Raw genomic sequence first — 56,174 nt, 5'->3', positions numbered from 1 at the left:
CGAGGGCAATACGCAGCGCTTCGCGTGCCTTGTCCTGCCAATCGGCCGGATCAATGAGCCCGTCCAGCCCGACGCGACCGCCACCCCCGGCCGAGCCGCTCTCGCGCCGTCCGCTCTGTTCCACGATGACCGAGACATTCAGGCGTGTAATCGGGCGCACGTCGCGCACCAATACGCCATCGGGGCGCAGAATCTCGACCTCTTGCACGGCGGCTGCGATGGTGGCGCTGACCTGCACTACGCGCGGGTCCAGATCGCGGGCGAAGGCGTCGATGGCGCGCAGGGTCTCGATTTTGACGGGGAAATCTGCGGATTCGATGGGGTCTTCGTCCGTATAAAGCCGGATATTCGTGGCGCGCGGGGCCGCGGACAGAGTGCCGCCGCCGTCGCCAACCGCCAACCGCGCCGTTTCAGCCGCACGTTTCAGGGCCGGAATCGAAACATCTGTGGAATGGGCATATCCGGCCACCTCGCCCTGTACGGCGCGCAGACCAAACCCCTCGGACGCGTCATAAGATGCTGTGCGCAAACGGCCATCATCAAAGACCAGAGACTCGGATTTCCGGCGCTCGACAAACAGCTCTCCGTCCTCGGCTCCGGCAGTGGCCGATTGCAGAACCGCAAGCGCCTCATCCTGCGGAAGTGTGCTTTCAAAGGGGCGAAACGGGGCCTGAGTCATCGGTTGCGACCTTTCCGGTTTGATCCAGATCAAAAATAGCGTCTGTTTGACGCAAGCATTTTGCTTTATCTACCCGCAGGAATATGGTTTTTAACGCGGCCAAAGACAACGGGAGAGGTGCGACCGATTCACACCTTTTCGCCAGGGACGCAAAGATCAAACGATCAGGACAGAAAATGAAGAATGCTTTGATGCTTTCGGGGCTTGTGACAGCCCTCTCCAGCCTTCCCGCCATGGCTCAGGAGCTTGAGATTATTGGCAAGCCGGTCGATGGCGGCATGGGCTTTCAGCCCGCTGCCACCAGTCTGGCCGAAGGTATCCACTCGCTGGATGCGATGATTCTGGTGATCATCACCGCGATCTGTGTGTTCGTCGCGGGTCTGCTGGTCTACTGCATCGTGCGCTACAACCAGCGCGCCAACCCGACCCCGGCGCGATTCTCGCACTATACCCCGGTCGAGGTTGCATGGACCCTTGGCCCGATCCTGATTCTGGTCTTTATCGGTGCCTTCTCGCTGCCGGTGCTGTTCAAGCAGCAGGAGATTCCCGAGGGCGATGTGGTCATCAAGGTTGTGGGCAACCAGTGGTACTGGACCTATGAATATGTCGATCACGATTTCGCCTTTGACAGCTATCTGCTGGGCCACCCGGCCACTCTGGACGAAGGCGCGCGCCCGGCGGATGCGGACGTAACCCCGTTTGTTCTGGACGACGCGATGCGCGCCAAGCTGGCCGATGCAGGCTATGGCGAAGACGAGTGGCTGCTGGCCACCGACACCGCCGTCGTCGTGCCCGTGGGCAAGGTTATCGTGATGCAGGTCACCGCGTCCGACGTGATCCACTCGTGGACCATCCCCTCGTTCGGCGTGAAGCAGGACGGTGTGCCCGGTCGTCTGGCCGAGCTGTGGTTCCAGGCTGACAAGGAAGGTGTCTATTTCGGACAGTGCTCGGAACTGTGCGGCAAGGACCACGCCTATATGCCAATCACCGTCAAAGTGGTCAGCGAAGAGGCCTATGAGGAATGGCTGCAGGGTGCCGTGGAAGAGTATGCGGGTCAGCCTGCTTCGTATCAGGTGGCCTCGAACTAAGCCCGTTGCGGGTTAGGTAAAACATGCGGGCTGCGCGGGTTTCGCGCAGCTTTTGCCCCGAAAAGGACCGGATATGAGCGACGCAAGCTTCAACGCCAGCACCGTCACCGCGCAGCCCCGCGCGGACGAGGCCAGCTTTGGCGACTATTTCGCCCTGCTGAAGCCGCGGGTGATGTCGCTGGTGGTGTTTACCGCTCTGGTCGGTCTGCTGGCCGCGCCGGTTCCCGTGCATCCGTTTGTCGGCTTTTGCGCCATCCTGTTCATCGCCATCGGCGGCGGTGCGTCTGGCGCTCTGAATATGTGGTGGGATGCGGATATTGATCGGGTGATGAAGCGCACCAAGGGCCGCCCCATCCCCTCGGGCAAGGTTGAAGAGGGCGAGGCGCTGGCGCTGGGTCTGGCGCTGTCCGGCCTGTCGGTGATCATGCTGGGGCTGGCGACCAACTGGTTTGCGGGCGCGTTTTTGGGCTTCACCATCTTCTTTTATGTCGTTGTTTATACGATGTGGCTGAAACGCTCGACGCCGCAGAATATTGTGATCGGCGGTGCTGCAGGGGCTTTCCCCCCGGTGATCGGATGGGTTGCAGCCACAGGATCGATGACGCTTGAGCCGTGGTTGATGTTCGCCCTGACCTTCATGTGGACGCCGCCGCATTTCTGGGCGCTGGCGCTGTTTATGCGGTCCGATTACGACGATGCAGGCGTGCCGATGCTGACAGTAACCCATGGCCGCCGCGCAACGCGTTGGCACATTCTGGTCTACACAGCTCTGCTGGCGATGCTTGCAGTTGGGACGTCATTCTCGGGCATTGGCGGGCCGATCTACCTAACGGTTGCCGTGGTGATGAATGCTCTGTTCCTGCGCGGCGCATGGCAGATTTCCCGCCGGACCGAGGACGACTCGGAAGCAGACAATTTCAAGGTCGAGCGCAGTTTCTTCAAGCTGTCGCTGCTGTACCTGTTCCTGCATTTCGGCGCGATTCTGGCCGAGGCCCTGCTGAAACCCTACGGATTGGGGGGCTGGTCATGAGCCTGCGCAAAAGCCACGAACTGCATCAGCGCCGGTTCAGCCGCAATTTGGGTGTTGGCCTGACGCTTGCGGCGTTCATCGTGATCATTTTCGGCCTGACTGTGGTCAAGGTCTCGGGCACGAACTTCAACATGGCGACACAAGAGGTGCAAAACTGATGCCGTTGTCCGGTCCCCAAAAAACAGTTGCTCAGACGGTTGGTACGGTTGTCCTTATGGGCAGCCTGGCATGGGCGGCAGTGCCTTTTTATGACTGGTTCTGTCGGGTCACCGGGTTTGGTGGAACAACCGGAGTCGCCGAAGCGGCCCCCGATGACATCCTTGATCGCACCATCACCGTGCGTTTTGATGCGTCAAAAGCCAAGGGCATGGGATGGGAGTTCAAGCCGGTCGAGCGTGAGATGGAAGTCCGCATCGGTGAAACCGGTCTGGCCTTTTACGAAGCTTACAATCCGACGGATCGCCCGATTGCGGGGCAGGCGTCCTACAATGTCGCCCCGTATTCAGCCGGTGGATACTTTCAGAAAATTGCTTGTTTCTGCTTTGAAGAGCAGGTCCTGCAGCCCGGTGAGCGGGTCGAGATGCCGGTGACATTCTTCGTCGATCCGGAAATGGTCGAAGATCTGGAAGCCAAGTATGTGCATACGATCACGCTGTCGTATACATTCTACGAAATTGACCTGCCCGAGGGCTATGCCGCCCTTGACGTGCAGGCTGAGACAAACAAGAACTAACGCCTGTAGGTGAGGGACGCTGATGGCACACGCAAAAGATCATGATTATCACATTCTGGCACCGTCGATCTGGCCTCTGGTCGGTGCGGTTGCCGGCTTTGTGATGCTGTTGGGGGCCGTTCTGTGGATGCACGGGATCACACCGTGGATTTTCTGGATGGGAATGGTCGGCGTCTTGTACACCATGTTCGCCTGGTGGTCCGAAGTGGTGGCTGAAAGCCGCCAGGGCGATCACACTCCGGTCGTCCGCATTGGTCTGCGTTACGGCTTTATCCTGTTTGTGATGTCCGAGGTGATGTTCTTCTTTGCCTGGTTCTGGTCGTTCTTCAAGCATCGCATGTACCCGATGTACGACTATGCCGGCACCGAGTATATCCAGCCGGATATCCACGCGGTCGATCCGTTCCATCTGCCGCTGATCAACACTCTGGTGCTGTTGCTGTCGGGCTGTGCGATCACCTGGGCGCACCACGCGCTGGTGCATGACAATGACCGCAAGGCGCTGATCAATGGTCTGGCGATCGGCATCGTTCTGGGCATTTTGTTCACGCTGTTGCAGGCCTATGAATACTATGAACTGCTGGCCCATGAGGGCTGGGAATTCGGTGGCGACCAGTTCTATTCGAACTTCTTCATGGCGACCGGGTTCCACGGGGCGCATGTGATTATCGGGACCATTTTCCTGACGGTCTGTCTGATCCGGGCGCTCAAGGGTGACTTTACACCCGAGAAGCACGTGGGCTTTGAAGCGGCGGCTTGGTACTGGCACTTTGTGGACGTTGTCTGGCTGTTCCTGTTCTTCGCAGTCTACATCTGGGGTCAGGCCCCGCTGATGTAGCGCAGCCGGGATAATCCAATTGCAAAAGCCGCCCCAAGGGGCGGCTTTTTCACGATAAGGGGCGCAAGATTGCGCCCCATACAATTGCGTGGTTGCAATTCGGCCCGCACGCCCCTTAACAAGACGCCGGTTCCCGCAACAAGGTAGGATCCTGTCATGCGCCGCACTCTGTTCCTGCTGATCTTCGGTCTCGCCGGTCTGGGCGTGCTGCTGTCGCTGGGTGTCTGGCAGGTAAACAGGTTGGCATGGAAACAGGGTGTGCTTGCGGAGATTGACAGCCGTATCTCTGCCACGCCGGTGCCGCTGCCGCAGACGGTCTCGGAACAGGCTGACAAATATCTGCCCGTGACTATCAGGGGTGAGATGGAGCCAGGCGAAATCCATGTTCTGGTGTCGGTCAAACAAGTCGGGGCGGGCTATCGGATCATTCAGCGCTTCAGCACCGGCGAAAGGGCCATTCTGGTAGATCGCGGATTTGTACCCACAACGGCGAAACAGGCCGAGCGTCTGACGGGCCCGATGGAGGTCACAGGCAACCTGCACTGGCCTGATGAGATCGACAGCTATACACCCGATCCTGACATCGACAGCAACATCTGGTTTGCCCGCGATGTGCCGGCTCTGGCTGCTGCATTGGGCACCGAGCCCGTTCTGCTGATTGCCCGGTCCGAGACCGACCCGAATGTAACGCCTCTACCTGTGGACACGGCGGGCATCCCGAACGATCACCTGCAATATGCAATCACCTGGTTTGGTCTGGCTCTGGTCTGGGCTGCGATGACCGGGTACTTCCTGTGGCGCAGCCGTGCCGATTCTGAGAGTGATGAGCCATGAAATACATCTCGACCCGAGGGCAGGCGCCCGAACTGAGTTTTGAAGAGGCGATGCTGACAGGGCTGGCCCGTGATGGGGGCCTGTACCTGCCTGCCGAGGTTCCGGTGATGAGCCACGATGACATCGCGGCGATGGCCGGATTGCCGTACGAGGACATCGCCTTTCGCGTCATGTGGCCCTATGTCAGCGGATCGTTCACCGAGGAAGAGTTCAAAGACATCATCGCCCGTGCCTATGAAGGTTTCGGCCACGACGCCCGCGCGCCGCTGAAGCAGTTGAACGAGAACCACTTCCTGCTGGAGCTGTTCCACGGACCCACGCTGGCCTTCAAGGACTTTGCCATGCAGCTCATTGGGCAACTGTTTCAGGTGGCCCTGAAGAGGCGCAATGACCGTGTGACCATCGTTGGCGCGACCAGTGGTGATACCGGATCAGCAGCGATTGAGGCGTTTCGCGGGCTGGACGCGGTGGATGTGTTCATCCTGTTCCCGCATGGTCGTGTCTCGGAGGTGCAGCGCCGTCAGATGACGACGCCTGCCGATAGCAATGTCCACGCGCTGGCCGTGGATGGCGATTTCGACGATTGTCAGGCCGCGCTGAAGGATATGTTCAACGATTTCGACTTCCGCGACGGGGTGAAACTGGCGGGTGTGAACTCGATCAACTTTGCCCGGGTGCTGGCGCAGATCGTATATTACTTCTCTGCCGCCGTCAGCCTCGGCGCGCCGCATCGCAAGGTCAGTTTCACCGTGCCCACGGGCAATTTCGGCGACATCTTCGCGGGCTATTTGGCCAAGCGCATGGGTCTGCCGATCGACCGTCTGGTGGTGGCGACCAACCAGAACGACATTCTGCATCGGTGCCTGTCGGGTGAGGGATATTTCAAGGGCGAGACGATCCCGTCGGTTAGTCCGTCGATGGACATTCAGGTCAGCTCGAACTTTGAGCGCGCGCTGTATTATGCCTATGGCGAAGATGGCGCGGCCGTGGCGCAGTTGATGGAGGAGCTCAAAACCGGCGGCTTCAATGTCAGTCAGGGCGCGATGGAAGCGTTGCGTGAGAGTTTTGACTCGGGACGCGTGTCCGAGGATGAAACGTTGGAGACGATCAAGCATACGCTGGCCCATAGTGCCGAACTGGTCTGCCCGCACTCGGCCATTGGCATCAAGGTTGGTGAGGATCACCGCGCGGCTGACGTCCCGATGATCACTCTGGCCACCGCGCACCCGGCGAAATTCCCGGCAGCGGTCGAGAAGGCGAGCGGCGAACATGCCCCCCTTCCATCCCGCATGTCTGATCTGTATGAACGTCCGGAACGGGTGACACGGATTGCCAACGATCTGGGTGCCCTTGAGGATCATATCAGAAGGCATATCGCTGAGTGACAGTCAGACAAGACCAGCTGAAGAACGGCTTTCGTATCGTCAGTGAACATATGCCGGGGCTGCAGTCAGCAGCCATCGGCATCTGGGTAACCGCCGGTGGGCGGCATGAACGGATCGAACAGAATGGCATCGCCCATTTCCTTGAGCATATGGCGTTCAAGGGAACCGAGCGTCGTTCCGCGCTGCAAATTGCCGAGGCGATCGAGGATGTGGGCGGCTATATCAACGCCTATACCTCGCGCGAGGTGACGGCTTACTATGCGCGCGTTCTGAAGGACGACGTGGCGCTGGCGATGGACGTGATCGGCGATATTGTTCTGAACCCGGTTTTCGACCCGCGCGAGATCGAGGTGGAGCGCGGCGTGATCCTGCAAGAAATCGGTCAAGCCTACGACACGCCCGACGATGTGATCTTTGACTGGCTGCAGGAGCAGAGCTATCATGACCAGCCCTTGGGTCGGACCATTCTGGGGCCAACCGAGCGGGTTAGCGCGTTTTCGCGCGAGGACCTTTCGGGGTTTGTGGCCGAGCATTATGGCCCCGAGCAGATGATCCTGTCGGCGGCGGGTGCCGTGGATCACGATGCGCTGATGAAAATGGCTGAAGAGATGTTTGGACATCTGCAGCCGCGCAAAGGTCTGATACCGGAAACCGCCCGCTTCACCGGTGGCGAAGCACGGCAGGAGAAAGAGCTGGAGCAGGCCCATTTTGCGCTGGCTCTGGAAAGCCCCGGCTATCGCGATGATGCGATCTATACCGCGCAGATATATTCGACGGCATTGGGCGGCGGCATGTCCTCGCGCCTGTTTCAGGAAGTGCGCGAGTCGCGCGGGCTGTGCTATACGATCTTTGCGCAGACCGGGGCATATGCTGACACCGGGACGACCACGATTTACGCAGGCACATCGGCCGATCAGGTCGCTGAGTTGGCCACCATCACGATCGACGAGATGAAGCGCGCCGCTGAGGATATGAGCGCCGAGGAAGTCGCCCGTGCGCGCGCGCAGATGAAAGCCGGGATGCTGATGGGTTTGGAAAGCCCCTCGAACCGGGCCGAGCGTCTGGCGCGGCTGGTGCAGATCTGGGGGCGTGTGCCGTCGCTTGAGGATACTGTCGCCAAGATCGATGCCGTCAGCACCGAGGATGTGCGGGCCTTTGCTGAGAACATTGCAGTGCAGGCCCCGGCGGCGCTGGCGCTTTATGGTCCGATCTCGGGGGCGCCGACGCTGGCCGATCTGCAGGAGAGGCGTGCGGCGTGATGCTGTTGGGCAGACGCAAGCTGAAACTTGAAACCGAGCGCCTGACCTTGCGCCCGCCCGTGCATTCCGACTTCAACGACTGGGCCGCGCTGCGGCGGGCGTCAAAAGACTATCTGGTGCCGTGGGAGCCGGTCTGGGCCAGTGATCATCTGAGCCGCAAGTCGTTTACCAACCGGGTCTATTGGGCGCAGCGGTCCGTGGCCAGCGGAACGGCGATTCCGCTGTTTCTGTTCCGCCGCAGCGATGATTTGTTGCTGGGTGCGATCACTCTGGACAATGTACGCCGAGGGCCAGCTCAGGCCGGGACACTGGGCTACTGGACCGGGCAGGCTTTTGCCCGCCAGGGTTTCATGCGTGAGGCCATCGGAGCGGTCGTGCATTATGCTTTCACCCGCTTGGACCTGAGCAGGATCGAAGCTGCGTGTCTACCCGAGAATAAAGCCTCACGCGGCTTGCTGGAGAGCTCGGGGTTCAAGTACGAAGGCGTGGCGCAGTCTTATTTGCAGATCAACGGGCGGTGGCGGACGCATGTTCTTTATGCTTCGTTGCGGTCGGATCGGCGGGGCAGGACGGACGCAGGGTAGGGGGCTCTGCCCCCGTCGCGACAAGTCGCGCCTCCCCCGGGATATTTTTGGCCAGATGAACAAGGGGCATGACTTGGCCGCGTTTCGCGCTAGACTTGGGTCATGCGGTGGAGTGTTGTTGGGCTGATAATGATTGCAGGTGGGGCGGTGGCGCAGGAGCGCCGCCCGAGCCATTGCATTGCAATCGCTGATGCGGCACCCGGTATTGAGTATTTGCACAAGGCCGCCTGGCAGGATCCGGTGCCGGAGTTTTCGGTGCGGATCAGTTATGTCGCCCATGCGTCGTTTTTGATCCAGACGCAGGGCGGTTTGAATGCGGTCACGGACTTTACCGGGTTCATCGGGGGTGCGGATCTGATCCCGGATGTGGTTACCATGAACCATGCGCATAGTACCCATTGGACGGCACATCCCGACCCGGCCATCCCGCATGTTCTGCCGGGCTGGGGCGAGTTTGGACAGGGGATTGATCACTACCTTGATCTGGGCGAGATGCTGGTGCGCAACGTCTCGACCGATATCCGATCGGTTTACGGGGGTGTTGAGGAGCGCGGCAATTCGATCTTTGTGTTCGAGGTCGAAGGTCTGTGCATCGGCCATCTGGGCCATCTGCATCATATCCCCTCGGACGAGCAATTTGCGGCGTTGGGACGGCTCGATGTGGTGATGGCGGCGGTAGACGGGGGCACGACGATGCCTTTGCCCGAGATGATCGAGGTGCTCAAGCGGCTGAAAAGCTCGGTCATTATTCCGATGCACTGGTTCTCGGGGTTTTCGTTGGAGCGGTTTCTGGTGGATATCCGCGAAACCTTCCCGGTCGAGCGCGATGGGGTGTCTGAGATAGTTGTGTCACTGAGAACCTTGCCGGACCGCCCGACGGTGGTTGTGTTAGAGCCGCAGTATTTGATCGATCTGGAATAGGGCTTGTCGCTGGTGATCGCCTTTGGCAGGGATGGGGCATGGAACTGAACCCTGCCGATGAGTCTTTTGCCCGTACGATCCGCGATGGGCTTGGTGGTGATGTGCTGCGTCCGTTGGCGGATCGCTATCTTGAAGAACCGCGTCGCCGGTTTGCTGGTCAAGGCGGGCTTTTGGCGATGCCACGTTCCGTCGAAGAGGTCTCGGCCCTGGTGCGATATGCGCATGGGGCGCGGGTGCCGGTGGTGCCTTATGGTGGCGGGACCGGGCTTGTGGGCGGGCAGGTCATGGCCGAGGGCCCCGCGCCGCTGATCCTCTCGCTTGAGCGTATGACTGAAATCCGCGCGATTTATCCAACCGAGAACATCATGATTGCCGAAGGCGGTGCTATTCTGGCGGACCTGCAGGCTGCAGCGGATCAGGCCGGGTGCTTGTTTCCGCTGTCGCTGGCGGCGCAGGGGTCGTGTCGGATCGGCGGCAATCTGGCCACCAATGCGGGCGGTGTAAATGTGCTGCGCTATGGGAATGCGCGCGATCTGTGTCTGGGGTTAGAGGCCGTTCTGCCCAGCGGTGAGATATGGCATGGGCTGAGCCGATTGCGGAAGGACAACACCGGCTATGACCTGCGCAATCTACTGATTGGCTCCGAAGGAACGCTTGGCATCATAACTGCAGCGGCACTAAAACTGTTCCCACAACCCAAAGCTGTCGGAACGGCCATGTTTCGGGTGGCATCCCCTGAGGCTGCGATCGATCTGCTCTCGCTGATGCGCAACAAGGTGGGCGAAGCGGTGAGCACTTTTGAGTTGATCCACCGTCAGGGTCTGCAGTTCTTGACCGAGGTTTTACCGGACATACGACAACCTTTTGCTGTGCAGCCGGAATGGTCCGTTCTAATCGAACTGGGTCTGTCAGAGGGACAAGAGCCCTCAGAAACCCTTGCAGCGATCTATTCCGGTGCCGAGGCGCGTGGTTTGGTGGGTGATGGTGTGATCGCGCAAAGCGAGGCGCAGCGCGCCGATCTTTGGGCTGTGCGCGAGAACATCCCGGAAGCCAACCGTTTGATCGGTTCCGTATCAAGCCATGACATATCTGTCCCGATCTCTGATATCCCTGCGTTCATAAGGCAGGGCAAGCAGGTGGTAGCGGCGCTGGGGCCATTCCGCGTGAATTGTTTTGGGCATTTGGGGGATGGAAATCTGCACTATAATGTTTTCCCGCCGCCGGGGGGCGACCGGTCGGACTATGTCGATCGAAGGTCGGCGATCAAACGCGCTGTGCATGACCTTGTGCATAGGTTTGGCGGTTCCGTCAGCGCAGAACACGGTGTGGGGCGTCTGAAGACAGACGACTTGGGGCGGTATGGTGATCCGGCCAAGTTGAACGCGATGCGGGCCATCAAAAGTGCCCTTGATCCCATCGGAATAATGAATCCGGGCGCGGTGCTGCCGGATTGAACGCGGCCTGACATTGGGTCAGGCCGCGATTAAGCCTTAGGTTTCAGGCAGAATGACTTTGTCAATCACATGGATCACGCCGTTTTCAGCCTCGATATCAGCTTGGACGACGTTCGCGTCGTTGATCATGACGCCGTTGTCCAGATCCACGGTGATATCTCCGCCCTGAACGGTTGCGGCTGTCATGTCATCGGACAGATCGCCTGACATCACCTTGCCGGGAACAACGTGGTAGGTCAGGATCGCGACCAACTGATCCTTGTTCTCGGGTTTCAGCAGGTTTTCAACCGTACCTTCGGGCAAGGCGGCGAATGCTTCGTCGGTCGGAGCAAAGACGGTGAACGGGCCGTCGCCCTTCAGGGTATCAACGAGTTCGGCAGCCTGAACAGCGGCAACAAGCGTTTCAAAGCTACCCGCATTCACTGCAGTGTCTACAATGTCTTTCGAGTGACCGCCCGCGAGGGCAGAGGTGGTCAACAGAATGCTAGCTACTCCGGCAACAGCGTATTTGCGCAACATGATAAGGTTCCCTTGTTGAGAATGCCCTAAGTGGCATCAACGGGACTACGTGGTCAGGTCGGCAGGGGATCACAGATTTCGAACGCTGATGTTTCTTGAATGCGTTTCGCGGCGCGCTAAGCCAGCGCGTCGCTGATATTCCAATCACAATTATGTGAAGAACGTGACGGTCAGAGCCCTTCGAACGCGCAAAGAACGTGCACGTCCATATCCATGTCTTCCAGGATTTTGCGCCCACCAAGCTCGGGCAGGTCGATGATGAAGGCACAGGAAATGATCTCGCCGCCCAACCGCTCGATCAGCTTGATGCCGGCTGCCGCAGTGCCGCCAGTGGCCAGAAGATCATCTACGACCAGAATTTTCTCACCCGGCTGAATGGCGTCATCGTGAATTTCCACGATTGCTTCGCCGTATTCCAGCTTATAGTCTTGGCTGATCGTGGTGCCGGGCAGTTTGCCCTTTTTACGGATTGGAACGAAGCCTACGCTCAGCTGGTGCGCGATAGCACCGCCCAGAATGAAACCGCGCGCCTCAAGGCCCACGACCTTGTCGATCTGTTCGCCCGCGTAAGGATGCAGCATCTGGTCGATCGCCATGCGGAACCCGCGCGGATCGGCGAACAGGGTGGTGACATCGCGGAACATGATCCCTTCGTGCGGGAAATCGACGATGGTCCGAATGTAATCCTTGACCGTTTTGTTTCTGGACATGGCTCACCCCTTTGGCATCAAACACGCGGCGGTGTTTGGCCCATAAGGGTCGACCATGCAAGAAATGTTTGCCCCCTGCGGCTACTTGTGGCGGCCGCGAATGGTGTTGGGCAGACCGTAGTACCGGTACAAGGCGTCCGGCAACCACGAAAGATGCGGTTTGCGCCAATTGCGTTGATCCCGAAGAAGAAAAGCCTGCGCGACATGAAGGTTCATTGCTTTGATCTCACTTTTGGTGTTATGTGCCCGATATCTACATCTTATATGCTATGTATATACATTGCATCTCGATATGAATCAAGGTCTGAACGGGGTCAGGGCGCGTGGCGAAGAAAGACGGCAAGAAATCGACCAAGAAAAACAGTCAGTTGGTTCTGCGGCTCGATAAGGATGAGCGGGATGCCTTTGTCGAGCTGTGCAAGGAACTAGACACATCCGCCGCCCGCGAAATCCGCCGGTTCATCCGGGGATTCATGAAGGAAAACGCTGAAGACTAGACTCAGGCCGGGCGCCGCAAGACTGCTGTGGCGACGCCCATGCCAATCAGCGTCAGCCCTCCGAACCGGGTCATGGCGGTGATCACGCCCGCGCGTCCGATCATCTGACGCAGGCGGTCTGCCAGCAGCGCATAGGCCAGCGCGTTCAGCCCGGCAAGGCCGACGAACGTGGCGATCAGGATGGCGAATTGCGGGCCCAGAGGGTCTGCGGGGCGCAGAAATTGCGGCACGAAGGCGATGAAGAAGGCGATTGATTTCGGGTTCAGCGCGGTGACCGCTGCGGCATGGCCAAAGACGCTGCGGGCCGTCACGTCGCGCTCGGTCTCAACCGTCTGCAACCCGCCCGAGGGCGCGCTGCGCAGCAGCTTGATACCAAGCCAGACCAGATAGGCCGCGCCCACCCATTTCAGCACCGTAAACAGCGTGGCCGAGGCCAGCACCAGCGCCCCCAACCCCAGAAGCGAGGCGGTCATCGCCACCAGATCGCCCAAAGCCACCCCGGTGGCCGAAGCAACGGCGACGCTGCGCCCTTTCGACAGCGCATAGCTGAGAACCAGCAGCACGGTCGGGCCGGGGATCAGCAGCAGGGCGGTCGATGCGGCCACAAAGGCCAGCCAGAGATCAAGCGACATGGGTCATCCTATCGGGGCGTTTCCCACACCAAGCCCGGCGTTGGCGGTCAGGTCAAGCCCGCTCGGTCACGCGCCGCATCAGCGCCTCCAGCGGGCCGCGCTTGAATTTGCGGAACCAAAGCAATGCGAACACCGAGGACAGCGCGCAGAACAGCACCGCATATCCCACGATCTGCGGTGCGCTCAGCGATCCGTTCAGCAGCCCAAGCTCGTCCAGCAGCCCCATCCCGATCAGAATATGCGCCATGTAAAGCGTCAGGCTCTGCCGTCCCGGCGCGGTCAGAAACCGGGCGATGCCGAGGCGTTCGATCACAGGCCAGAGCTTCAGCAGAAGCCCGATCACCACGCAGGCCGAACCCGTGCCTGCGAGGATATAGAATGGGCCGGGCGGGATGGATTCGGTTCCCAGATAGGCCACCAGATCCGGGTCCGACACCAGCATCTGCGGAAACAGCGCCAGCACCGCCGCGCCAAAACCCCACATGATCAAGCGGTGCTGAATGCAGATCGTATGCAGTTCAGACCGGCCAATCGCCATCCCGACCAGCAGGAACGCGGCCCAGGGCAACACCGGATGCCAGCCGTTGAACAACGCGTTGCGTAGAAAACCGGGCAGGGTCCAGAGGTCGGTATAGGTTAATGCCTGCCAATCCCAGCCCCGAGCATAGTCAAAGACCAGATTGGCAATAACCGCCAGCGCCACGATCCCCAGCGCCCCCAGCCACAGCCCGCGCGGAGCGGCGGTCAGAAACGCGGCCCCGACCACGAAATACAGCGCGTAGAAATGCAGGATGTCAGCGTCGAACACCGTCATGTTGATCAGCCCGATCACAAACAGGAACGCCGCCCGACGCAGCAGCAGCCCGGCCCCGATGCGCGACAACCCGATGCCGATCCCCGCCAGCACCACGAACAAAGCTGCTGCGCGCCCTTCCAGTGCGTCAATCAGGGTCGATGCCCAATCCGACCCCGGCGCGACCTCAGCCGCGATGCGAAAGTTCACCAGCACCATGCCGCAAAAGGCCAGAAATCGGGCCGCATCCAGTGCATCGAGTCGTTTCATCAATCCTCACAGACCGCTAAGTGCCTGCCTTTTCGTCATTAATCAGCGCCAACATGGCAAGGGCCGGGGCCATTTCAAGCAACGCGAACGCAAAAGCCCAGCACATTGGCTTTGCGGCAACAGGTTAAAGATTGGATGAAGCCTCGCCCCCGCATCTTGAAACCCACTCCCACCTGCCCAACCTCAGACCCAAAGGAGAAGGCCGATGGTGCAGATACAACACGCAAACCCAAGCGCGACCCATCGCGGGATCGAGCGCGCGAAAGCCGTGCTGCTGGGCCTCGTTCTGGTGGGGGCGGTGCTCTATGCGGGCATCCTCGGCTATATGTATTTCAACCAGCAATCGCTGCTTTACAAACCCGACGGCGAATTGCCCGATCCCGCTACCGTAGGTCTGGCAGATGTGGACGCCCTGTCGCTACCCATGGCCGACGGCACTGTCCTGACGGTCTGGAGTGCCCCCGCGGCAACCCCCGATGCGCCCACGGTGCTGTTTTTCCACGGTCAAAGCGGCAATCTGGGCGACCGCGCCGACCGGATGCGCGAAATCCTCAACTCCGGCTACGGGCTGCTTGCGCCCAGCTATCGTGGGTTTCCGGGCAGCGAGGGCGAACCCTCGGAACTGGCGCTGATCTCGGATGGTGTCCAGCTGTTCGACCGGCTGCAGGCCGAGGGTAAAGACGTGGTCTTGCACGGTCAGAGCCTGGGCACCGGTATCGCCGCCGCTGTCGCCGCGGAGCGCCCCAGTGCCGAGTTGCTGGTGCTTGAGGCGCCCTTCACTGCAACCGTCGATGTAGCGGCTGAACGCTATCCGTTTCTGCCGGTTTCGGCCCTGATGAAAGACCAGTTTGCCACCCGCGATCTGATCGAACGCATCACGGTGCCGACGCTGATCTTCCATGGAACCGAGGATGAAACCATCCCCGTACACCACGGCAAGGCGCTGGCTGAGATGTCCGACACGGCGCAGCTATACGTGATCCCGGACGGCACCCATAACGACCTCTGGTCGTATGGGCTGTGGGACGACGTGCATCAGAAGCTACAGCAAAACTAAGCTCAGAGTATCCGCCCGGCCACCGCATCCAACTTGGCCAACAGCGCCGGATCGCGCTTCTCGGGGGCGGTCAGGATGGCGTATTCCAGTGCCCGGTCACAGCCATGCGGGCAGGGCACTCGGTCAGCCCCCAAAAGGGCGGGCAGGCCCTTGACCAGCGCCCGGCCTTTTTCCGCATTGCCGGTCAGGGTGGCGATAATCGCGGTTACGTCGACCTCGCCATGATCCGGGTGCCAGCTGTCATAATCCGTGACCATGGCGATCGAGGCATAACAAAGCTCGGCCTCGCGGGCGAGCTTGGCCTCGGGCATGTTGGTCATGCCGATCACGTCGCAGCCCCAGTGTTCGCGGTACATTTTGGATTCCGCCAGCGAGGAAAACTGCGGTCCCTCCATCGCCAGATAAGTGCCGCCGCGATGCACGGTGATGCCCGCGGCCTTGCCCGCGGTCTCACAGGCATCCGACAGGCGCGGGCAGGTCGGATGAGCGACACTGACATGGGCCACGCAGCCGGTGCCAAAGAAACTTTTCTCACGCGCAAAGGTCCGGTCGATGAACTGATCCACGATCACGAAATCGCCTGGGGCCATATGCTCGCGAAACGATCCGCAGGCCGAGACCGAGATCACATCCGTCGCCCCCAGTCGTTTCAGCGCGTCGATATTGGCGCGATAGGGTACTTCGGTCGGCGAATGCACATGGCCGCGCCCGTGGCGGGGCAAAAAGGCCATCTCGACCCCGCCCAGCGATCCGGTCAGGATCTGATCCGACGGATCACCCCAGGGCGTTTCCACAGTGACCCATTCGGCATTTTCTAGACCATCGATGTCATAAATGCCCGATCCTCCGATGACGGCGATTTTTGTTTGGGTCACGCTGGTTCTCCGCTGAAAATAACTGTTGTAAGAGTTCTGAGGGTCGGGGCGGTTTTTGACAAGTGGCTTCAACGGTTTGTGTGGCACGAACACCAGCCATGCGCCTGGCGCATAACAGGTTCCCGTCTGGCGCCGTATCTCGCGCCACGTTTGACCGCTAGAAGGCCCCTTTCGCGCGAACATATCTGACCACAGGACGTCCAATGCCCCGAGCCTTGCTGGCAAGCTTTGCCAATCGCCTAGCCATACCCGATCTGCGCTGGGTCCCCGACGAAGGCTTGACCTTCTCGCGCCTGCGGATCGAGCTGTTGTCCGGTTTGACCGTTGCGTTGGCGCTTGTGCCCGAAGCTGTGGCGTTTGCCTTTGTCGCCGGGGTGCATCCTTTGGTCGGGCTCTACGCCGCTTTTCTGGTCGGTCTGATCACGGCGCTGATCGGGGGGCGTCCGGGCATGATTTCGGGGGCGACGGGCGCACTGGCGGTCGTCATGGTTGCGCTGGTGGCCCAGCATGGGGTCGAATACCTGTTTGCGACGGTTGTCCTGATGGGGATCATGCAGATCGTTGCCGGTGCAATGCACTGGGGCCGTTTCATTCGTCTTGTGCCGCACCCGGTGATGCTGGGTTTCGTGAACGGTTTGGCGATAGTGATCTTTTTGGCCCAGTTGGGTCAGTTCAAAGTTCCCGGCACCATGGAAAACACCGGTCACGGCATGGGGGGTGGAGAGTGGCTCTCGGGCATGCAGCTCTATACGATGCTTGGTCTTGTGGCGCTGACCATGGCGGTGATCTGGGTCATGCCCAGAATTACGCGCATCATTCCCGCGCCTCTTGCGGGCATCGTGGTCGTGGCGGCCCTTGTGATTGGCATCGGGCTGGACGTCCCACGCGTCGGTGATCTGGCCTCGATCGAAGGCGGCTTGCCCAGCTTCCACATCCCGATGGTGCCGTTGAACTGGCAGACCTTGGAAATCATATTGCCCTATGCCCTGATCCTCGCCGCAATCGGGTTGATCGAGTCTCTGCTGACGCTGAACCTTGTAGGTGAGATTACCGGCAAACGCGGGGGCGCGTCGCAGGAATGCATCGCGCAGGGCACGGCAAATGTGGTGACCGGTTTCTTCGGCGGCATGGGTGGCTGCGCGATGATCGGGCAATCCATGATCAATGTGAAATCGGGCGGACGCACGCGCATTGCGGGCATCGCTGCGGCGCTCTTCCTGCTGCTTTTCATTCTTGTTGGCTCGCCGCTGATCGAGCAAATCCCACTGGCTGCGCTGGTTGGTGTTATGTTCATGGTGGTCATCGGAACATTTGCCTGGAACTCGCTGAACATCCTGCGCAAGGTTCCCCTGACGGACGCTTTCGTGATTGTGCTTGTGACGGTGGTAACGGTCATGGAAGACCTCGCCGTGGCGGTTGTTGTGGGTGTGATCGTGTCGGCGCTGGCCTATGCGTGGAATAACGCAAAACGTATCCATGCCGTCAGTCGTGAGTCCGCGACCGAACAGGGGGCGAAGGTTTACGAAATTCAGGGGCCGCTGTTCTTTGGCTCGTCCGAGGGGTTCGTAGAGTTGTTTGATGTTCCAAGCGATCCAGAGACGGTGATCATTGACTTCGCAGCCAGCCGCGTGGTGGACCAATCCGCCCTGCAGGCCATCGAGAATATCGCGGGAAAGTATGAGGCAGCGGGCAAACGCGTTATGTTGCGGCATCTGAGCCGCGATTGCCACAAGCTTCTGAACAAGGCCGGTCACCTGATGGTCGACAGCGATGACGACCCGGATTACGAACTCGCCGTGGATTACTCGGTCCGCACCGGTATTCTGGGTGGCCACTGAGGATTTTGCGAGGCTCTGCCTCGCGCTCCGGGATATTTGGGGCCAGATGAAGAACGGATCCCTGCTTCATCTGGCTATAAATATCCCGGGGGAGGCGCCCGACGGGCGGCGGGGGCAGAGCCCCCATGAACCACGTGTCAATCGTCGGGACGGTCGAGCGAGAACACTTCGCTGATAACCGCATAGTCGCGATACCCCAGTCGCGAGAGCGGGTTGAAAGAAGTCACGTCAAACTTGCCGTCGCGGATGTGATCATCATCCAGATGCACACCGATGACCTCGCCGAACACCACGCGGTTCGCTTCACCCGGAAGGGTCACGATCTGTGTCAGTTTGCATTCCAGCGCTGCAGGAGCCGCTGCAACCCGCGAGCAAGGGATGGTTTCGCATTCAATGGCCGTCAGACCTGCGTGCACGAACTCGTCAATCTGCTTCGGCAGGCCCGCCGAGCTGGCATTCATTGCGTCGCGATGCGCATGTGCCACGACGTTGACGCAGAATACGCCGGTCGCTTCGATATTTGCGATGCTGTCCTTGCCGTTGTCCTGGTCGTGTTTCGTGCTGGTCGTGGCGAACATCACTTGGGGCGGTGTATAGGCAACACCGTTGAAGAACGAATAAGGTGCAAGATTGTTGATCCCGTCTGCGTCCCGGGTCGAGATCCAGCCGATCGGTCGCGGTGTTATGATGGCGTTGAACGGGTTGTGCGGCAGGCCGTGGCCGTCTTCGGGGCGATAGAACATAAGGTCTCCAAGCGTTTGCCCAAGGCGTATCGAAGTGCTAGGGCGAATTCCAGCAGGTAAAAGAGGGCGCGCGTGCAGCAATTCAGGATCAGGCCGGAAGAGCCAGACGACTGGTGGGAGGTCGAAGCGCTCTTTGACCTGTGCTTTGCGCCCGGACGAGAGGCGCTGTCGTCCTATCGGCTGCGCGATGATGTGCCGCCGGTGGCCGGGCTGTCTCAGGTGGCGCGCGACGGGCAGGGCATTCTGGCAGGAGCGATAAGATTCTGGCCTGTGCATGTGGGCGAGCACGACGCCTTGTTGTTGGGCCCGGTTGCGGTTCATCCAACGCACCAAGGAGAAGGGCTGGGCGGGTTCCTGATTCATCAAGGGGTCGAGGTTGGCTGCGCGAAGGGTTGGGATCGTGTCATGCTGGTCGGAGATGCTCCGTATTACGCGCGGTTTGGCTTCACCCGGCTTTCGGAGGTCGAGATGCCGCCGCCCACAAACCCTGATCGGGTGTTGGGATTGGAACTGAGACCCGGGACATGGGCCGGTGTTCGGGGGCCCGTCACGCGTTGGAGCCGTTAGTGCTATTGAAAATGCACCGGGACGTGCCGATGTCTTTGGGACAGGAGGGCTCGGATGCAGGACGTAGTGCTTGTCGAGAAACTCGACCTTGAAGCTGAGCTGGATCGCTTGGCTGGGCTGCATGCTTCGGCTGGCGGTGCAGGGGTATCTTTGCTGAACAAACTGGGTGACGGGGCAGAGTCCCTGTTGGATCAGTTGCCTTTGCCAGTACGGCACGGGCTGACCGAGGCGACCGAACAGGCGCTATGGCTTGCTGTGCGCGCCGCGGATAGATCCCGTCATGCGGTTCCGGATCAGAAAATGTGGGTCAATACGGCTTTGACCACCGCGATGGGGGCGGCTGGCGGTTTTGGCGGTGTTTCAACCGCCTTGGTCGAGTTGCCAGCGACGACAACCATGATCCTGCGTGCGATTCAGGGTGCGGCTGCGCGCGAAGGATTTGACCCAGCCGCAGAGAACGTGAAGTTCGATTCGATCCGTGTTCTGTCGGCTGCTGGACCATTAGAGGCTGATGACGGCGCTGATCTGGGCTTTTTCTCGACGCGCCTGACGCTGACGGGATCCGCGATGCAGCGCTTGATTTCGATGGTGGCACCGCGCCTTTCGGTGGTGCTAGGTCAGAAACTGGCGGCGCAATCGGTGCCGGTTCTTGGGGCTTTGGCCGGAGGCGGTACGAATTTCATCTACACCAGATATTACCAGCAGATCGCCCATGTTCATTTCGGTCTGCGCCGCTTGGCTATTGATGCGGACCTGCCACCTGAATTTCTTCAGCAACAGTTAACGCGCCGCCTTAAAGCTTAAGCTGGGAAAGTGCATAAAACTTGGCACAGCCTTCATGATATGGTAACTTTCGCTGTATAAACCGCAACATAAGCGGGACGAGCAGTGAGTATGACGCGTGTTTGACGGGCGCATGAATCAACTTGATAGCGGGCTTTTGGCCGAAAACCTCTCGCTTGCGGGGGCTTTGCCGGTTTATGCGCAATCTGCGGCGCTATGTTATCGCATCGAAGCGGGGCAAGCTAAGATCTTACTGGTCACAAGCCGCAAGGCAGGCCGCTGGATTATCCCGAAAGGCTGGTTGATCAACGGTTTGAGCGCGTCTGAGACGGCGGCCCGTGAAGCCTGGGAAGAGGCAGGTGCACTGGGCGTGTGCGGTACAGAAAGTCTGGGGCGCTTTGCCTATGTCAAGAAACGTCCCAACAAACCGTCCGCCGTGTGCGTGGTGGACGTTTTTCCGCTGCATGTGCGACGGTTGGCCAACACTTTCCCGGAGGCGGGGGAACGCAAGCGCAAGTGGTACTCTCCCAAAAAGGCAGCGCAACGTGTGGCGTCAGCAGACTTGGCGGCATTGTTACGTGGATTCGGGCGCCTGACGCACTAGTGCGTCAAGATCAAGACTTGATATTGCCATGTTGGTCGGTATCTATTCGCCCAACGAATGCTGGACTTGCAATGATTCAATACGCCTTGAAATGCCACGACGGCCACAGCTTTGATAGCTGGTTTCAATCTGCGGCCGCTTTTGACAAGCTTTTGGCTGCTGGCATGATCAATTGCGCAGTCTGCGGGTGCGACAAGGTCGAAAAGGCCGTTATGACGCCAAGAGTGCAGCCTGCAGGTCGCGCGGCATCTGATGCGACTACGACATCGGCTGCGCCCGATCGGGTTGCCATGGCCACGTCCTCGCCCGAGATCGAGAAAGTACTTTCCGAACTGCGGCGCAAGGTCGAGGAGAACTCGGACTATGTCGGTCGGGATTTCGCCAGCGAGGCCCGCAAAATTCACTTGGGCGATGCACCAGAACGCGCGATCTATGGCGAAGCAAAGCCCGAGGAAGCCCGTGCACTGGTTGAAGATGGTGTGCCGGTGGCGCCGCTGCCTTTTGTTCCATCCCGCAAGACGAACTGAAGCATGCATGTCGTGATCACAGGCGCGGGCCGCGGGATCGGCAAGGCCCTTGCAGATCGCTATCGTGAAACGGGCCACGCCGTTACTGGAACCGCGCGTGACGGCAGCGCAGATGTTGTACTAGATGTCGCCGACCCGCAGCAGCAAAGAGCGATGGCCGGGCGCCTCAAGGATCGTCCCGTTGACCTGCTGGTCTGCAATGCGGGTGTGTATCTGGACAAAGGCCAAAGTTTGGACGGATATCCGGCTGAGATGTGGGCACAAACCTTTGCGGTCAATGTGACCGGAGTGTTTCTTACGGTTCAGTCGCTGCTGCCAAATCTGCGCGCAGCGCAGGGGCGTGTTGTCATTCTGTCGTCTCAGATGGCCTCTCATACCCGCGCGCCGGGTGGCAGCTATATCTATCGCGCCTCAAAAGCTGCTGTGTTGAATCTGGGCCGCAATCTGGCGATGGACTTGCGCAGTGAGGGGATCGCAGTGGGCATCTACCACCCCGGCTGGGTGCGAACCGATATGGGCGGTGCGGCAGCGGACCTGTCCGTAGCGCATGCGGCGGACGGCCTGATCACACGCTTCGATTCCCTGTCACTTGAGACCACGGGATGTTTCGAGACCTGGGACGGTCGACCGCATCCTTATTGAGTGTTCAACGCGGCCTGCGGGATTTCATAAACCTCGCCGGGGTCGACGAAGATGACCATCAGATCGCCCCGTGTTTCATAAGTCACCTTCGACGGGGAACTGCTCGACTCGGGCACGCCGTCAGCGAAGTAAATCCGGCGCACTTCTCCGGTTTTCAGCTGCACGGCCAGGGTGATTGTACCGTCTTCGCGCTTGCGCAATTCAGCAGGGCAGCTTTCCAGCGTTTCGCCCGCATGTGCCGCGCAGGGTACGGTTCCCAGCGCGTTCTGGCCGTCAGTGCCCGACAGGGTCGCGACCTGCGCGTGGGCAGCGGTTGAGATCAGGGTCAGGGCAGCGGCGAAACGATACATGGAAATCCTCGTGAGCGAATGGTTGTGCGCAGGCTGACACCCGGGCGGCGCAATGTAAAGCGGCCCCGCGTCGCAGGCGAAACTTCTTTGCGCCCTTGCCCTTACGCCCCCCCTCGCATAAGACGCTCGGGATCGGAAATCCAAGGCGCGGAGACTTTTGCCCCCATGCCCGTACTCGTGATGAAATTCGGCGGCACTTCGGTCGCCAATCTGGACCGTATCCGCCGCGCTGCCAAGCGTGTGGGGGTCGAGGTGGCTAAAGGCTATGACGTCATCGTCATCGTGTCGGCCATGTCCGGAAAGACCAACGAACTGGTGGGCTGGGTCGACGAAATCTCGCCGCTTTATGACGCGCGCGAATATGATGCGGTGGTGTCGTCAGGTGAGAATGTCACCGCCGGTCTGATGGCGCTGACCCTGCAGGAAATGGATATCCCGGCCCGCAGCTGGCAGGGCTGGCAGGTGCCGCTGATCACCAATGGCGCGCATTCGGCGGCGCGGATCGAAGAAATCCCGCCCGAAAATATCACCCAGAAATTCGGCGAAGGGATGCGTGTCGCGGTTGTCGCGGGCTTTCAGGGTATCAGCCCCGAGGGACGCATCACCACGCTGGGCCGGGGCGGCTCGGACACCACCGCCGTGGCTTTTGCCGCAGCGTTCGAGGCTGAGCGTTGCGACATCTATACGGATGTGGACGGCGTCTATACCACTGACCCGCGCATCTGTGAAAAGGCGCGCAAGCTGGACAAGATCTCGTTCGAGGAAATGCTCGAACTGGCCTCGCTGGGGGCCAAGGTGCTGCAAACCCGCTCGGTCGAGCTGGCGATGCGCTACAAGGTGAAACTGCGTGTTCTCTCAAGCTTTGAAGAACAATCCGACGAGGCCGGCACGCTGGTCGTCGACGAGGAGGAAATCATGGAATCGAATGTAGTCTCGGGCGTCGCCTATTCGCGGGATGAGGCCAAGATGACCGTGGTCTCGGTCGCCGACCGCCCCGGTATCGCTTCAACCATCTTCACCGCGCTCAGCGATGAGGGCGTGAATGTGGACATGATCATCCAGAACATCTCGGATGAAGGCCGCACCGATATGACCTTTTCCTGTCCCACCAATCAGGTGACCCGCGCCGAAAAGGCGCTGCTGGCGATCAAGGAACAGGGTGAGTTGAACTATGCCGAACTGGTCGCGGATGAGGATGTCTGCAAGGTGTCGGTTGTCGGCATCGGCATGCGTTCGCAGTCCGGTGTTGCGGCCAAGATGTTCAAAATCCTCTCGGACGAGGGGATCAACATCAAAGTCATCACAACCTCCGAGATCAAAATTTCCGTGTTGATCGACAGGAAATACATGGAACTTGCGGTTCAGGCGCTGCATGATGCCTTTGAACTGGACAAGGCGGCCTGAGCTGATCGGCCAAGGTCACGCCTGATACCCTAAGACGGTTGGGCCATGGCGGACGGAACGGAAACAGAATCCCGCAAGCTGCTGGGTCGGTTGCGCGAAGAGATGGCCAGCGAGGCCGCCGGTCAGGAGCGTCTTGACCGGATCACGCAATTGATTGCTGACAGCATACGGGCCGAGGTTTGCTCGATCTATCTGTTCCGCGATGAGGACACTCTGGAACTCTGCGCGACGGAAGGGTTGTCGCCCGAGGCGGTGCACAAGACACGGATGCGCATGGGCGAGGGGCTGGTGGGCCGCGTGGCCAAGTCCGGTAAGGTGGTGAACGCCGCTGACGCGCCCTCGGCCAAGGGCTTCCGCTATATGCCCGAGACGGGCGAGGAACGGTTTTCCTCCTTTCTGGGTGTCCCGGTACAGCGTCTTGGCGAAAAGCTTGGCGTTCTGGTCGTGCAATCCCGCGACGCGCGCGAGTTTTCGGCGGATGAGGTCTATGCACTGGAAGTGGTCGCCATGGTGCTGGCCGAGATGGCTGAGCTGGGTGCTTTCGTGGGCGAGGGCGCGGCCCTGTCGCCGCTGCACCAGCAATCAGTCCAGCTGACCGGCGGCCCGGCTCAGGAGGGGTCCGCCGAGGGCCATGTCTGGCTGCACGAACCCCGCGTGGTCGTCACGAACCCCATCGCCGACGATCCGCACCGCGAACGCGAACGGCTGACCGAGGCGGTCGAAGAACTGCGCGTCGGTGTCGACAAGATGCTTGAGATTTCGCAGGGAGGCGATACCGAGCAACTTCAGGTGCTCGAAGCGTATCGCATGTTTGCCAATTCCAAGGGCTGGATGCGCCGGATGGAGGAAGACATCGCGCTCGGCCTCAGCGCCGAGGCGGCGGTCGAGAAAGAGCAATCGCAGGCCCGCGCCCGCATGGGTCAGGTGACCGACCCCTATTTGCGCGAACGGCTGGCCGATCTGGATGATCTCAGCAACCGTCTGCTGCGCATCCTGACGGGGCAGGGCAGTACCAACGGGGCCGACCTGCCGCCCGATCCGATTCTGATCGCCCGCAATATCGGACCCGGAGACCTTCTGGAGTATGGTCGCGCGCTCAAGGGTATCGTACTGGAAGAGGGGTCGGTCGGCAGCCATGCCACCATCGTTGCCCGCGCGCTGGCGATCCCGCTGGTGGTGCATGTGGGCCGGATCACGACCGAAGCGCTGAACGGCGATCATATCCTTGTCGATGGCGACAATGGTGTGGTCCATCTGCGCCCTGAGGACACCGTGGTCAGCGCCTTCCGTGACAAGGTCGCCATGCAGGCCAAGGCGCAGGAACGCTATGCCTCGATCCGCGAAACCCCCACCGTTACCCGCGACGGGGAACGGATCAGCCTTGTGATGAATGCTGGCCTGATGGCCGATCTGCCCTCGCTGGGCAATTCAGGCGCCGAAGGTGTGGGCCTGTTCCGGACCGAGCTGCAGTTCCTGATCCGCAACCAGATGCCCAAACGGTCGGAACTGGTGACTCAGTATCAGCGGGTTCTGGACGCGGCGGGTGAGAAGCGGGTGGTGTTCCGCACACTGGATATCGGTTCCGACAAGGTCCTGCCCTACATGAAGCATGTGGCCGAGCCGAACCCGGCGCTGGGCTGGCGCGCCATCCGGGTTGGTCTGGACAAGCGTGGTGTGATGCGGATGCAGCTGCAGGCGCTCATCCGCGCCGCCAATGGCCGCCCGCTGACGGTGATGTTCCCCTTTGTGGCGCAGGCTGACGAATTCCGCGAGGCCCGCTGGGAGGTCAAGAAAACCATCGAACGCGAACGGCGTTTGGGCCATGTCCTGCCCGAAACGCTCGAAGTGGGGGCGATGCTGGAAACCCCGTCGCTGGGTTTTGCACCGCAGAAATTCTTTGACGAGGTCGGGTTCATCTCGATCGGCGGCAACGATCTTAAACAGTTCTTCTTTGCGGCCGACCGCGAAAACGAACTGGTGCGCCGCCGCTATGACACGCTGAATGTCAGCTTTCTCAGCTTCATCGAACGCATTGTCGAGCGGTGCCAGATTTCGGACACCCCGCTCAGCTTTTGCGGCGAAGATGCGGGCCGCCCGGTCGAGGCGCTGTGTCTGGCCGCCATGGGTATTCGCACCCTGTCGATGCGCCCAGCCTCGATCGGGCCGGTCAAAAGTCTGCTGCTGCGGTCCAACCTGCAGGATGTGCGCAAGATCATCGCCGACGCGCGCCATCGGGGTGAACAATCGGTGCGCCCGGCGGTGATGGATTGGTTGCGCACCCAGTCCTGACCTGCGCTGCCTGATACTGTGCAAGTTTCAGGTGGGGTTCTTCTGACGAAACCACAGCACTGGTTTCGGCGCTGCAGGCAAATCCGGGCTTGATTTTTGCCCTTGGGTTACTTATCCAACCGATGAATGTTAGCGTTAACAGAGAAAAGCAACGCTTCACCCATACATATCCGGGCAGCCCGCTGCTAAACAGGCGGTGAACCCCGAAAAGGAGCCTCACCATGGTCTCACGCGTTATTCCGGTGGATCCGTTCGACCTCGTGCTGTTCGGCGCGACCGGCGATCTGGCGCAGCGGAAGATTTTGCCGGGGCTGTATCACCGGTTCGAAGTGGGCCAGATGCCCGAAGACGCGCGGATCATCGGCACCGCGCGCTCGGATATTGACAGCGATGCATTTCGCGACGTGTTGCGCGCCTCGATGCAGAAGTTTGCGCCGCAGTTCCAGAAGGAGACGTTGGATCGGTTCCTGCGCCAAGTGGAGTATGTGCCGGTGGATGCTCTGGGAGAGGCGGGCTGGTCCGACCTGACCGCGCTGCTGCGTCCCGATGTGGTGCGGGCCTTTTACCTCTCGGTCGGGCCCAGCCTGTTTTCGGGCATCGCTCAGGGCCTGAATGACAATGGTCTTGCCACGCCAGACAGCCGCATCGTGGTTGAAAAACCTTTCGGTCACGATCTTGCGTCGGCCAAAGCGTTGAACGAAGGTTTGCGAGCCTGTTTCGAAGAGCATCAGATTTACCGGATCGACCATTATCTGGGCAAGGAAACCGTACAGAACCTGATGGCGCTGCGCTTTGCCAATTCTCTGTTCGAACCGCTTTGGAACGCGACCCATGTAGATCACGTTCAGATCACCGTCGCCGAGACCGTCGGCGTTGAAGGGCGCGGGGCCTACTACGATCAATCCGGCGCGATGCGGGACATGATCCAGAACCATCTGGTGCAACTGCTCTGCCTGACCGCGATGGAGCCGCCCTCGAAATTCGCGCCCAACGCGGTGCGCGATGAGAAGGTTAAGGTGATCGAGGCGCTGGAGCCGGTCGAGCCCAAGGATATCGCGCGCGGTCAGTACCGAACGGATCAGGGCGGCGACGGTTATCTGGATCACGTCGGAAACCCGGCAAGTCGGACCGAGAGCTTCATTGCGCTGAAGGCGCATATCGGTAACTGGCGCTGGGCGGGCGTACCGTTCTATTTGCGCACCGGCAAACGCTTGCGGGCACGCGAATCCGAAATTGCGGTGTTCTTCCGCGACCCGCCGCATACGATCTTTCCGAATGTGGGCCCTCTGCACGGCAACGTGCTGGTGATCCGCCTGCAACCGGACGAGGGCATCACCCTGCGCACCACCATCAAAGAACCGGGGCAGGGGGGGTTCCGCCTGTCCGACGTGGCGCTGGACATGAGCTTTGCCGACGCGCTGGTCGACGGCCAACAATCCCCGGACGCCTATGAGCGCCTGATCATGGATGTGATCCGCGGCGACCAGACCCTGTTTATGCGTGGCGATGAGGCCGAGGCCGCCTGGGCCTGGGTCGATCCCATCATTCATGGCTGGGAAGAACGCGGCGACAAGCCCGCGAAATACGATCAGGGCAGTTCCGGCCCCGAAGAAGCCCTGATGCTGATGCATCGCGATGGCCGCCGCTGGCGGCAGATCGGAGGATAGTCATGGTCAACACAGTTATTTCCGACGTCACCAAACGCATCATCGACCGCAGCGCCGATCTGCGCGGCCCGCATCTGGACCGGATGGAGCAGGCCAAATCCAAAGGCCCCGCCCGCGCGCATCTGTCCTGCAGCGGTCAGGCCCATGCCTATGCCGGTGCGGGCGAAGATCAGCAGTCGATGGCCACCGGCACCGCAGGCAATCTGGGCATTGTCACCGCCTATAACGACATGCTCTCGGCCCATCAGCCGTTCGAACGCTACCCCGCCCTGATCCGCGATGCGATCCGGGCCGCGGGCGGTACTGCGCAGGTCGCAGGCGGAGTTCCTGCCATGTGCGACGGCGTCACCCAGGGCGAAGCGGGGATGGAACTGTCCCTGTTTTCCCGCGACGTAATCGCGCTGGCCACTGGCGTGGCGCTTAGCCACAACACCTATGACGCGGCGGTCTTCCTTGGCGTCTGCGACAAGATCGTGCCCGGTCTCATCATCGGCGCGCAGGCCTTCGGCCATTTGCCCGCCGTCTTCCTGCCCGCAGGTCCGATGACCAGCGGTCTGCCAAACGACGAAAAGGCCAAGGTCCGCCAGCAATTCGCCGCCGGAGAAGTGGGTCGCGACGCCCTGATGAAGGCCGAGATGGCCGCCTATCACGGCCCCGGCACCTGCACCTTCTATGGCACCGCCAACACCAACCAGATGCTGATGGAGTTCATGGGCCTGCACCTGCCGGGCTCCAGCTTTGTCAACCCCAACACGCCCTTGCGCGATGCATTGACCGAGGAAGGCGCCCGTCGCGCCCTATCTCTCAGCGCGCTGGGCAATCACTATACGCCAGTTTGCCAGATCCTTGATGAGCGTGCCTTTGTGAACGGCATCGTCGGCCTTATGGCCACGGGTGGCTCGACCAACCTGCTGATCCACCTGATCGCCATGGCGCGCGCGGGCGGTATCGTACTGGATTGGCAGGACTTTTCTGACATTTCCGCTGTGGTCCCTCTGGTCGCGCGGGTCTATCCAAACGGTCTGGCCGACGTGAACCACTTCCACGCCGCTGGCGGCTTGGGCTTTGCCATCGGCACGCTTTTGAACGAAGGCCTACTGCACCCCGACACCCTGACCGTCGCCGGGCAGGGCCTGCACAACTACACCAAGGAACCCAAGCTGAAAGATGGCGAACTGGTCTGGGAAGACGGCGCAGGCCACAGCCTGAACGAAAAGATCGTCCGCCCCGCCAACGATCCGTTCCAGCCCACCGGCGGCCTCTCGCGCCTGACCGGCAATCTGGGCACCGGCGTCATGAAGGTTTCAGCCGTCGCGCCCGAACACCAAGTAGTCGAAGCCCCGGTGCGTGTGTTCCACGACCAGAACGCCGTCAAAGACGCCTTCAAGGCCGGGGAATTCACCGGCGACACCATCGTTGTCGTCCGCTTTCAGGGCCCCAAGGCCAACGGCATGCCCGAATTGCACTCGCTGACCCCGATGCTGTCGATCCTGCAGGGCCGAGGGCACAAGGTCGCGCTCGTCACCGATGGCCGCATGTCCGGCGCCTCGGGCAAGGTCCCCGCCGCCATCCATGTCTGCCCCGAGGCGCTGGATCAGGGCCCGATCGCCTATCTGCAAGACGGCGACCTGCTGCGCGTGGATGCGGTGAAGGGCGAGTTGGAAATCCTCACCCCCGGCGTCCTCGACCGGGTGCCAGCCACCGCCGACCTGACCGCGAACCAGCACGGCGTCGGGCGCGACCTCTTCGGTGCGTTCCGCCAGAACGTCGGTTCCGCCGACACCGGTGCCAGCATTTTCGGAGTCTGAACCTCATGTCCAAGACCCAACGCACGCGCGAGATTTGCGCACTGGCCCCCATCATCCCGGTACTGGTCGTCGATGACGTCGCCCATGCTCGTCCGCTGGCCCAAGCGCTGGTTGCCGGGGGCCTCCCCGCCCTCGAAGTCACCCTGCGCACCCCCGCCGCGCTGGACGTCATTCGGGCCATGGCGGACGTCTCCGGCGGTGTCGTCGGCGCAGGCACGTTGGTCACGCCCGAAGACGTGCGCGCGGCAAAAGAGGCTGGCGCGCAATTCGGCGTCTCGCCCGGGGCAACCGACGCGCTGATTGCGGCGTGCGAGGCCGAAGACCTGCCGCTGCTACCCGGTGCTGCCACCGCGACCGAGGCCATGGCCCTGCTGGAAAATGGCTATGACATGCTGAAGTTCTTCCCCGCCGAGGCCTCAGGCGGTGCACCGGCCCTGAAAGCCATCGGCGCGCCCCTGCCGCAGATCACCTTCTGCCCGACCGGAGGCGTCTCACCGTCCAATGCCCTCGATTACCTATCGTTGTCCAACGTGATTTGCGCGGGTGGCAGCTGGGTCGCTCCGAAACAGATGGTCCAAAACGGCGACTGGGCCGGGATCGAAACACTTGCGCGCGAGGCCGCCAGCCTGATGGATTGACGCCACAGGGCGACGCGCTAGGGTAAGCCTCAATTCAAACAGGTTGCCCCCATGACAAACCATATCTCTCTCGCGCATGGGCGCGAGTACTTGGCCATTCCCGGCCCCTCGGTCATGCCCGACGCGGTGTTGCAGGCGATGCACCGCGCTTCGCCCAACATCTATGAAGGCGCTTTGGTCGAGATGATGCCCGCATTGTTGCAAGACCTGCGCCGCATCGCTAGAACCCAGCACAGTGTCGCGATCTACATCGCCAACGGTCACGGCACATGGGAGGCCGCGCTGTCCAACGTCATCGCCCCCGGCGAAACCGTGCTGGCCCCGGCTTCGGGGCGTTTTACCAATGGCTGGGCGGAAATGGCCGAAGGGATCGGGGCTGAGGCGCAGTTGATCGACTTTGGCACCGCGTCGCCGTGGGATTTCAACCGGATCGAGGATGCGTTGCGGGCCGACACAGACCATAAGATCAAAGCGGTTCTGGCGGTCCACGTCGATACATCCAGCTCAATCCGAAACGACATCCCCGCACTGCGCGCCTTGCTGGACGACCTGCAGCATCCCGCGCTTCTGATGGCCGACTGCATCGCCTCGCTGGGCTGCGACCGGTTCGAGATGGACGCCTGGGGGGTCGATGTCACCGTAACCGCCTGCCAAAAGGGCTTGATGACACCCGCAGGCACCGGTTTCGTCTTCTTCAACGAAAAGGCACAAGCCAAACGGGCCGCTATGCCACGCGTCTCGAGGTATTGGGACTGGGAACCACGCGCCAACCCCGAGCTTTTCTACCAGCACTTCAACGGCACCGCGCCGACGCACCACCTCTACGGCCTGCGCGCCGCGCTCGACCTGATCCACGCTGAAGGGATCGAGCATGTCTGGGCCCGCCACGAACGTCTCGCCCATGCTATCTGGGCCGCCTGCGAGACCTGGGCCCAAGGCGGCGCGCTTGAGATGAACGTGCCTGACCGCGCCTATCGCAGTCACGCCGTGACGGCCTTGCGCCTGACCGACGGGCGCGGCACACCCTTGCGCAAATTCACCGAAACCCAACTTGGTCTTACACTCGGCATAGGGCTGGGGATGGAGGACTGGGACGGATGCTTCCGCCTTGGCCATATGGGCCACGTCAATGCACAGATGGTCATGGCGATGCTGGGCAGCATGGAAACCGCTATGGCCGCACTGGACATCCCACGCGGCTCAGGCGCGCTCGAAGCCGCCGCCGCAACACTCGCCAGCTAAAACCGATCCGCCTCTTCATCTGGCCAAAAATATCCTCGGGGGGAATCGCGCCAAAACGCGCGATGGGGGGCAGACAGCCCCCCTGCACCGATCAGCCACACTGCTCCGCGGCGATGGTCAGCGCCCCGGGCAAGGCCGATGCAAAAGCCTCCAAATCCACGGATTCACCGCAGCTGATCCGAATACACCGGTTCTGAGGCGCCGCAAAGGGCATCCGCACGAACACCCCTTGTGCCACCAGCGCATCCAATACCGCATTTGCAAACACCCCATCCCGCCCGCAATCAATGGCGACGAAGTTGGTGGCCGAAGGCAGCGGAGTCAGGCCGTTCTCACGCGCGACTTGGGCAATCCTGTCGCGCGCACCTGATATCTTGCCCTGCACCTTCTGCAACCATTCTTGATCCTGCAACGCCGCCAAGGCCCCGGCTTGCGCCGCGCGATTCATGCCAAAATGATTGCGCACCTTGTTGAACGCCGCGATCAACTCTGGCGCACCGATGGCATAGCCCACACGTGCTCCGGCCATGCCGTAAACTTTGGAAAACGTCCGCATCCGGATCACGCGCGGATCATCCGCTGCAACCGGCGCAGCGGTTCCCTCAGGCGCGCACTCCACGTAAGCTTCGTCCAGAACCAGCAAGCACCCGTCTGGCAAAGCCTCCATCGCTGCGACAATGTCCGCGCCCGCATGCCAACTGCCCATCGGGTTGTCGGGATTGGCCAGATAGACCAGCTTGGCATCCACTTCGGCGGCCTTGGCAAACAAGGCTGCCGGGTCCTCGTGATCGCCGCGATAGGGAACCTTGTGCAAATCACCGCCAAAACCTGCCACATGATAATTGAACGTCGGGTACGCCCCGTCAGACGTCACGACCGAGTCACCCGGGCCAACAAGCAACCGCACCAGATACCCTAAAAGCCCGTCAATGCCTTCACCCACCATGATGTTTTCGGGCGCAACCCCATGATGCTCGGTCAGGGCATGGCGCAGATCGTGGTTCTCGGGATCGCCATACATCCAGATATCCTCGGCCGCCCGCTGCATCGCTTCGATGGCGCGGGGCGAAGGGCCAAAGACGCTTTCATTCGCACCAAGCCGCGCGACAAAGGGCGCGCCGCGCTGGCGCTCCTGCGTCTCAGGGCCGACAAAGGGCACGGTTGCGGGCAAAGATTGCGCAAGCGGGGTATAGCGAGGACCAGTCATGGCTGCAGATAAGCGCAACCCTCCAATCGGAGCAAGCCTTGCAACGCCGGGCATTCGTCGTCAGGCTGCGCAGCGAATGAGGGAGGCGATATGCGGTATCTGCTTGGGTTATTTCTACTTGGCCTTGCATATCTGCTGATCTGGCCCGTCCCGGTCGACCCCGTCGCTCACCAAATGCCCGAACCGCCCGGTTTCACCGGTGAGTTTGCCGAGAACGCGCATCTGGACAAAGCCCAACTGATCTCGTTGCCGGACGGTGAGATCGGACCTGAGGACATTGCGGTGCTGCCAGACGGCGCGATCTATACCACCAGCCAGACGGGCACGCTCTATCGTATCGATGGGGACCAGCCGGTTGCAGTTGATCAACTGGGCGGTCGCCCCCTTGGTCTGCGGGCGGGGCCGGACGGCGCGCTCTACATCACTGACAGCTTTCGTGGATTGATGCGCTGGACCGGGCCGGGGACGTTGGAGACACTTGTTTCCGAGATCGATGGTGCACCGGTGATCTATGCCAACAACCTCGACGTGGCGCAGGACGGAACAGTCTATTTCTCGAACTCTACGGATCGGTTCGACCCCGAAACCATGGGCGGGACCAAACCCACTTCGGTTCTCACTATCTGGGAGCAATCGCCCACAGGATATGTCGCTCGCTATGCCCCCGATGGCAGCGCCGAGAAAATCGCCGAAGGTTTCGTCTATACCAATGGTGTCGCCCTTTCGCCGGACGAAGATTTCCTGCTGATTGCCGAAACAGGCCGGGCACGGGTGCATAAACTCTGGCTCAGCGGGCCCAAGGCGGGCACGCAAGAGGTGCTGCTGGACAACCTGCCGGGCTATCCCGACAACATCAAGGCGCAAGGGGACGGCACCTATTGGATGGCTTTCGCCAGCCCGCGTGTGCCCGCCGAAAAGCTGATGCCCTATCCCTTCCTGCGCAAGGTGATCTGGCGGCTGGGTCCCTTGGTGCGCCCCGCGCCGATCCATCGCGGGATGTTGGTGCAATTCGATGGTGATGGCACCATTCTGCGTACCCTGCAGGACCCGGACGGACGTCTGGGGATCACCACGGCGGGCCAGATCGTTGGGGACCAACTCTACGTCATGACGCTGGATTCACCCTGGTTTGGGCGTATCCCTGTCGCTGATCTGCCCTGACGTCGCGGTGGCGCTTGGGCCAGCGGTCTGGCAGGGTTGGCGCAACACAGCTGTCCGGAGGTCCCCATGTCTCGCGTTTCCATCGAATACAAAGATCACATCGCCCATGTCACGCTGACACGTGGCGACAAGATGAACGCGCTGGATGATGCGATGATCAAGGCGATCCTGTCGGCGGGGCAAGAGGTCGCCGCCGCCGATATCCGCGCCGTTGTGCTGTCGGGCGAGGGCAAAAGCTTTTGCGCCGGGCTGGATATGGCCAGCTTTGCGAGCATGGCCCACACCGACCCGACCGAATGGCTGATGACCCGCAGCTATGAGGATGCCAATGAGATGCAAGAACTGGCCTTGATTTGGCGGCGCGTTCCGGTTCCGGTGATCTGCGCCATTCAGGGCGTGGCCTATGGTGGAGGTCTGCAGATCGCGCTGGGTGCCGATATCCGCATCGCGCATCCCGAGGCCAAGCTGGCGGTGATGGAGATGAAATGGGGCATCATCCCCGACATGGGCGGCATGGTGCTGCTGCCCGAGCTCGTGCGCTCGGACGTGCTGCGCCTGCTGACATATACCGCCCGTCCCATCGGCGCACCGCAGGCTGCGGATTGGGGGCTGGTGACGAAGCTGTCGGATGATCCCCTGACCGAAGCGCTGGCATTGGCCGAAGATATTGCAGGCAAAAGCCCTTCGGCCATTCGGGCGGCCAAGCGGCTGATCGACGTGGCCGAAACCCGCAACCGCGTTGATGTTCTGATGGCTGAGTCCTCGGAACAGGTGGACCTGATCGGCAAGCCGGATCAGATGGAGGTCGTCATGGCGCAGATGCAGGGCCGCAAGCCCGAGTTCAAATAGTCACCGCATAAATGCCCGCCGCGCATCGCGGGCCATATTATAGCGCATCTCAAGATCGGCGATTTTTGCCATCGCGGCCTTGCGGGCCGTTGCGTCGGTCAGCGTGGCATAGCTCTTGCGCGCCGCATCCAACTGTTTCTTGATGTCGAACTCTTCCGGCAGTACGCCCGCCTGCGCCATGATCCGGTGACCGGCGGCAATGGCCGGATCGCTTTGCGCCTCGGAGGAACGATCAGGCAGGGGCGCGCCTTCGCCTTCCAGACCCTGCAGTTGCCCTTCGGCCTGAGCCTTCTTGATCTGGCGTTCCACCAGTTTTCCAAGCGATCCGAACATGCCGCGATTATACCGTCTGTGATGATTGGGCGAAAGCGGTTAACGCATTCTGCTTGTGACCAGATACACGATGCCACCCGCCAAAAGCCCCCACACCGCTGCGCCCAAACCAAAGACGGTGATACCGGATGCGGTGATGGCGAGCGTTAGAATGGCCGCCTCGCGCTCGGCGGGTACGTCCAGCGCTGCGTGGATGGCGTTGGCCATAACTCCGATCAGGGCCACCCCGGCCAAGGTTCCCATCAACAGCGGATCGGCATGGGCGGCAAAGCTGGTAATCGCCACCGCAAAGATGCCGAACAGGCAATAAAATACGCCGCCCATGATTGCGGACCAATAACGCAGAGCCGGATCGGGATGGCTGTCTTCGTTCGAACACATCGCGGCGGTGATGGCGGCTAGACAGGTCGCGGGGGCTCCGAACGGGGCCGAGAGCAGGCTTGCACCGCCGACGGCTGAGAACAGACGTCCGGGGACGGGGGCAAAGCCAAAGCTGCGCATCACCGCGACGCCGGGGATGTTCTGCGTCGCCATCGTGACGATGAACAACGGCACGCCGATACCGATGGCCGAGGCGAGCGAGACTGTTGGCATGGTCCAGACCGGGGCAGCAACCAGCCGGTCGGGCATTACCTGCGCCTCTCCGGCATTCAGGGTCACAACGATGGCGGCTGCCACCACCGCTGCCGGAACGGCAACCAGCCTGTTGAACCGTCCGGCAATGAACCAAGTCAGGATTACCGGCAATGCCTGCCACGGGATCTCGACCGCCGCCTTGAACGGCACAAGACACAGCGGCAACAGCACGCCCGCCAGCATCGCCTGGGCAAGAGTGGTGGGGATCGCTGCCGCCAACCGTCCAAGTGGTTTCCATAGGCCCGCGACAACCGTCAGCGCCCCGGCACACAGGAACGCTCCGATGGCAGCGGAATAGCCGCCAATCGGGGCGGCGGACACGGCCAGCAGCGCTGCCCCCGGCGTGGACCACGCGACGCTGATGGGCATTTGGTAGCGCAGGCTGAGGATGATCGCCGCCAGCCCCATAGCAATCGCCGCACTCATCAGGCCCGAGGCGGCTTGCGCGGGTGATGCGCCCATCGCACCCAGCCCTTGCAGCACGATGGGGAAAGAACTGAAGAACCCGACGACGGCCACTACCAGCCCAGTCGAGACGGTTTGCATTGGGGGAAGCTGGCGAGCAGGCTGGGTCATGTGTCTCTGCTAACAACCGCCCGTGCGAGTGAACAGGGTAAAACTCGGGCGTGGTATGAGAAACCCCGCCGTCTGTGCAGGCGGCGGGGTTCGGAATTTGAGTATTTATGAAAAGATGAAGATCAGGCGATTTCGGCCAGACGAGCGAGGGCTTCGTTCAGTTTCGCCTCTTCTTCCTCGCGGGCGGCGAGGTTGGCTTTGGCTTCCTCAACCACCTCTTCCGGGGCCGAGGCCACGAATTTGGGGTTGTTCAGGCGCCCGCGCAACCCGCCGAGTTCCTTGGCCAGTTTGCCCTTGGCTTTCTCCAGCCGTTCCTTTTCCGCGCCGATGTCGATGATATCGGCCAGCGGCAGGCCGAAGGATGCGCCGGGGGCGGCGATCGAGATGGTGCCCTTGGGCAGCGCGTCCGCTTTGGTCAGGCTGTCGATGCGCGCCAGACGTTTGATCAGCGCCTCATTGCGGTCCCATGCGGCCTGACCGTTGGCGTCGATCTCTGTCACCAGCATCGGCACATAGAGGCCAGCCGGAACCCGCATCTGCGCCCGGGCCGAGCGGGTGTTTTCGATGACCGAGATCACCCAGTTCATCTCACGATCCGCGTCTGCATCGACCAGTTCGGTGCCATAGGTCGGCCAGTCGGCGTGCACGACCATTTTCGCACGGCTGCCGGTTAGGCTCCAAAGTTCTTCAGTGATGAAGGGCATGATCGGGTGCAGCAGGATCATGCACTGATCCAGAACCCAGCGCATGGTGGCGCGGGTCTCGGCCTGAGCCTCGACGTCGTCGCCCTGCAGCAGGGGTTTAGACAGTTCCACATACCAGTCGCAGACCTTGCCCCAGACAAAGGCATAAAGCCCGTTGGCGGCGTCGTTGAAGCGGTAGCTTTCCAGTGCCGCGTCGACTTCTTCCCGCACGCGGGCGGTTTCTCCGATGATCCAGCGGTTTACAGCGGCTTTGGGTTTCAGGTCGGCCACGTCCAGTTGCGGGACAGAATCGGTAAAGACCTCGTTCATCTCGGCAAAGCGGACGGCGTTCCACAGTTTGGTGCCAAAGTTGCGATAGCCGGTGATCCGGTCGCGGGACAGTTTCAGTACGCCGCCAATTGCCGCCATCGAGGCATTGGTGAACCGCAGCGCGTCGGCACCGAATTCGTCCACGATCTCCAGCGGATCGATGACGTTGCCGGTGGTCTTGGACATCTTCTTGCCCTTCTCGTCGCGGACGAGCTGGTGCAGGTAGACGGTCTGGAACGGGATCTGATCGACCACGGCCAGTTGCATCATCATCATCCGCGCGACCCAGAAGAACAGGATATCCGCGCCAGTGATCAGAACGTCGGTGGGGAAGTAGCGCTCCAGCTCCTCGGTTTGCTCGGGCCAGCCCAGCGTGCCGATGGGCCAGAGGCCGGAGGAGAACCATGTGTCGAGGACGTCGGGGTCGCGCTCAATTTGGATTGCGACCGTACCAGATCCATCATTTTCTACAGAGACCCATTGTGCTTCGGTGGTGAACTCACCGCGATGTTGACTGCCTTGCCGAAGCGTTGGCACGTGAACTGAAATTGTCCGATTTGGTCCATATATCTCAGCGGCTTTAGCTAACGCCTCTTCTTCTGATGCTGCTGCGATGGAAATCTTACGCATCGCGCTTCGAGCTTTGTACGCAGACATAAACAAATTGCGTTTTGGCTTCGGAGTGAATTCGGATTCTTGTTCTGCATTTTGAAGCCCGAGGCGCGCCGAAGCCATGGCTTTGAAGTCGGAGAGTTTCGAGCTTTGCGCATTTACGATTGGTTCGATGTCTTCGGGGTGAGGCCCATACCAAACGGGAATCTGATGCCCCCACCACAGCTGGCGCGAGATGCACCAGGGCTCGATGTTTTCCAGCCAATGATAATAGGTCTTCTCGCCCGACTCGGGGATGATCTTGACCGTTCCGTCCTTGACCGCGTCCAGCGCGGGGCCAACGATTTTTTCGGCGTCCACGAACCACTGATCGGTGAACATCGGTTCGATCACCACTTTTGAGCGGTCGCCGAAGGGCTGCATGATCGGTTTGCTCTCGACCAGAGGCACCAGTGCTGCCGGGTCGTCATCCTCACCCAGCCTCACACCCAGACGCGGATCATCCGCGCGGGTCATCACGGCGAGGCCGTCCGCGGTGATCTCTTCCACCACCTTCGCGCGTGCCTCGAACCGGTCGAGGCCGCGCAGGTGATCGGGGATCAGGTTGATCGCGTCGATCTCGTTCTCGGTGAATTCACGCCCACGCGCATATTCCTGCGCCTTGTCGGCCTCTTCGGCATAAGGCGCGCCGTCGGCCCGCATCGCACCTTTGGTGTCCATCAGGCGGTACATCGGAATGCCGCCGCGCTTGGCGACCATGTTGTCGTTGAAGTCATGCGCGCCGGTGATCTTCACCGCGCCCGAGCCGAAATCGGGATCGGGATACTCATCCACAATGATCGGAATCTGACGGCGATGCTCTTTCGGACCAACCGGGATTTCGCAGAGCTTGCCGACGATGGGCGCGTAACGCTCATCCGAGGGGTGAACCGCAACCGCACCATCGCCCAGCATGGTCTCAGGGCGTGTCGTGGCGATGGAAATATAGTCCCGCTCCTCGCGGAAAATCACATTCCCATCTTCATCTTTTTCCAAATACTCATATGTCTCACCGCCCGCCAAGGGGTACTTGAAATGCCACATATGACCGGCGACTTCGATATTCTCGACCTCCAAATCCGAGATCGCGGTCTCGAAATGAGGGTCCCAGTTGACCAGACGCTTACCGCGATAGATCAGACCTTTCTCGTACATATCGACGAAAACCTTGATCACCGCGTCGTGAAAATTCGCAGAATTTTCGTGGCCCGTGCGCGGATCACCCGCCGCACCAGCCATGGTAAAGGCATTACGCGACCAGTCACAGGACGAGCCCAGACGCTTCAACTGCTCGATGATCGTGCCGCCGTATTCGCCCTTCCATTCCCAAACCTTCTCAAGGAATTTCTCACGCCCCAACTCACGCCGACCCGGCTGTTGGGTCTGCATAAGCATCTTTTCCACCTGCATCTGCGTGGCGATGCCCGCGTGGTCCTGCCCGGGCTGCCAGAGCGTGTCGAACCCGCGCATCCGGTGCCAGCGGATCAGGATATCCTGCAGCGTGTTGTTGAACGCGTGCCCCACATGCAAAGCACCCGTCACGTTGGGCGGTGGGATCATGATGGTAAAGCTCTCGTCGCGCGAGCGGTTCGCGCCGGCCTTGAAGGCTCCGGCCTGTTCCCAGGCCTCGTAGATGCGGGCCTCGGCCTCGGCCGCGTTGAATGTCTTTTCCATCGCCATGGGGTGCGTCCTGCGTCATCAATCCTTGATCAGCGCCTGCAATAACGAATGCGTGCCGGAAGGGGAAGGGTCTGCGCGCGCACTGGACAACGAAGTCCTGCAGCCTAATCTCGCCCCTGACGCAGCCCAAAGGATTACCCCATGGAAAAGTTCGGCAAAAGCCAACCCGTCAAACGAACCGAAGACCTGCGGTTTCTGACCGGGCGCGGCCAGTACATGGATGATACGGTGCCCGAAAACGCGCTGCACGTGGTCTTTTTCCGCAGCCAGGTGGCGCATGGTGAAATCACGGCGCTTGATCTTGAGGCCGCGCGGGCAGCGGATGGCGTGCGGCTGGTGATGGCGCTGGAAGATCTGCAGGCAACGGGCATCGATACTGTGATGAACGGGGCGACGGTTCCGAACCGAGATGGCTCACAGGCCGCCGCGCCGGAGCGTCACATGCTGGCCAGCAAACGGGTGCGCTTTGTGGGTGAGCCGGTCGCGATTGTGGTGGCCGAGACGCAGGCACAGGCTCGCGATGCCGCCGAACTGATCTGGATGGAGACCGAGGATCTGCCCGTCAAGCTGGACGTGGACGCGGGCGGCGAGACGCTGCACCCCGAAGCCCCCGACAACCGCGCCTTTGACTGGGGCCTGGGCGACGAGGCCGCGACCGACGCTGCCTTTGCCTCTGCCGCCCGGACCGTCTCGCTGAACGTGGTTGATAACCGGGTCATCATCACCTCGATCGAGCCGCGCGGGTGCCAGGCCAGTTGGGCGGATGGACGGCTGCATTTTTCCTATGGCGGTCAGGGGGTCTGGGCGATGCGGGCGCAACTGGCGCAGAAGCTCAAGCTTGAGACGGAAGATATCCGCGTCACCACCCCGGATGTGGGCGGTGGATTCGGCATGAAGGTGATGCCGTACCCCGAGTATTTCTGCACTGCCGTCGCCGCCATGAAACTGGGACAGCCGGTTCACTGGATGTCCGACAGGTCCGAGGCGATGCTGTCCGATCACCATGGCCGTGACCTGATCTCGGTGGCGGAACTGGCCTTTGATGCGGATCACCGGATCACTGCCTATCGCGTGCACAGCAAGGTCAATCTGGGTGCCTATAACAGCCATTTCGGACAGGCAATCCAGACCAGCCTGTTCAGCAAGGTTCTGATGGGGGTGTATGACGTCCAGACCACCTATCTGCGGGTCGAGGGGTTCTATACGAACACCACTCAGGTTGACGCCTATCGCGGCGCTGGACGCCCTGAGGCGATCTATGTTCTGGAACGTGTTATTGATCGCGCAGCGCGCGAGCTGGATGTCGACCCGTGGGAGTTGCGGCGTAAGAACTTCATCCGGCCCGCCGACTTCCCCTACACGTCGGCCACCGGCGAAACCTATGATGTTGGCGATTTCGACATGGTCCTCAGCCGCGCTGCCAGCCAGACCAGCGGCTTTGCCGCCCGCAAGGCCGCGGACGCGGCGCGTGGCCTGATCCGGGGGCAGGGCCTCTGTTACTATATCGAAAGCATTTTGGGTGACCCTTCCGAAAACGCCAAGGTTGAATTTTGCGAAGATGGCACCGTGAAGCTCTATGTTGGCACGCAATCGAACGGGCAGGGGCATGAGACGGTCTATGCCCATTTCCTGTCCGACCAGACTGGCATTCCGATGGATCGGATTACGGTGATACAGGGTGATACGGACAAGCTGGCGCATGGTGGTGGCACGGGTGGCTCACGCTCGGTCACGGTGCAAAGCACGGCGACGCTGGCCACCATCGACACCATGATTGCCGCATTCACGCCATATCTTGCGGACAAGATGGGGGTCGAGGACGATGACGTGCATTTTGATCATGAGACATTCCGGGCACCCGGCTCGAACCTGACACCAACCCTGACCGAAGCGGCGGAAATGGCGCGTGCAGACGGGCGCATGGATTTGCTGCAGCACGAAGCCCGCGCCAACCTGGATGCACGCAGCTATCCCAACGGTGCCCATGTTGCCGAAGTCGTTATCGATTCTTACACTGGTGAAACATGGGTCGATCGCTACACCGTCGTGGATGATTTCGGCAATCTTATCAATCCAATGCTGGCCGAAGGGCAGGTTCACGGCGGGGTGGTTCAGGGCATAGGTCAGGCCCTGACCGAGCATGTGGTGCATGATGAACACGGCCAACTGCTCACGGCTTCGTTGATGGATTACGCCTTGCCGCGCGCCGCTGAGATACCCATGATTAAGTTTACCTCGGCGCCGGTGCCGTCAACGTCCAACCCGATGGGGATGAAAGGATGTGGCGAGGCCGGCACGGTGGGCGCGCTGGCCGCGGTGGCAAACGCGGTTCAGGATGCGCTCTGGGATCACGGGGTGCGGCAGGCGGATATGCCGTTCACACCCCTTAAAGTATGGGAGTTGCTGACACATGGGTCTGTCGCGGCTGAGTAGAAAGGTACTGGGATGGCTTGGGCGGCCTCTGCGGTCCGAGCACTCGGGTGAAACGCGCCACCGCGAACCCATCAGCCACGTCATCATTCTGGACGGCACCATGTCCACGCTGGAGCCGGGCCGCGAAACCCATGCCGGGCAGACCTTCCAACTGTGCTGCGAGATGGGCAGCAAAGTCTCGGTCTTTTATGAGGCCGGGGTGCAATGGGAAAGCTGGAAATCCTCGCTGGATGTTATGATGGGGCGGGGCATCAACCGTCAGATCCGCCGCGCTTATGGTTATCTGGCCTCGCGCTACAAACCCGGCGACAAGATTTTCTTCATCGGCTATTCACGCGGCGCTTATGGGGTGCGCAGCCTTGCGGGTGTGATCGACATGATCGGCCTACTCAAGGCAGAACACGCGACCGAGCGGAATATCCAGCAGGCGTATCGCCACTATGAATGCAACGCCAGCGGCACCGCCGCAGCGGCGTTCCGCAGGCAGTTCTGCCATGAGGATGTCGCCATCGAAATGGTCGGTGTCTGGGACACGGTCAAGGCGCTGGGCCTGCGCCTGCCGCTGCTGTGGCGCTGGGCCGAGGAACGCCACGCCTTCCACAACCACCAGCTTGGCCCCGCCACGCGCCACGGCTATCACGCCATGGCGCTGGACGAGACCCGCGAGGTGTTCGAGCCGGTTCTGTGGAAATGTACCCCGGGTTTTACAGGCCATGTCGAGCAGGTCTGGTTCCGCGGCACCCACGGCGATGTCGGCGGCCAGTTGAACGGGTTCGAAGAGGCCCGCCCCCTCAGCAACATCTCCTTGATCTGGATGCTGGACAAGGCCGAGCTGCACGGGTTGCCCCTGCCCAAAGGCTGGCGCGACCGGTTCCCGACCGACACATCCGCGCGCTCGGTCGGCACATGGCGCGGCTGGGGCAAGATTTTCCTGCTGCGTAAGCACCGGAAGGTCGGGCGAGACAGGTCCGAGCGTCTGCATGTCTCGGTTTCGCCGGATGAACTGCCGGGTTGGGTGCCGATGCCGGATTTGCCGTCGCACCCAGCGCAGTAGGGGTCAGTTTGGAACGCAGACCTCGCGGACAGGTATGATCAATGCATCTGGGCGTTCAACCAGATCGAACCTCCATCTTCTTGGAGACCAGTTATAGATGCGCTGCTCATCAGGGTGATCGACGATCATCAGACCGTGAAAGTACCATTCCGACGTGGATTTATAGCCTGTTGCCGTGGTGTAGAAAGAGAATCCACGTAGTTCGTGCAGGTCCTCGATTGGAGAATTCTCCGAGTGTTCGGCGATGCAATAGGGTGATCCATCCGTTATGACCCGCGCCTGCACAAGTATCATTGGGACCGTCAACAACGACCAGAGCGCAGCAATGGTCGCTGCTGCAATTCCCAGCTTCGCTTTCTGCGACGGACACGGTTTGCCATATTGACCCGACCAAATGGCAAAGCTGGACGCCACGGAAATCGTCAACATGACGCCATGCAAAAGCTGGGTCGTGGAGGCCAGCGAAAAAACGCCAGATGCCAAGGTCAGGATCACGCCAGCGACAACCGAGATCACGACAAACACTCGGGCGAGCATTGCCGGTATCACGCGCATCCCCAGCAATGCGCACCCGGCCAAAATCAATGGCACGGCAGGTGCGAGCCACGCACATAGATACATTATCTGTATAAAGAGGGGCCGCGACCTACCGAACCGGTCAGGTTCGAATACCGATCCATCCAAGGGCTGCATATAGGCTAAGAAAACCAAGGCAGCGTAGATGCAGAACAAAACTGAATATTTCAATCTCGGCTTAATAGGAAAATCTCAGATCAAATTTGTTTTGAGAGTCTGGCCATTTGCCTCAAGCTCCTGGCCAGCCATGTCGTAGTTCCGTTCGATGGCAAAAAAACGCAGCACTAAAAATAACGGTCTGCGTCATATGCTTGCTTACCGCCGCCGATCCCGGCGTGAACTCATCGGCTGGAACGCCACGCCCACATGCGCCTCGCAATAGGGTTTGCCGGCTTCAACCGGCAGGCCGCAGAACCAGAAATCCTCGGTCGCGGGGTCGCCCACGGGCCATTTGCAGGTTTTCTCGGTCAGTTCCATCAGCGTCAGCTTCTTGGCCTTCTTCTCAACCTCGTTGACCTTGGCCAGCGCCTCAGGGCTGATCTCGTTGGCCGAAGGCTGCGGCGGCAGCGGCTGGCCGGCGGGGATGATCTGACGGCGGGCCGGGGTGGCCGGTTTGGCCTCGGGCGCGGGGGCAGGGCGCGCCGGTTCGGTCTTGGGCGCGGGTTTGGGCTTGGCCTCGGCCTTGGGCGCGGGGGCCGGTTTTTCCTTGGGCTCGGCCTTGGCGGGGCTGGCCCCGGTGGCGCGGTTCGACAGGCCCAGACGGTGGACCTTGCCGATCACCGCGTTGCGGGTCACGCCGCCCAGTTCCTTGGCGATCTGGCTGGCCGACTGGCCCTCGCCCCACATCTTCTTAAGCAGCTCTACACGCTCGTCAGTCCAGGACATCATTTGCCTTTCAAAAGCGGAAAGCGGCCCCGGATTCGGGCCGCCTTGGGAATTCGTCTCAGCCCCCTATTCTAATCACTGCGGGCCGAGTTACAAGCGACTTCGAATCAGCTATGAGGCAGATCATGCAGAATCTCACCGATCACGATGCGCGCCGTTTCGGAGCGGTCAACTGGATGGGCCTTTACACGCTGGCGCAGCGCGAAACCCTGCGCTTTCTGGCGGTCTGGACGCAAACCCTGTTGGCGCCGCTGGTCACGGCGGGGTTGTTCCTGCTGATCTTCAACATCGCCATCGGACCCAGCCGGTCAGACGTGATGGGCGTGCCGTTCCTGACCTTTCTGGCCCCGGGCATCATGATGATGACGGTGATCCAGAACGCATTTGCCAACACCTCGTCCTCGATGGTGATCGCCAAGGTTCAGGGCAACATCGTCGACACGCTGATGCCGCCGCTGTCACCGCTGGAGATCCTTCTGGGCTATCTGGCAGGCGGCATCGCCCGCGGCGTTCTGATCGCTCTGGTCGTGGCAGTCGCGCTGGCGCTGGTGCTGGGCATCGTGCCGCAGAACCCGCTGATTGCGCTGATCTTCGTGGTATTGGGCGGCGCGTTCATGGGCGCGCTGGGCCTATTCGCCGGGATATTTGCCAACAAGTTCGACCAGATGGCGGCGATTACCAATTTCATCGTCACGCCCTTGGCGTTCCTGTCGGGCACCTTCTACTCGGTTCAGGCGCTGCCGCCGGTGCTGAACCGGCTGAGCCATGTGAACCCGGTCTTCTATCTGATCGACGGGCTGCGCTATGGCATGATCGGTGTCTCGGACAGCTCGCCTTGGCTGGGAATGGTGATCTGCGCAGGTGCGACGATTCTAGTGGGCGCGCTGACATGGCAGATGTTGCGCACGGGCTACCGGCTCAAGGCGTAATAGACGCGACTCAGGGTTTTTTGTTGGCCCGACAGCAGGTGCGGGTTAGGAATTTGGTGTGCAATGTCCCCTATGGTGTCAGTGTCACATGTCTAACGAGTGAAGGTTGAACAGTGCCAATGCAGGAACTTATCGTCGGTGGCGATTTCCAGTCTCCCGGGGTACGGGGTGGGTTCCAGATATTCGACTCCTACGGCAGCTGGACCGGCACCGAGATCGAAGTGGGCCAGGAACAGCTGTATTTCCCAGGCGGGGACCGCACCAACCTTGCTGTCGAGCTTGACGGCACGGACGATGAAATCAGCGTTGTCGAGCAAAGCTTTACTGTGCCCCGCGACAATCAGGGCGCAACGCTCAGCTTTGATATCGGCGCGCGGGTCACAAGCGGCGGCGCGGCAGACCCGGTTCTGGTCGAGGTTCTGGACGACAGCGGCACCGTCATCTTCACTCAGATCGTGACTCCCACAACCGCTGGCAGCTTCGAGACATTTGAATTCGAATTCGCCTTTGGCGATGCTGGCGATTATACGCTGCGGTTTACCGAACAGGGGCTCAATAACAGCCTTGGCACGATTCTCGACAATGTCTCGCTGATGGTCTGCTTTGCCGCCGGGACCGGCATTCAGACCCCCAAGGGCGAGGTTCCGGTCGAGGATCTGAAAGTGGGCGATCTGGTCTCGACCATCGAGGGCGTGCCGCAGCCGCTGCAATGGATCGGATCCCGGAAACTGGGGCCGCTTGACCTGATGCTCAATCCCCGGATGCGGCCGGTTCTGATCCGCAAGGGTGCGCTGGGCGACGGGATGCCGGGGGCCGATCTTGTGGTCTCGCCCCAGCACCGGTTGCTGGTGCGTTCGAAAGTGGCGCAGCGGGTTCTGGGGGATATCGAGGCGCTGGTTCCGGCCAAGAAACTCACCAGCTTGCCGGGGGTCGAGGTGATCGAAAGCTGGGACGGGGTCGAATACTTCCATTTCGCGCTCGAAGAACACTCGGTCGTGATGGCCCATCAGGCCTATACCGAGTCGCTCTATATCGGGCCCGAGGCACTGAAAATGCTCAGCCCCGAGGCGGTGGAAGAGCTGAAATTCCTGTTCCCCGATCTGTTCGAGGGGCAAGGGACCGCGACCCCGGCACGCCCGCTGCACTCGGGGGGCAAACATATCGACAGGCTGTGCCAGCGCCTGATCCAGAACGACAAACCCGTCGTGGATCTTGCCCTATGACGCAGGACCTTTTCTTTGAGACCGCCGGGCCGTTCGTGCTGGATAGTGACCGGACCCTGCTGTCGCTGGCCGGGTTTCTGGCCGACACCCACGGCATCCCCCGCCAGCAGGCGGTGGATGAGATCGAGGCCGCCTATATCCGCGCCGCCGAGGTCGAATATGGGTCTGGCTACACGTTCTGGGCGCGAGTGAGACCCGATGGCGCGATCTCTGTGGCGCAGGTGCTCAAGATCGTCGAAGTGATGCAGAATGAACGCCGCGAGGTGGCGCTGGGCGACCTGTCTGACACCCACCCGGATGCAAGGCTTGGCGCATTCATCGTCAACCCGGTTGCACCGGTACATCCAGCCCACATCGCCGAGTGGTTGCAGCCGCGCCGGACCACGCTCCGGAATGTCCGGGTCGCGGGTCGCTGAAACGGCGATCAGGCCCGCTTGGCAAGCGCCTCGCGCCAGACAAGGATCAGCCCGCCGGTCAGGATGATGGCTGATCCGATCAGGCTGATCCCATCGGGAACCACGCTGAAGACCGCGAAATCATAGAATGCCGCAAAGATCAGCGCCGCATAGCTGATGGGTGCCACAAAGGACGCATCCGCCCGCGCCATGCCGTTGACGAAACAGGCCTGCGCACAGGCCATCAGTACGCCGATCCCCGCCAGCGCGGCCCATTGTGCGGGCGTCGGCCACTGAAACACGAAACTCACCGCGACCGAGGCGATGGTCAGACCCATCGCGTTGTTGACCAGCAGGATTTGGATCGGCATTTCCCGGCCCGAGAGCTTCTTGATGAAAATCAGCTCCATCCCGATCGACATCGCGGCGGCCAGCGCCAGCAGAGCGGCGGGCTGAAAGCTGTCGGGCGTGGGCCGCAACAGCACCAGCGCCCCCACCAGCGCCACACCGGCGGCCAGCCAGCGCCACGGGCCAACGCCCTCTTTCAACAGCGGGATCGCCAGCATCATCGCAAAGACCGGGTTCAGGAAGGATATCGCCGTGGCATCGGTCATCGGGATAAACGCAACCGAGGCAAACATCAGCGTGATCCCCATCCAGCCAAAGCTTGTCCGCCCCACATGCAGGCCCCAATGCGGGCGACTCAGCCGTGGGCGCAGAACGCCGACCGCGCTGAGGATCACCAGAAAGGCAAACAGAAACCGTCCGTGACTGATCTGCATCGGATGCAGCGCCGGTCCCAGCGTGTCAGTCCCCAGCGCCTTGGCCAGCAGCGTCGTGCCCGCGATAAAGGCGCTGGCGGCGACAATCAGCAGCGCCGCAAGCGGCGGGTTATGAGCCTTGGCAACGAACATGGCCCAGCGGTGGGGCAGGGCGCGGCAAATGGCAAGCGGGAAATGCCGCGTCGCCCTGAAATTTCCCGCAAGCCGATTTTCCGGCTTCCCAGACGGCGCTCGGCCCGCTATACGGCCCGCATGATCAAACGCCAACATATCCTCCGACGCCGACGCCTGACCGCGTAACCGGCCCCGTTTGATCCCTTTGCGCCCAGCAAAACGGCGCATTCCCTGCCAAATCAGTTGACGAACCCGGCCCCGGTGTATCACTCACTTGGGCTCAAGCTACGTAAAAAGGATGATCCGATGATCCCGTCCGTTCTGCCGACCTATAACCGCGCGCCCCTGACCTTCGTGAAGGGCGAAGGCGCCTGGCTGACCGAGGCGGATGGCCGACGCTTCCTTGACCTCGGCGCGGGCATCGCGGTGAACGCGCTGGGCCACGCGCACCCGGCGCTGGTGGCGGCGCTGACGGAACAGGCCCACGCGCTGTGGCATGTCTCGAACCTCTACCACATCCCGCAGCAGCAGGCGCTGGCTGACAAGCTGGTGGAACACACCTTCGCCGACACGGTGTTCTTCACCAATTCCGGCACCGAGTCCTGCGAACTGGCCGTGAAAATGGCCCGCAAGTATTTCTATGACAAAGGCCAGCCTGAAAAGGTCGAAATCATCACCTTCGACGGCTCATTCCATGGCCGGTCGTCCGCAGGCATAGCCGCCGCCGGGTCCGAGAAGATGACCAAAGGCTTCGGCCCCCTGCTGCCCGGCTTCGTACACCTGACGTTCGGAGACCTCGACGGCGTCACCAACGCCATCACCGACCAGACGGCGGCCATCCTGATCGAGCCGGTGCAGGGCGAAGGCGGCATTCGCCCCGTCCCCGATGCGGAGCTCAAGGCCCTGCGCCAGATCTGCGATGAACACGGCCTGCTTCTGATCCTTGATGAGGTGCAATGCGGCGTCGGTCGCACCGGCAAGCTGTTTGCCCATGAATGGGCCGGCATCACACCCGACATTATGATGGTCGCCAAAGGCATCGGCGGTGGCTTCCCTCTGGGCGCGGTGCTGGCCACCGAAGAGGCCGCCTCGGGCATGACCGCAGGTACCCACGGCTCGACCTACGGAGGCAACCCGCTCGGCTGCGCCGTCGGCTGCGCGGTGCTGGATCAGGTCGCGACGCCCGCCTTCCTTGAAGGCGTCAACCGTAAGGCGGGCCTTCTGCGTCAGAAACTCGAAGGCCTGATCGCCGACCACCCGGATGTCTTCGAAGAGGTGCGCGGCACCGGCCTGATGCTGGGCCTCAAATGCAAGGCCCCCAATATCGACGTGGTCAACGCGGGGTATGATAACGAAGTCATAACGGTCCCCGCCGCCGACAACGTCATTCGACTGCTGCCCCCGCTCACGATCACCGAGGACGACATCGCTCAAGCCCTGATCCGCCTCGACAAAGCCGCAAAGCAGATCAAAGCCAAACTCGAAGCAACCTGATCCTTCATCTTTTTAGAAATACTCCGGGGGTCCGGGGGCAGCGCCCCCGGCCATCGACAGCCAAAAGCGAAACGATATGAACCACTTCCTTGATATCCACAAAACCGACGCCACCGCCCTGCGGTCCATGATCGACCAGGCCGCCGCGATGAAGCAGGCCCGCCTTGGCCGCCCCAAAGCCGCCCCGGACGACGAACAACCGCTGGCAGGGCGCATGGTGGCGCTGATTTTCGAAAAACCCTCGACCCGAACCCGCGTATCCTTTGACGTCGGCGTCCGGCAAATGGGCGGCGAGACCATGGTTCTGTCCGGCAAGGACATGCAACTGGGCCATGGCGAAACCATCGCCGACACCGCGCGCGTGCTGTCGCGCTATGTCGACATGATCATGATCCGCACCTTTGACGAAACCATCCTGACCGAGATGGCCGAATACTCGGACGTGCCCGTGATCAACGGCCTGACCGACCGCACCCATCCCTGCCAGATCATGGCCGATATCCAGACGTTCGAGGAACACCGCGGTCCCATCGCAGGCAAGAAAGTCGTCTGGACAGGGGACGGCAACAATGTCTGCGCCTCATTCCTGCATGCGGCCGGTCAGTTCGGCTTTGACCTGACCTTCACCGGCCCCGCCCAATTCGATCCGGAAGAAGAGTTCATGGGTTTCGCCCGCCAGAAGGGATCAAAAATCGTGATCGAGCGCGACGCCTACAAAGCGGTCCAAGGTGCCGACCTCGTGGTCGCCGACACCTGGGTTTCGATGCATGATTCCCAATCCGCCAAGGAACGCCGCCACAACTTGCTGCGCCCCTACCAGGTGAACGCCGACCTCATGTCACATGCCAAGCCCGACGCGCTGTTCATGCACTGCCTACCCGCGCATCGCGAGGAGGAGGCCACATCCGAGGTTATGGACGGCCCCAACTCGGTCATTTTTGATGAGGCCGAAAACCGGTTGCACGCGCAAAAGGCGGTGATGCGCTGGTGTCTCGGGGTCTAAAAGGACTTCATTATGCCCCATGTGACTCTGGAATTTTCGCAAGGCATCGAACAAACCCACGATGTTCAGGCGCTCTGCGATCGGCTGTTTGAAGTCTTGGCTGATCATCCGGAATTCGATCCCGAAACGATCAAGATCCGCGCCACCCCGGTCGCGTATTACCGCATCGGCTCCGAGCCCCAAAGCTTTGTCCACGCCACGCTTATGCTTATGCACGGGCGTGACGAGGCCACGCGAACCGCGCTCAACGCCCTTGTTCTCGACGTTCTGGCCACCGCGCTGCCGAAGGTCGGCAGCATCACGGTGCAGGATGTTCAAATGAATCGCGCCTCGTATGCCAAACGGCTGGCCGGACCATAACACTCACCCGGCGGCGCATCCAAACTCAGCTGCGCCGCCCCGTCTCCCAGATGCGAAGCCTGATCACCGTCGCGACGCTCGCCAACACGACCAGTACGCACAGCGCCACCTTGGTCATGACCTCCATCGTGCCCTCGATCAGCAGCGCATGCACAACACTGCCCGATATGGTGACAACCGCCAGCACGGCATGGCCCAACCGCCACAAACGAAACCGGACGCCCAGCCGCTGCCGGTAAACCCCCAGCAACACGGCGGCAAACGCCGCCCACATGGCCGTCACACCCCAGACGGAAAACGGCGTAGGGGATACAAACAGCAGTGCATCCACAACGTCCGGCGGGCTGGTCAGCCACAGCCCGATCACATGCACCACAATCATCGTGATCAGCATCAACCCGCAAGCCCGGTGCCAGCGACGACTGGCCATCGCAGACAGCGGCAACCAACGCCCGGCCAGCAACGGCTGCATCAGCAGCAAGCACATCGCAATGATCCCGGCAAACCCGGCCACGATGTAAACCGGCTGTCGCCACGCCAACAAAGGACTGAACGCCGCCGCGATGACCGGCACCAAGACGGCCACGACCAGCGCAGCCCAGATCAGACCATTGCGCAGCACCAAAGCTCAGACAGGCTGCAATACGAAATGCGCGGCTAGCGTCTTGTCCCGTGAACTGGCCATCACGGGCCGCAGGAATACCGTCTCAAACTCTCCGCTGTCATAGGCCAGATGCCCATGCGCCTGCCCAAAGGCGGGTACGATCTGCGGCATCTCCAGCCGGAATTCCCCGTTGGCGTCGGTCAGCGTCGCCCCATGGCTGCGTTGGTCGCGCTCATGCCCTTCGGTGGTATGCGCCCAGATCTGGATGCGCTGACCGGGCAGGGGGGCTCCGTCACCCGCGCGCCGCACGGTACCGGTCATCCAGAACCCGCCTCCGCCGATCCGTTCGACAATCGGCGCGCCGGGGCGATAGTTGTTCGCTCCGCCTCGCATCGTGGGGGTTGGTGCCAGTCCGCTGGCCCGTGCGGGAACCAACAAACCCGAAGCCAGAACCGCGCCGCCCGAGGCGATCAGAGAACGACGCGTAAGCAATGAACCGGTCATGGAACCCTCTTTGTGCGACCTCAACTGTGTCTCAGATATAGCACGCCCCCCGCGCATTCCGAGGTTTCGTAGCGAATTGTGATTTGCTTTGACGCAGGACCAAACCGCTGCAATCCTGATTTCATTCTGCACACCTGCCCGAAAGGTCGCGGACATGGAATCAACAAACCGCATCACACCGGAAGAGATCGCGGCCTTCAGGCGCGACGGGGCCGTGGCCCTGCGATCCAGATTTTCTGACCACTGGCTGACCCGGCTGCGCAACGGCATCGATGCTGACCTCGCCCACCCGACCGAGAACCTCGCGCGGCACACCAAAGACCCCGAGGCCCCGGCTTACATCGAGGATTACTGGGCTTGGAACAAAATCCCGGAGTTCACTGACTTCGTCCATAACTCCCCCTGTGCCTCGCTGGCGGCCCAGCTTTTGGATGCGCCTTCGATCAATCTGGTCATGGACAACTGGTTCCTGCGCGAGGCGGGATCGACCTCGCGCCCGCCTTTCCATCAGGATCTGTCCTATTTCGATTTCGAAGGCACGATGTGTGTGTTGTGGCTACCGCTTGAACCGGTGACCAAAGAAAACGGCATCGCTTTTGTCCGCGGCTCGCATCTTTGGAACAAGCTGTTCATGCGCGTGCGTTTCGCCGATGGGCACCCCAGCTATGCGCCGACCAAGGTTGCCGGCCTGACCTATCATCCGCCCCCCGATGTCAACGCCAACCCCGCGGCCTATGACCTGCTGCAATGGGACATGGAGCCGGGCGATTGCATCTTTTTCGATATGCGCACCCTGCATGGAGGGCTGTCCTCGGTCACGCCAACTGAAACCGTGCGGCGCTTTACGCTGAGGATGACCGCGCCTGATGGCGTAATCCGGTATCGTGGGGATTGGGCCAAGGATGAACGCGCACAATTCGAAGCCCATGGTTACCGCGAAGGAGATCGCATCGAGGGCGCGTTCTTTCCGCAGCTTTGGCCTCGTGAAGCTGAGGGGGGTGTTCCCTAGCAGGTGATCTGCACGGTATATGTGCATTTATGCCGATTACTTTCCGATATTTTGACCTATATCCTGCATAATTGAACGTAACCTCTTGCCAATGGGAGACGCAGGAATGAGCTGGAACCCGACCCACAATCCCGAATGCCAGTCAGAGAATCCCGCACTCGATACGTTGATCATCCCCCGTGCCCGCGACCTGGGTGGGTTCGAAGTGCGCCGCGCGCTGCCCTCGGTCAAGCGGCAGCTGGTTGGACCGTTCATCTTCTTTGACCAGATGGGCCCGGCTGAGTTCATCACCGAAGGTGGTATCGACGTGCGTCCGCACCCTCATATCGGCCTTGGCACCGTGACGTATCTGTATCAGGGCGAGTTCGAACATCGTGACAGCATCGGCACCCATCAGATGATCTATCCCGGCGAGGTTAACTGGATGGTCGCCGGGCGCGGCGTGACCCATTCCGAGCGAACCAGCGACGAGACCCGCGCGCGGACCAACAAGCTGTTCGGTATCCAGACATGGATCGCCTTGCCCGAAGCACATGAGGATATGGCCCCCGATTTCGAGCATCACAAACAGGGCGCGCTGCCCCATATTGAAGACAAAGGCGTCAGCGCGCGCCTGATCCTTGGCTCGGCCTATGGCGAGACCAGCCCTGTGACCATGTTGTCCGAGACGTTCTATCTCGACGTCCAGCTCGATCCGGGCGCGTCCTTTCCGCTGCCCGACAACCACGAAGATCGGGGCGTGTATGTTACCGAAGGGTCAGTCGAGATTGCAGGCGACAGCTTTGATGCAGGGCGCATGATGGTGTTTCGCCCGGGCGACCATCTGGCGGTCAAGGCCGGGCCCTTGGGTGCGCGCCTGATGCTGCTGGGCGGTGCGACTTTGAGCGAAGATCGCTATATCTGGTGGAATTTTGTATCGTCTTCGAAGGAAAAGATCGAACACGCGACCCGCGAATGGAAAACCGCTGATTGGGCAAACGGGGCTTTCCACCTGCCACCGGGGGACGATCAGGAGTTCATTCCGATCTCCGAAGAACTTGAGCGTACTCGTCCGAGGCTGGCGCGCGTCTGACCCTACGTTACGCTGGCCTCCTGCGCTGGTCCCGACGCATCTTTGCTGATGTAGGAGGGGTACGCCATGAAGATTGTCATCGCTGGGGCTGGCAGCATCGGCTGCTATTGCGGTGCATTGCTGGCGGCCGCGGGCCATGGCGTGACGCTGTTGGGGCGTGCCAGGGTTCTCGATCCGATCCGCGCCCAGGGTCTTACGGTGACCGATTTCACCGGGCTGGTCCGAACCATTCCCGCTGATCAGCTTACGCTCACAGAAGACCCTGATTGCCTTGGCCGCGCCGATTTGATCATTGTCACAGTCAAATCCGGCGCGACCGGTCGGATGGCGGAGCTCATCGGGTCTCATGCCCGGGCTGAGGCGGTGGTTCTGTCCTGGCAAAACGGGATGGACAATATCCAGATCCTGCGCACGGCCCTGCCTGACCACGATACCCGCGCAGGTATGGTTCCCTTCAATGTCGTCCCGACCAAGGGCGCGCATTACCACCGCGCGACCTCTGGCGAAATCATCATCGAAACCGGTCCCGGCGCTCTGGCCGATCACCTCAGCTCATCCGATCTGCCGGTGCAGGAGAGTGACCGAATTGAGGCGGTGCAATGGGGCAAGCTTTTGATAAATCTCAACAACGCATTGAACGCGCTTTCGGGACTTACGCTGCAGGCACAGTTGCGCGACCGCGATTGGCGCCTCTTGATGGCCGATCAGATGGCTGAGGCCCTGTTGGTTCTCAAGGCCGCTGGCAAGCCCGCCGCCTCTACCACACCGCTGCCTGTCTGGATGACCCCATACATCTTGCGCCTGCCCACGCCTATCTTCACCCGGATCGCGGCCAAGATGTTGACCATCGATCCAACCGCACGCACCTCGATGGCATATGATCTGATGGCGGGCCTCCCCACCGAGATCGACAGTTTGCAGGGCGAAATCATCCGCTTAAGCCGCTCGTCCGATCTGCCTGTGCCGATCAACCGTCGGATCGCGGACCTGATACGCCAGTCCCCGAAATTGCCCCTCACGACAGCAGAGATAAGGGCTTAGACCCCTACTTTTTCTCCTTCAAAAAGCATCCGATCGTGAGGCAACGCTTCGCAGGCTTCCAGTGTCAGCCAAATACGGTCAGCACCCAGTAAATCGCTGCTGACATCGCTGCGGCTGCCGGGACGGTCACCACCCAAGCGGCCACGATGGTCATAAAATGCGATCGCCGGACCAGCTTGCGCCGGCGGTGCTCTTCCCGGGCCAGTCGTAACTCGGCCGGGCGCTGGCGATTCGACAGCTTCCACCGGCGATCCGCATGCCATTCCCGATAAAACCCGACGCCAAACACCGCACCCACGGCGATATGTGTCGAACTGACCGGCAATCCCAACCAGCTTGCGACGATCACGGTGATCGCGGCAGAAAGCGCAACGCAGAAGGCGCGCATCGGGTTCAGCTTGGTGATCTGGCTGCCCACCATGCGGATCAGTTTCGGCCCAAACAGGAACAACCCGAAGGAAATCCCGAATGCTCCGATCACCATCACCCAACTTGGGATCGAGACCTTCGCGGCAAAATCTCCGAACTCGGCCGCATGCAAAATCGCCGCCAGCGGGCCAACCGCGTTTGCCACGTCATTGGCCCCATGGGCAAAACTCAGGAAAGTCGCAGATATCACCAACGGCAACCCGAACAGGGTTTTCAAAGATCGGGTGCGGTTTTCCAATCCTTCAGATTTGCGGCGTACCCAGGGCACCGTCGCGGCCCAGGCCAAACTGCCGGATGCCAGCCCGATGAGCAAAGCCATTTGCAGATCAATTTTGACAATCCGCTTCAATCCCTTGACCGCAAGGTAGGTGGCAAAGGCACCTGCCATCACGGCCACCAGTATCGGCAACCATTTCCGGGCCGCCGCGATTTTGTCGTCCTGATACTGGATTTTCGATTTGATCAGCGCCAGAAACCCTGCAGCGATCACTCCGCCCAGCACCGGAGAGATCACCCAACTGGCCGCAATCGCGCCCATAGTGCCCCAGCTTACCGCGCTCAGCCCTGCCGCCGCGATACCTGCGCCCATCACGCCCCCCACCACCGAATGGGTTGTCGAGACGGGCGCGCCGACCCAGGTTGCCAGATTGACCCACAGCGCGGACGAGATCAGCGCCGCCATCATAGCCCAGATGAAAACCTCGCTGTTCTGGACAGAAGCGGGATCGACGATGCCTTTTGAGATGGTCGAGACAACGTCGCCCCCGGCCAGAAGCGCGCCAGCGCTTTCGGCAATGGCCGCGATCAGGATGGCACCGCCCATGGTCAGTGCGTTGGCGCCAACAGCCGGGCCCATGTTGTTGGCAACATCGTTGGCCCCTATGTTGATCGCCATATAGGC

The 56,174-nt window shown here is 61.0% G+C and carries 56 protein-coding genes (2 of these 56 only partly in view); 38 read left to right on the top strand and 18 right to left on the bottom strand.

Features of this window, described 5'->3' with window-relative positions:
• A protein-coding gene (gene tldD / locus ACR0KM_RS01930; protein ID WP_480856896.1) for a metalloprotease TldD crosses the window boundary here: on the bottom strand, positions 1–679 show its 5' portion. It extends 743 nt beyond the left edge of the window; the window shows 679 of its 1,422 coding nt (coding positions 1–679); it begins with the start codon at positions 677–679; its stop codon lies off the left edge, out of view.
• Between the two features lie 176 nt (positions 680–855).
• Here tldD and coxB point away from each other — a divergent pair, with 176 nt between their 5' ends.
• The 11 genes from coxB to ACR0KM_RS01875 all read left to right on the top strand — a co-directional run bounded on the left by coxB (position 856) and on the right by ACR0KM_RS01875 (position 10,805).
• Positions 856–1,767: a cytochrome c oxidase subunit II gene (coxB, locus tag ACR0KM_RS01925; RefSeq protein WP_480856897.1), complete on the top strand. Its 912-nt coding sequence runs from the start codon at positions 856–858 to the stop codon at positions 1,765–1,767.
• A 73-nt stretch (positions 1,768–1,840) separates the two neighbouring features.
• Positions 1,841–2,797, top strand: a complete 957-nt coding sequence (gene cyoE / locus ACR0KM_RS01920) for a heme o synthase (RefSeq protein ID WP_480819385.1) — start codon at positions 1,841–1,843, stop codon at positions 2,795–2,797.
• On the top strand, positions 2,794–2,955 hold the full coding sequence (locus tag ACR0KM_RS01915; RefSeq protein ID WP_480819386.1) for a hypothetical protein: 162 nt from the start codon (positions 2,794–2,796) through the stop codon (positions 2,953–2,955). Before cyoE ends, ACR0KM_RS01915 begins: the two co-directional genes overlap by 4 nt.
• Entirely contained in the window at positions 2,955–3,530 is a 576-nt protein-coding gene (locus tag ACR0KM_RS01910; RefSeq protein ID WP_480856898.1) for a cytochrome c oxidase assembly protein, read from the top strand. Before ACR0KM_RS01915 ends, ACR0KM_RS01910 begins: the two co-directional genes overlap by 1 nt.
• A 22-nt stretch (positions 3,531–3,552) precedes the next feature.
• Positions 3,553–4,368 carry a cytochrome c oxidase subunit 3 gene (locus ACR0KM_RS01905; protein WP_480819388.1) on the top strand — a complete coding sequence of 272 codons (816 nt, stop codon included), beginning with the start codon at positions 3,553–3,555 and terminating at the stop codon, positions 4,366–4,368.
• A 156-nt stretch (positions 4,369–4,524) separates the two neighbouring features.
• Positions 4,525–5,202 (top strand): SURF1 family protein, encoded by a 678-nt coding sequence (locus ACR0KM_RS01900; RefSeq protein WP_480856900.1) that lies wholly within the window; start codon positions 4,525–4,527, stop codon positions 5,200–5,202.
• Positions 5,199–6,587 carry a threonine synthase gene (thrC, locus tag ACR0KM_RS01895; protein ID WP_480856902.1) on the top strand — a complete coding sequence of 463 codons (1,389 nt, stop codon included), beginning with the start codon at positions 5,199–5,201 and terminating at the stop codon, positions 6,585–6,587. The genes ACR0KM_RS01900 and thrC overlap by 4 nt, the downstream gene beginning before the upstream one ends.
• Positions 6,584–7,846, top strand: a complete 1,263-nt coding sequence (locus ACR0KM_RS01890) for a M16 family metallopeptidase (protein WP_480856903.1) — start codon at positions 6,584–6,586, stop codon at positions 7,844–7,846. Before thrC ends, ACR0KM_RS01890 begins: the two co-directional genes overlap by 4 nt.
• Positions 7,846–8,430 carry a GNAT family N-acetyltransferase gene (locus ACR0KM_RS01885; RefSeq protein WP_480856905.1) on the top strand — a complete coding sequence of 195 codons (585 nt, stop codon included), beginning with the start codon at positions 7,846–7,848 and terminating at the stop codon, positions 8,428–8,430. Before ACR0KM_RS01890 ends, ACR0KM_RS01885 begins: the two co-directional genes overlap by 1 nt.
• A 102-nt stretch (positions 8,431–8,532) precedes the next feature.
• Positions 8,533–9,351: an MBL fold metallo-hydrolase gene (locus ACR0KM_RS01880; RefSeq protein ID WP_480865370.1), complete on the top strand. Its 819-nt coding sequence runs from the start codon at positions 8,533–8,535 to the stop codon at positions 9,349–9,351.
• A gap of 38 nt (positions 9,352–9,389) precedes the next feature.
• Entirely contained in the window at positions 9,390–10,805 is a 1,416-nt protein-coding gene (locus ACR0KM_RS01875) for an FAD-binding oxidoreductase (protein ID WP_480856909.1), read from the top strand.
• 36 nt (positions 10,806–10,841) lie between these two features.
• Here the strand turns inward: ACR0KM_RS01875 and ACR0KM_RS01870 are convergent, their stop codons facing one another.
• On the bottom strand, positions 10,842–11,324 hold the full coding sequence (locus tag ACR0KM_RS01870; protein WP_480856911.1) for a fasciclin domain-containing protein: 483 nt from the start codon (positions 11,322–11,324) through the stop codon (positions 10,842–10,844).
• A gap of 170 nt (positions 11,325–11,494) precedes the next feature.
• Entirely contained in the window at positions 11,495–12,034 is a 540-nt protein-coding gene (locus ACR0KM_RS01865; protein WP_480819396.1) for an adenine phosphoribosyltransferase, read from the bottom strand.
• A gap of 323 nt (positions 12,035–12,357) precedes the next feature.
• On the opposite strand from ACR0KM_RS01865, the gene ACR0KM_RS01860 reads away from it, so the two are divergent.
• A complete protein-coding gene (locus ACR0KM_RS01860; protein ID WP_480732621.1) occupies positions 12,358–12,531 on the top strand; it encodes a hypothetical protein in 174 nt (57 codons plus the stop codon).
• Positions 12,532–12,533: 2 nt separating this feature from the next.
• On the opposite strand, the gene ACR0KM_RS01855 is transcribed toward ACR0KM_RS01860, so the two are convergent.
• A complete protein-coding gene (locus ACR0KM_RS01855; protein ID WP_480856913.1) occupies positions 12,534–13,163 on the bottom strand; it encodes a LysE family translocator in 630 nt (209 codons plus the stop codon).
• A 52-nt stretch (positions 13,164–13,215) separates the two neighbouring features.
• A complete protein-coding gene (locus tag ACR0KM_RS01850) occupies positions 13,216–14,226 on the bottom strand; it encodes a DUF418 domain-containing protein (RefSeq protein ID WP_480856915.1) in 1,011 nt (336 codons plus the stop codon).
• Positions 14,227–14,431: 205 nt separating this feature from the next.
• Here ACR0KM_RS01850 and ACR0KM_RS01845 point away from each other — a divergent pair, with 205 nt between their 5' ends.
• Positions 14,432–15,283: an alpha/beta hydrolase gene (locus tag ACR0KM_RS01845; protein ID WP_480856917.1), complete on the top strand. Its 852-nt coding sequence runs from the start codon at positions 14,432–14,434 to the stop codon at positions 15,281–15,283.
• Between the two features lie 2 nt (positions 15,284–15,285).
• Here ACR0KM_RS01845 and ACR0KM_RS01840 read toward each other — a convergent pair whose 3' ends face one another.
• Positions 15,286–16,158, bottom strand: a complete 873-nt coding sequence (locus tag ACR0KM_RS01840; RefSeq protein WP_480856919.1) for an S-methyl-5'-thioadenosine phosphorylase — start codon at positions 16,156–16,158, stop codon at positions 15,286–15,288.
• 203 nt (positions 16,159–16,361) lie between these two features.
• Here ACR0KM_RS01840 and ACR0KM_RS01835 point away from each other — a divergent pair, with 203 nt between their 5' ends.
• Complete coding sequence (locus ACR0KM_RS01835; RefSeq protein WP_480856920.1) at positions 16,362–17,996, top strand: SulP family inorganic anion transporter; 1,635 nt, start codon at positions 16,362–16,364, stop codon at positions 17,994–17,996.
• A 137-nt stretch (positions 17,997–18,133) separates the two neighbouring features.
• Here ACR0KM_RS01835 and ACR0KM_RS01830 read toward each other — a convergent pair whose 3' ends face one another.
• Positions 18,134–18,739 (bottom strand): flavin reductase family protein, encoded by a 606-nt coding sequence (locus ACR0KM_RS01830; RefSeq protein ID WP_480856921.1) that lies wholly within the window; start codon positions 18,737–18,739, stop codon positions 18,134–18,136.
• A gap of 72 nt (positions 18,740–18,811) precedes the next feature.
• Between ACR0KM_RS01830 and ACR0KM_RS01825 the strand changes: the two genes are divergently transcribed.
• The 5 genes from ACR0KM_RS01825 to ACR0KM_RS01805 all read left to right on the top strand — a co-directional run bounded on the left by ACR0KM_RS01825 (position 18,812) and on the right by ACR0KM_RS01805 (position 21,862).
• Positions 18,812–19,306 carry a GNAT family N-acetyltransferase gene (locus ACR0KM_RS01825; RefSeq protein WP_480856923.1) on the top strand — a complete coding sequence of 165 codons (495 nt, stop codon included), beginning with the start codon at positions 18,812–18,814 and terminating at the stop codon, positions 19,304–19,306.
• Between the two features lie 54 nt (positions 19,307–19,360).
• Entirely contained in the window at positions 19,361–20,110 is a 750-nt protein-coding gene (locus ACR0KM_RS01820; protein ID WP_480856925.1) for an EcsC family protein, read from the top strand.
• 97 nt (positions 20,111–20,207) lie between these two features.
• The gene (locus ACR0KM_RS01815; protein WP_480856926.1) at positions 20,208–20,693 is read left to right on the top strand and encodes an NUDIX hydrolase; all 486 of its coding nucleotides are present in this window, start codon (positions 20,208–20,210) and stop codon (positions 20,691–20,693) included.
• Positions 20,694–20,764: 71 nt separating this feature from the next.
• On the top strand, positions 20,765–21,220 hold the full coding sequence (locus ACR0KM_RS01810; protein WP_480819406.1) for a DUF1178 family protein: 456 nt from the start codon (positions 20,765–20,767) through the stop codon (positions 21,218–21,220).
• A 3-nt stretch (positions 21,221–21,223) separates the two neighbouring features.
• On the top strand, positions 21,224–21,862 hold the full coding sequence (locus ACR0KM_RS01805) for an SDR family NAD(P)-dependent oxidoreductase (RefSeq protein ID WP_480856928.1): 639 nt from the start codon (positions 21,224–21,226) through the stop codon (positions 21,860–21,862).
• On the opposite strand, the gene ACR0KM_RS01800 is transcribed toward ACR0KM_RS01805, so the two are convergent.
• On the bottom strand, positions 21,856–22,212 hold the full coding sequence (locus ACR0KM_RS01800) for a hypothetical protein (RefSeq protein ID WP_480856930.1): 357 nt from the start codon (positions 22,210–22,212) through the stop codon (positions 21,856–21,858). The two genes, ACR0KM_RS01805 and ACR0KM_RS01800, sit on opposite strands and share 7 nt — an antisense overlap.
• Before the next feature lie 165 nt (positions 22,213–22,377).
• On the opposite strand from ACR0KM_RS01800, the gene ACR0KM_RS01795 reads away from it, so the two are divergent.
• The 6 genes from ACR0KM_RS01795 to ACR0KM_RS01770 all read left to right on the top strand — a co-directional run bounded on the left by ACR0KM_RS01795 (position 22,378) and on the right by ACR0KM_RS01770 (position 31,260).
• Positions 22,378–23,616, top strand: coding sequence for an aspartate kinase (locus ACR0KM_RS01795; protein WP_480819409.1), 1,239 nt, complete (start codon positions 22,378–22,380; stop codon positions 23,614–23,616).
• 45 nt (positions 23,617–23,661) lie between these two features.
• Positions 23,662–25,905 (top strand): phosphoenolpyruvate--protein phosphotransferase, encoded by a 2,244-nt coding sequence (gene ptsP / locus ACR0KM_RS01790; protein ID WP_480856932.1) that lies wholly within the window; start codon positions 23,662–23,664, stop codon positions 25,903–25,905.
• A gap of 221 nt (positions 25,906–26,126) precedes the next feature.
• Positions 26,127–27,572 (top strand): glucose-6-phosphate dehydrogenase, encoded by a 1,446-nt coding sequence (gene zwf / locus ACR0KM_RS01785; protein WP_480856933.1) that lies wholly within the window; start codon positions 26,127–26,129, stop codon positions 27,570–27,572.
• Between the two features lie 2 nt (positions 27,573–27,574).
• Positions 27,575–29,380 carry a phosphogluconate dehydratase gene (edd, locus tag ACR0KM_RS01780; RefSeq protein WP_480856935.1) on the top strand — a complete coding sequence of 602 codons (1,806 nt, stop codon included), beginning with the start codon at positions 27,575–27,577 and terminating at the stop codon, positions 29,378–29,380.
• Between the two features lie 5 nt (positions 29,381–29,385).
• Positions 29,386–30,018, top strand: a complete 633-nt coding sequence (locus ACR0KM_RS01775) for a bifunctional 4-hydroxy-2-oxoglutarate aldolase/2-dehydro-3-deoxy-phosphogluconate aldolase (protein ID WP_480819413.1) — start codon at positions 29,386–29,388, stop codon at positions 30,016–30,018.
• A gap of 51 nt (positions 30,019–30,069) precedes the next feature.
• Positions 30,070–31,260 (top strand): pyridoxal-phosphate-dependent aminotransferase family protein, encoded by a 1,191-nt coding sequence (locus tag ACR0KM_RS01770; RefSeq protein WP_480856937.1) that lies wholly within the window; start codon positions 30,070–30,072, stop codon positions 31,258–31,260.
• Between the two features lie 91 nt (positions 31,261–31,351).
• Here ACR0KM_RS01770 and ACR0KM_RS01765 read toward each other — a convergent pair whose 3' ends face one another.
• Entirely contained in the window at positions 31,352–32,467 is a 1,116-nt protein-coding gene (locus ACR0KM_RS01765) for a pyridoxal phosphate-dependent aminotransferase (RefSeq protein WP_480856939.1), read from the bottom strand.
• A gap of 90 nt (positions 32,468–32,557) precedes the next feature.
• Here ACR0KM_RS01765 and ACR0KM_RS01760 point away from each other — a divergent pair, with 90 nt between their 5' ends.
• Both ACR0KM_RS01760 and ACR0KM_RS01755 read left to right on the top strand, forming a co-directional pair.
• Entirely contained in the window at positions 32,558–33,628 is a 1,071-nt protein-coding gene (locus ACR0KM_RS01760) for an SMP-30/gluconolactonase/LRE family protein (RefSeq protein ID WP_480856941.1), read from the top strand.
• 66 nt (positions 33,629–33,694) lie between these two features.
• Positions 33,695–34,477: a crotonase/enoyl-CoA hydratase family protein gene (locus ACR0KM_RS01755; protein WP_480856944.1), complete on the top strand. Its 783-nt coding sequence runs from the start codon at positions 33,695–33,697 to the stop codon at positions 34,475–34,477.
• Here the strand turns inward: ACR0KM_RS01755 and ACR0KM_RS01750 are convergent, their stop codons facing one another.
• The 3 genes from ACR0KM_RS01750 to ACR0KM_RS01740 all read right to left on the bottom strand — a co-directional run bounded on the left by ACR0KM_RS01750 (position 34,478) and on the right by ACR0KM_RS01740 (position 39,366).
• Positions 34,478–34,810, bottom strand: a complete 333-nt coding sequence (locus tag ACR0KM_RS01750; protein WP_480856946.1) for a DnaJ family domain-containing protein — start codon at positions 34,808–34,810, stop codon at positions 34,478–34,480.
• Between the two features lie 39 nt (positions 34,811–34,849).
• The gene (locus ACR0KM_RS01745) at positions 34,850–36,022 is read right to left on the bottom strand and encodes a benzoate/H(+) symporter BenE family transporter (protein WP_480856947.1); all 1,173 of its coding nucleotides are present in this window, start codon (positions 36,020–36,022) and stop codon (positions 34,850–34,852) included.
• A gap of 122 nt (positions 36,023–36,144) precedes the next feature.
• Complete coding sequence (locus tag ACR0KM_RS01740; protein WP_480856949.1) at positions 36,145–39,366, bottom strand: valine--tRNA ligase; 3,222 nt, start codon at positions 39,364–39,366, stop codon at positions 36,145–36,147.
• Between the two features lie 141 nt (positions 39,367–39,507).
• Here ACR0KM_RS01740 and ACR0KM_RS01735 point away from each other — a divergent pair, with 141 nt between their 5' ends.
• Together ACR0KM_RS01735 and ACR0KM_RS01730 are read left to right on the top strand one after the other, a co-directional pair.
• A complete protein-coding gene (locus ACR0KM_RS01735; protein WP_480856951.1) occupies positions 39,508–41,799 on the top strand; it encodes a xanthine dehydrogenase family protein molybdopterin-binding subunit in 2,292 nt (763 codons plus the stop codon).
• Positions 41,777–42,853 carry a DUF2235 domain-containing protein gene (locus ACR0KM_RS01730; protein ID WP_480856953.1) on the top strand — a complete coding sequence of 359 codons (1,077 nt, stop codon included), beginning with the start codon at positions 41,777–41,779 and terminating at the stop codon, positions 42,851–42,853. The genes ACR0KM_RS01735 and ACR0KM_RS01730 overlap by 23 nt, the downstream gene beginning before the upstream one ends.
• Before the next feature lie 3 nt (positions 42,854–42,856).
• Here the strand turns inward: ACR0KM_RS01730 and ACR0KM_RS01725 are convergent, their stop codons facing one another.
• Together ACR0KM_RS01725 and ACR0KM_RS01720 are read right to left on the bottom strand one after the other, a co-directional pair.
• Positions 42,857–43,402, bottom strand: coding sequence for a hypothetical protein (locus ACR0KM_RS01725; protein ID WP_480856954.1), 546 nt, complete (start codon positions 43,400–43,402; stop codon positions 42,857–42,859).
• Positions 43,403–43,744: 342 nt separating this feature from the next.
• The gene (locus tag ACR0KM_RS01720; protein WP_170671622.1) at positions 43,745–44,314 is read right to left on the bottom strand and encodes a GcrA family cell cycle regulator; all 570 of its coding nucleotides are present in this window, start codon (positions 44,312–44,314) and stop codon (positions 43,745–43,747) included.
• A gap of 125 nt (positions 44,315–44,439) precedes the next feature.
• On the opposite strand from ACR0KM_RS01720, the gene ACR0KM_RS01715 reads away from it, so the two are divergent.
• The 3 genes from ACR0KM_RS01715 (at position 44,440) to ACR0KM_RS01705 (ending at position 46,882) form a co-directional block, all read left to right on the top strand.
• The gene (locus ACR0KM_RS01715) at positions 44,440–45,243 is read left to right on the top strand and encodes an ABC transporter permease (protein ID WP_480856957.1); all 804 of its coding nucleotides are present in this window, start codon (positions 44,440–44,442) and stop codon (positions 45,241–45,243) included.
• A 119-nt stretch (positions 45,244–45,362) separates the two neighbouring features.
• Complete coding sequence (locus ACR0KM_RS01710) at positions 45,363–46,466, top strand: Hint domain-containing protein (RefSeq protein WP_480856958.1); 1,104 nt, start codon at positions 45,363–45,365, stop codon at positions 46,464–46,466.
• The gene (locus ACR0KM_RS01705; protein WP_480856960.1) at positions 46,463–46,882 is read left to right on the top strand and encodes a NusA N-terminal domain-containing protein; all 420 of its coding nucleotides are present in this window, start codon (positions 46,463–46,465) and stop codon (positions 46,880–46,882) included. Before ACR0KM_RS01710 ends, ACR0KM_RS01705 begins: the two co-directional genes overlap by 4 nt.
• An 8-nt stretch (positions 46,883–46,890) precedes the next feature.
• Here ACR0KM_RS01705 and ACR0KM_RS01700 read toward each other — a convergent pair whose 3' ends face one another.
• A complete protein-coding gene (locus ACR0KM_RS01700) occupies positions 46,891–47,775 on the bottom strand; it encodes a DMT family transporter (RefSeq protein WP_480857619.1) in 885 nt (294 codons plus the stop codon).
• 288 nt (positions 47,776–48,063) lie between these two features.
• On the opposite strand from ACR0KM_RS01700, the gene ACR0KM_RS01695 reads away from it, so the two are divergent.
• From ACR0KM_RS01695 to ACR0KM_RS01685, 3 genes are all read left to right on the top strand, one after another.
• On the top strand, positions 48,064–49,251 hold the full coding sequence (locus ACR0KM_RS01695; RefSeq protein ID WP_480856962.1) for an acetylornithine transaminase: 1,188 nt from the start codon (positions 48,064–48,066) through the stop codon (positions 49,249–49,251).
• A 76-nt stretch (positions 49,252–49,327) separates the two neighbouring features.
• Positions 49,328–50,254, top strand: coding sequence for an ornithine carbamoyltransferase (argF, locus tag ACR0KM_RS01690; RefSeq protein WP_480856963.1), 927 nt, complete (start codon positions 49,328–49,330; stop codon positions 50,252–50,254).
• Between the two features lie 12 nt (positions 50,255–50,266).
• On the top strand, positions 50,267–50,614 hold the full coding sequence (locus ACR0KM_RS01685) for a 5-carboxymethyl-2-hydroxymuconate Delta-isomerase (RefSeq protein ID WP_480856965.1): 348 nt from the start codon (positions 50,267–50,269) through the stop codon (positions 50,612–50,614).
• Between the two features lie 25 nt (positions 50,615–50,639).
• Here ACR0KM_RS01685 and ACR0KM_RS01680 read toward each other — a convergent pair whose 3' ends face one another.
• Together ACR0KM_RS01680 and ACR0KM_RS01675 are read right to left on the bottom strand one after the other, a co-directional pair.
• Complete coding sequence (locus ACR0KM_RS01680; RefSeq protein ID WP_480857621.1) at positions 50,640–51,233, bottom strand: ferric reductase-like transmembrane domain-containing protein; 594 nt, start codon at positions 51,231–51,233, stop codon at positions 50,640–50,642.
• 9 nt (positions 51,234–51,242) lie between these two features.
• A complete protein-coding gene (locus ACR0KM_RS01675) occupies positions 51,243–51,722 on the bottom strand; it encodes a twin-arginine translocation pathway signal (protein ID WP_480819431.1) in 480 nt (159 codons plus the stop codon).
• A gap of 154 nt (positions 51,723–51,876) precedes the next feature.
• Here ACR0KM_RS01675 and ACR0KM_RS01670 point away from each other — a divergent pair, with 154 nt between their 5' ends.
• From ACR0KM_RS01670 to ACR0KM_RS01660, 3 genes are all read left to right on the top strand, one after another.
• Positions 51,877–52,731 (top strand): phytanoyl-CoA dioxygenase family protein, encoded by an 855-nt coding sequence (locus tag ACR0KM_RS01670; RefSeq protein WP_480856967.1) that lies wholly within the window; start codon positions 51,877–51,879, stop codon positions 52,729–52,731.
• Positions 52,732–52,837: 106 nt separating this feature from the next.
• Positions 52,838–53,803, top strand: coding sequence for a pirin family protein (locus ACR0KM_RS01665; RefSeq protein WP_480856969.1), 966 nt, complete (start codon positions 52,838–52,840; stop codon positions 53,801–53,803).
• A gap of 66 nt (positions 53,804–53,869) precedes the next feature.
• A complete protein-coding gene (locus tag ACR0KM_RS01660; RefSeq protein ID WP_480856970.1) occupies positions 53,870–54,844 on the top strand; it encodes a 2-dehydropantoate 2-reductase in 975 nt (324 codons plus the stop codon).
• 64 nt (positions 54,845–54,908) lie between these two features.
• Here the strand turns inward: ACR0KM_RS01660 and ACR0KM_RS01655 are convergent, their stop codons facing one another.
• Positions 54,909–56,174, bottom strand: the 3' portion of a protein-coding gene (locus ACR0KM_RS01655) for an inorganic phosphate transporter (protein WP_480856972.1). The gene runs 213 nt beyond the window's last position; the window shows 1,266 of its 1,479 coding nt (coding positions 214–1,479); its start codon lies off the right edge, out of view; it ends in the stop codon at positions 54,909–54,911.

The organism is Ruegeria sp. G10 (genome assembly GCF_056533645.1).
This window is presented reverse-complemented; position numbering and strand designations above follow the sequence as displayed.

Excerpts from the sequence above, each read along its gene's own strand:
- ACR0KM_RS01855 (WP_480856913.1), bottom strand. The coding sequence starts at position 13,163 with ATGTCGCTTGATCTCTGGCTGGCCTTTGTGGCCGCATCGACCGCCCTG.
- ACR0KM_RS01900 (WP_480856900.1), top strand. The coding sequence starts at position 4,525 with ATGCGCCGCACTCTGTTCCTGCTGATCTTCGGTCTCGCCGGTCTGGGC.
- ACR0KM_RS01755 (WP_480856944.1), top strand. The coding sequence starts at position 33,695 with ATGTCTCGCGTTTCCATCGAATACAAAGATCACATCGCCCATGTCACG.
- ACR0KM_RS01910 (WP_480856898.1), top strand. The coding sequence starts at position 2,955 with ATGCCGTTGTCCGGTCCCCAAAAAACAGTTGCTCAGACGGTTGGTACG.
- ACR0KM_RS01745 (WP_480856947.1), bottom strand. The coding sequence starts at position 36,022 with ATGACCCAGCCTGCTCGCCAGCTTCCCCCAATGCAAACCGTCTCGACT.
- ACR0KM_RS01810 (WP_480819406.1), top strand. The coding sequence starts at position 20,765 with ATGATTCAATACGCCTTGAAATGCCACGACGGCCACAGCTTTGATAGC.
- thrC (WP_480856902.1), top strand. The coding sequence starts at position 5,199 with ATGAAATACATCTCGACCCGAGGGCAGGCGCCCGAACTGAGTTTTGAA.
- ACR0KM_RS01665 (WP_480856969.1), top strand. The coding sequence starts at position 52,838 with ATGAGCTGGAACCCGACCCACAATCCCGAATGCCAGTCAGAGAATCCC.
- coxB (WP_480856897.1), top strand. The coding sequence starts at position 856 with ATGAAGAATGCTTTGATGCTTTCGGGGCTTGTGACAGCCCTCTCCAGC.
- ACR0KM_RS01805 (WP_480856928.1), top strand. The coding sequence starts at position 21,224 with ATGCATGTCGTGATCACAGGCGCGGGCCGCGGGATCGGCAAGGCCCTT.
- edd (WP_480856935.1), top strand. The coding sequence starts at position 27,575 with ATGGTCAACACAGTTATTTCCGACGTCACCAAACGCATCATCGACCGC.
- zwf (WP_480856933.1), top strand. The coding sequence starts at position 26,127 with ATGGTCTCACGCGTTATTCCGGTGGATCCGTTCGACCTCGTGCTGTTC.
- ACR0KM_RS01850 (WP_480856915.1), bottom strand. The coding sequence starts at position 14,226 with ATGAAACGACTCGATGCACTGGATGCGGCCCGATTTCTGGCCTTTTGC.
- ACR0KM_RS01750 (WP_480856946.1), bottom strand. The coding sequence starts at position 34,810 with ATGTTCGGATCGCTTGGAAAACTGGTGGAACGCCAGATCAAGAAGGCT.
- ACR0KM_RS01915 (WP_480819386.1), top strand. The coding sequence starts at position 2,794 with ATGAGCCTGCGCAAAAGCCACGAACTGCATCAGCGCCGGTTCAGCCGC.
- ACR0KM_RS01670 (WP_480856967.1), top strand. The coding sequence starts at position 51,877 with ATGGAATCAACAAACCGCATCACACCGGAAGAGATCGCGGCCTTCAGG.
- ACR0KM_RS01660 (WP_480856970.1), top strand. The coding sequence starts at position 53,870 with ATGAAGATTGTCATCGCTGGGGCTGGCAGCATCGGCTGCTATTGCGGT.
- ACR0KM_RS01735 (WP_480856951.1), top strand. The coding sequence starts at position 39,508 with ATGGAAAAGTTCGGCAAAAGCCAACCCGTCAAACGAACCGAAGACCTG.
- ACR0KM_RS01675 (WP_480819431.1), bottom strand. The coding sequence starts at position 51,722 with ATGACCGGTTCATTGCTTACGCGTCGTTCTCTGATCGCCTCGGGCGGC.
- ACR0KM_RS01685 (WP_480856965.1), top strand. The coding sequence starts at position 50,267 with ATGCCCCATGTGACTCTGGAATTTTCGCAAGGCATCGAACAAACCCAC.
- ACR0KM_RS01845 (WP_480856917.1), top strand. The coding sequence starts at position 14,432 with ATGGTGCAGATACAACACGCAAACCCAAGCGCGACCCATCGCGGGATC.
- ACR0KM_RS01820 (WP_480856925.1), top strand. The coding sequence starts at position 19,361 with ATGCAGGACGTAGTGCTTGTCGAGAAACTCGACCTTGAAGCTGAGCTG.
- ACR0KM_RS01715 (WP_480856957.1), top strand. The coding sequence starts at position 44,440 with ATGCAGAATCTCACCGATCACGATGCGCGCCGTTTCGGAGCGGTCAAC.
- ACR0KM_RS01905 (WP_480819388.1), top strand. The coding sequence starts at position 3,553 with ATGGCACACGCAAAAGATCATGATTATCACATTCTGGCACCGTCGATC.
- ACR0KM_RS01830 (WP_480856921.1), bottom strand. The coding sequence starts at position 18,739 with ATGTTCTATCGCCCCGAAGACGGCCACGGCCTGCCGCACAACCCGTTC.
- ACR0KM_RS01885 (WP_480856905.1), top strand. The coding sequence starts at position 7,846 with ATGCTGTTGGGCAGACGCAAGCTGAAACTTGAAACCGAGCGCCTGACC.
- ACR0KM_RS01770 (WP_480856937.1), top strand. The coding sequence starts at position 30,070 with ATGACAAACCATATCTCTCTCGCGCATGGGCGCGAGTACTTGGCCATT.
- ACR0KM_RS01875 (WP_480856909.1), top strand. The coding sequence starts at position 9,390 with ATGGAACTGAACCCTGCCGATGAGTCTTTTGCCCGTACGATCCGCGAT.
- ptsP (WP_480856932.1), top strand. The coding sequence starts at position 23,662 with ATGGCGGACGGAACGGAAACAGAATCCCGCAAGCTGCTGGGTCGGTTG.
- ACR0KM_RS01880 (WP_480865370.1), top strand. The coding sequence starts at position 8,533 with ATGCGGTGGAGTGTTGTTGGGCTGATAATGATTGCAGGTGGGGCGGTG.
- ACR0KM_RS01835 (WP_480856920.1), top strand. The coding sequence starts at position 16,362 with ATGCCCCGAGCCTTGCTGGCAAGCTTTGCCAATCGCCTAGCCATACCC.
- ACR0KM_RS01710 (WP_480856958.1), top strand. The coding sequence starts at position 45,363 with ATGCAGGAACTTATCGTCGGTGGCGATTTCCAGTCTCCCGGGGTACGG.
- ACR0KM_RS01795 (WP_480819409.1), top strand. The coding sequence starts at position 22,378 with ATGCCCGTACTCGTGATGAAATTCGGCGGCACTTCGGTCGCCAATCTG.
- ACR0KM_RS01760 (WP_480856941.1), top strand. The coding sequence starts at position 32,558 with ATGCGGTATCTGCTTGGGTTATTTCTACTTGGCCTTGCATATCTGCTG.
- ACR0KM_RS01865 (WP_480819396.1), bottom strand. The coding sequence starts at position 12,034 with ATGTCCAGAAACAAAACGGTCAAGGATTACATTCGGACCATCGTCGAT.
- ACR0KM_RS01705 (WP_480856960.1), top strand. The coding sequence starts at position 46,463 with ATGACGCAGGACCTTTTCTTTGAGACCGCCGGGCCGTTCGTGCTGGAT.
- ACR0KM_RS01730 (WP_480856953.1), top strand. The coding sequence starts at position 41,777 with ATGGGTCTGTCGCGGCTGAGTAGAAAGGTACTGGGATGGCTTGGGCGG.
- ACR0KM_RS01720 (WP_170671622.1), bottom strand. The coding sequence starts at position 44,314 with ATGTCCTGGACTGACGAGCGTGTAGAGCTGCTTAAGAAGATGTGGGGC.
- ACR0KM_RS01765 (WP_480856939.1), bottom strand. The coding sequence starts at position 32,467 with ATGACTGGTCCTCGCTATACCCCGCTTGCGCAATCTTTGCCCGCAACC.
- argF (WP_480856963.1), top strand. The coding sequence starts at position 49,328 with ATGAACCACTTCCTTGATATCCACAAAACCGACGCCACCGCCCTGCGG.
- ACR0KM_RS01870 (WP_480856911.1), bottom strand. The coding sequence starts at position 11,324 with ATGTTGCGCAAATACGCTGTTGCCGGAGTAGCTAGCATTCTGTTGACC.
- ACR0KM_RS01700 (WP_480857619.1), bottom strand. The coding sequence starts at position 47,775 with ATGTTCGTTGCCAAGGCTCATAACCCGCCGCTTGCGGCGCTGCTGATT.
- ACR0KM_RS01740 (WP_480856949.1), bottom strand. The coding sequence starts at position 39,366 with ATGGCGATGGAAAAGACATTCAACGCGGCCGAGGCCGAGGCCCGCATC.
- ACR0KM_RS01775 (WP_480819413.1), top strand. The coding sequence starts at position 29,386 with ATGTCCAAGACCCAACGCACGCGCGAGATTTGCGCACTGGCCCCCATC.
- cyoE (WP_480819385.1), top strand. The coding sequence starts at position 1,841 with ATGAGCGACGCAAGCTTCAACGCCAGCACCGTCACCGCGCAGCCCCGC.
- ACR0KM_RS01695 (WP_480856962.1), top strand. The coding sequence starts at position 48,064 with ATGATCCCGTCCGTTCTGCCGACCTATAACCGCGCGCCCCTGACCTTC.
- ACR0KM_RS01800 (WP_480856930.1), bottom strand. The coding sequence starts at position 22,212 with ATGTATCGTTTCGCCGCTGCCCTGACCCTGATCTCAACCGCTGCCCAC.